The following is a 57,671-nucleotide window of genomic DNA, read 5'->3' on the forward strand; positions in this document are numbered from 1 at the left end:
TGGACGGAGACGACCCGGCAGGCGACGTCGTGGCCGAGATCAGTGCCGCCGGTGGCAGCGCTACCGCCTGCCGTGCCGACATCTCCACCGAGAGCGGCGCTGCCGAGGTCGTCAACGCCGCGATTCGTGAGTTCGGCCGGCTCGACGCCGTGATCAACAACGCTGGCATCGTGCGCACGGCCCGCTTCGACGAGATCGGCACGCAGGAGTACCAGCGGTACCTCGACGTGCACTTCTTCGGTTCCCTCAACATTTGCAAGGCCGCGTGGCCGCACCTGATCGCGTCCGGCAGCGGCCGGGTGGTCAACACCGTGTCCGCCGCCATGCTGGGGAACCCGCTGATGACCCACTACGGCAGCTCCAAAGGTGCGGTGTTCGCCCTCACCCGCAACCTCGCCCTCGAAGGAGCGGAGCACGGCATCCTCGTCAACGCCATCGCCCCCGGCGCCGGCACCCGCATGGCCGAGAACTCGGCGGAATCGCTGGCACCCGAGGTGATGGAGTACCTGCGCACCCAGCTGCTCCCCGAGCACGTCGCCCCGCTGGCCGCCTACCTCGTGCACCCCTCGTGCACGGTCACCGGCGAGCTGTTCAACGCCGCCGGCGGCACGGTGAACCGCGCCGTCGTGGTCACCACCACCGGCTTCCACGACCCGGCCCTGACCCCTGAGACGGTCGCCGCCCGGTTCGACGAGGTCATGGCCCTCACTCCCGACGCGCGGCCCGAACTGGTCGCCGTCCCGCACACCGCCTGAACAACACCGGAGAACCACGATGACCACCACACCTGGCACCGAGTACCCCTTCGGGCCCGTGACGCCGTCCGAGGGAGTCGCGCACATCGGCCGCCTGGTCGCGGACCGGCCGATGACGAAGATGACCATGCCGTACGGCGGTGACGTCTGGCTGGTGCACCGCAACGCCGCCGCCCGCAAGATCCTCAGCGACCGCCGCTTCGTGCGCGAACCGTTCCGCACCGGCGAGCGCGTGGTGCCGTTCTTCGTGCCGTTCCCCGATTTCCTGCGCGGCACCCTCCAGTTCGAGGACCCGCCCCAGCACACCAAGCTGCGCAAGCTGGTGCAGAAAGCCATCTCGCCCAAGCGGGTCCGCGAGATGCGGGACTCGGCGGTGGCGTTCGCCAACGAGCTGATCGACGGCATGATCGCTCGCGGCGGTGTGCGCGACCTGGTGACCGAGTACTCGCTGGCGCTGCCCATCGAGATGCTCAGCTCCCTGCTCGGCGTGCCCTCGTCGGACCGGGAGAAGTTCGAGCGGTGGAGCTCCTCGACGCTCGCCGTGGCGGGCAAGACCGAGGCCGAGGTGGCGGCGGACATGGCCGAGCTGGCCGGCTACATGTCCGATCTGATCGCCAAGCGCCGCGCCGAACCGCGAGACGATCTGCTCAGCTCGTTGGCGCACGCCCGCGACCGCGACGAGACGCTGACCGACGCCGAGATCCTGCCGATCGCGTTCATCCTGATCGTGGGCGGCTTCGACAACACCGCGACTTTCCTCTCCACCGGCGTGCTCTCCCTGCTGCGCTCCGACGACCAGCGCGCCGTGTTCCTCACCGATCCGGACGGCCTCGCTCCCACCACCGCCGAGGAAGTGTTGCGCCACGGCGGGTTCGTGATCGCCCCGATGGTGGGTGGTGGAGGCGGGTTGGTGCCGTTCGTCGCCACCGAGGACGTCGAGATCGACGGCCAGCTCATCGCCAAGGGCGAAGCGGTCAGCATCGACATGGTCACCGCCGGGCACGACCCCACCGCCGTCGCCGATCCCGGCCGGTTCGACATCACCAGGACCGACAACGCCCACCTGACGCTGAGCCACGGCCTGCACCACTGCCTCGGAGCACCGCTGGCCCGGATGGAGCTGCAGGTCGGTCTGGCGGAGCTGTTCAAGCGGATCCCGGACCTCAAGCTGGCGGGTGAGCCGGTGTTCGACCGCACGGTCCTGACTCAGCCCATGACCAGCCTGCCGGTCACCTGGTGACGAAGGGGAACACAGCCGTGCCCAAGGTCTTCTACACCCAGCCCGACGGCACCGAGCGCGTCGTCGAGGCCGAGGCCGGTGACTCCGTCATGCAGGCAGCGGTCCGCAACGGCGTCCCCGGCATCCTCGCCCAGTGCGGCGGATCCCTGTCGTGCGCGACCTGCCACGTCTTCCTCGACGAGCGCCACGCCGACGACTTCCCACCCGTCAGCGAGGACGAGGACGACATGCTCGACGTCGCGGCCACCGACCGCGAGGACAACTCCCGGCTGTCCTGCCAGCTCGTCCTCACCGAAGGCCAGGAAGTCCACGTCGCCATTCCGGAGACCCAGCTGTGAGCACAGGGCACCTGCTCGTGATCGGTGCGGGCCAGGCGGGCGCCCAACTGGTGAGCAGCGCCCGCGAACTGGGCTGGGCCGGCCCCATCACCTTGGTCGGGCACGAGCCGCACGCCCCGTACGGCCGGCCGCCGTTGTCCAAGGCGTACCTGCGCGGCGAGGTCGACGCAGGGGGTTTGGCCCTGCGCAGCAATGCTTTCTACGCCGAACAGCGTGTCGAACTCGTCGTGGGCGACCGTGTCACGCACGTCGACCTCGCGGTTGGGGAAGCGGTCGCCGAATCGGGGCGGCGGTGGACGTTCGACAGGCTGGCGCTGGCCACCGGCGCGGAACCACGACGCCTGGACCTGGAGGGCTCGGACCTCGACGGCGTGGTGGTCTTGCGAGACGTCGCCGACGCCGCTGCCCTGACCCGCCGTCTCAGCGAGGTTTCCGACCTTGTCGTGATCGGCGGCGGCTTCATCGGACTGGAGGTCGCCGCCACTGCGGCCGCTACCGGCGTGCGGGCCACCGTGGTGGAGGCAGGGCAATCGCTGATGAACCGCGTCGTCAGCCCCGACACCGCAGCCGTGGTCGAGGCCGAGCACCGAGCCGCCGGGATCCAGGTGCTCACCGGCACCCGGCCTCTGCGCCTTCATGGGGACGGCGCGGTCCGTGCCGTCGAACTGGAGGACGGCACCGAGCTGGCGGCCGATCTCGTTCTGGTCGGCATCGGGGCTCGCCCGCGCGACGATCTGGCGCGTGCCGCTGGATTGTGTTGCGACGGCGGCGTTGTGGTGGATGAACTGTCCCTCGCCTCGGACGGCCGCACCGTGGCGGTGGGGGACTGCGCCAACCTGCCCGACCCGACCCCCGGTGCAGTGCCGGGCAGGCGGTTGCGGCTCGAGAGCGTCGACAACGCGATCGAGCAGGCCAAGGTCGCCGCGCGTACGCTCACCGGCGATCCGCGGCCGTACCGCAGCGTGCCGTGGTTCTGGTCCGACCAAGGCGCGTTGAAGCTGCAGACAGCCGGTCTCGCCGGTGCGGACGACGACGTCGTGGTCCGCACCGGCACGCGCGCCGGGCAACACGTCGCGTTGCGCTATCGGGGCGAGCAACTCGTGGCGGTGGAGTGCGTCAACGCCCCGGCCGACTTCCTGGTCGTGCGCAAGGCGTTGGCCACCAACAGGACGCTGCCACGCGACGTGGCCGCGGACACCGGTGTGTCGCTGAAGAAGCTCCTGAGGTGAGCCGCTTTGGACGTGTCGACGCCCTGGTCACCGTGGTCGCCGTCCTGGTCACCGGGCTCACGTTGGTGCGGGCGGTCGCTTCGGGCGGTCCGTGGCTCTCGGCGGCCTGCACCGTCGCTGGCTGTGCGGCGGTGCTGTTGCGGCACCGGCATCCGCTGGCGGTGGTGGCGGTGACGACGGCCGGTGTCCTGGTGGTCGGTCAGGCCGATCCGTCGTGGGTGTCGTTGGGTGCCATGAGCCAGCTCGCCCTGCTGCACCTGGTGTCGACCGCCCGGAGGAGGGTGTGGGTGGTCGCTGCTCTCGCCACCGCGCTGGCGTTCTGCCTCCCGCTGGTGTTGCGCGGTCCCGGTTCCGGGGTCGAGGCGAACGTGGCGGCGATGATCGCTTGGACGACGGGGGCGGTGGCCGTCGGCCACGCCGTTCGCACCCGCCGCGACTACGTGCTTGCCGTCCAGGACCGGGCGCGGCGGGCCGAGCAGATGCGGGAGGCGGTCGCGCGCCGGCGCGTCGTGGAGGAGCGGTTGCGCATCGCCCGAGAGCTGCACGATGTAGTAGGTCACCACGTCGCCGTCATCAACGTCCACGCTGGACTGGCCCGCCGCACCCTGCGCACCGACCCCGACCGCTCGGAGCACGCCTTGGTGGAGACCGAGACAGCCGCCCGCGCCGTGCTGCGGGAGATGGCCGGCATCCTGCGGGTGCTGAGGGAGGACGGCGACCACACCGACACCGCCGCCCCTGGACTCGACCGCGTCATCGACCTGGTGGAGGCCGTCCGCCGAGGCGGTGTGGAGGTAGAGGCGCGACTCGACCACGGGGACGTACCGGACCTGGTGTCGGTGACCGGCTACCGCGTGGTGCAGGAGGCGCTGACCAACGCGGCTCGCCACGGACGCGGGCGGGCAGCGCTCACCGTGCGCCGCACGCCGGAGGCCGTGGTGGTCGAGGTCGTCAACCCGGTCGCCGACGCCACCACTTCCGAGGGCGGCGGATACGGCCTGGTCGGGATGCGGGAACGTGTGGCCGCCGTCAGCGGACGTCTGGAGGTGGGACGGGACGGTGACGTGTTCCGCGTCCGTGCGGCTCTGCCCCTCGAGGCCGCGAGCGTGGAGGTGCCGTGCGGTGACTGGTGACGTGCGTGTCCTCGTGGTGGACGACCAAGCTTTGATCCGGGCCGGGTTGCGCGGAGTGCTGGAGTCCGAGCCCGGCATCATCGTCGTCGACGAGGCCTCCGACGGGGACGCTGCGATGCGCCGCGTCCGGCGGGGCGGGGTCGACGTCGTCCTGATGGACCTGCGGATGCCGCGCGTCGACGGGGTGGAGGCCACCCGCAGGCTGAGCGCCGACCCCGGCGCGTCGCGTGGCGTCGCCGTGCTGGTGCTGACCACGTTCGAGACCGATGAGCACGTGCTGTCCGCCGTTGCGGCCGGGGCACGGGGCTACCTCGGCAAGGATTCCGCCCCGGAGTCGCTGATCGACGCCGTGCGGGTGGTGGCCAGGGGTGAGACGTTCCTGTCCGCGCGTGCCATGACAACTCTCGCTTCCCGCACCGCCGTCGCGCCGCCCGAGCCGCCGCGGTCCTCTCTGGACGTGCTGACCGACCGCGAAAGGGAGGTCGTGTTGCTCGTTGCTCGCGGCTTGACCAACGAGCAGATCGCCGCCCGCTTGGTCATCTCGCCGCTCACCGCCAAGACACACGTCAACCGCGCCATGACCAAGCTCGGCGCGCGTGACAGGGCAGCACTGGTCGTCACCGTGCACACCTCGGGACGGTTCGACGTCCCCTGAGGCGTACCGCAGACGCAGTACGAGCCGCAGGCGTACCGCATGCGCGGCAGCCGAGATGCCATGCGCGGACGACGACGCGTCGGCACGTTCTCGGAAGGCTGGTGTCACACGTGAGGGCGGTCGTTGGCGCCCTCACCAGGACATCGCAGGAGAGATCACCGCATGGCACGACTGCTGTACCGGTTGGGCGTGACGAGCGCCCGCCGGCCCCTGCTCGTCATCACCGCGTGGCTGCTGCTGCTTGCGGGCCTGGCCGCCGCCGCGATCGGTGGTATGCGTTTCGCCGACGGCGGGTTCGAGGTCGGCGACACCGAGTCGAGTACCGCGCTGGAGGTCGTCGGGCGCGAGTTCCCGACCCCGCCGGCCGCGCCTGGCACCGGCAGCTTGCAACTCGTGCTTTTCACCAGGGACGGCACGCAGATCAGCGGGGCGCCGCGGGGCATCGTCGCCGACGTGCTCGCCCGCGCCGCGACCACCGAGCACGTCGCCTCCGTCTCCGACCCGTTCGACCCGACCCGTCCGTCGGTCTCCCCGGACGGCACCACCGCGATCTCCACTCTGTCGCTGCGTGGCATCACCGAGGACAACGGCGACGTGGTGCACAACGCCGTAGTCGCGCTGGCTCAGCAGGCTCGTGATCGAGGCCTGGGCGCGGAGGTGGGCGGGTCCCTCGGCGACCCGGTGCCCGAGGTGTTCGGACCGACTGAGGTCGTCGGCGCGGTGCTGGCCTTCGCCGTGCTGCTCCTGACCTACGGCTCGCTGGCCGCTGCCGGGGCCAACATGCTCGGCGCACTGGTCGGTGTCGGGGTGGGCGTGTTCGGGCTGCTGGCGTTCTCCGCCCTCTCACCCATCGGCACCATGACCCCGACCTTGGCCGTGATGCTTGGCCTGACCGTGGGCATCGACTACTGCCTGTTCGTCCTGGCCCGCTTCCGGGCCGAGCTGCGGGAGGGACGACCACTGGAGGAGGCGATCGGCCGTGCGACCGGCACGGCCGGGTCCGCGGTCGTGTTCGCCGGCGGCACGGTCGTCATCGCGCTGGCGGGGCTGGCAGTGATCGGCATCGGGTTCATCACCGAGATGGGCCTGGCCGCCGCGGCCGGGGTCACCGTCGCCGTGTTCATGTCGCTGACGCTGGTGCCCGCTCTGCTCAAGCTCATGGGGCGCAAGGCCCTTCCGCGCCGTGAACGCGCGGGCGGCACCCCCGCCGGCGCCGACCGGATCGGTTTCCTGGACTACTGGATCAGGCTGGTCGTCCGCCGACCGGTCACGGTGCTCGTGTGCGCGGTGGCGGGTCTGCTCGTGCTGGCAGTGCCGGTGCTCTCGCTGACCACGTCGCTGACCACGCCCGGCGGCGAGGACCCCGGCAGCACTCGGCGCGCCGCGTACGAGCAGGTCGCCAAGGCCTTCGGCGCGGGCTACCAGGGACCGTTGGTGGTGCTCGCGAAGGGCGATCGCGTGCAGGACCGCCTGGGCGAGGTGACCACCGGGCTCACCGGTCTCGATGGGGTCGCCTCCGTCGTCCCCGCTGGTGTCAACGCCTCTGGTGACATCGCCCTGCTCCAGGTCGTCCCCACCACCGGTCCGGTGGACGAGCGCACCGAACAGCTCGTGCACGACATCCGGGATCGCGCCGGCGACGTGCCTGGCGTGCGTCTGCTGGTCACCGGCCAGACCGCGGTCGGCATCGACACCGACGAACGGTTGTCCGCCGCCCTGGGGACCTACCTGATCGTCATCGTCGGCCTGTCCCTGCTGCTGTTGGTCATCGTCTTCCGTTCGCTGCTCGTGCCGCTGATCGCCACCGCAGGGTTCCTGCTGTCCCTGGGCGCGGGTGTCGGCGTCACAGTCGCCGTGTTCCAGTGGGGCTGGCTGGACCCGATCTTCACCGCGCCGCAGGGCAACCCGATGCTGAGCCTGCTGCCCGTGCTCATCGTCGGCATCCTGTTCGGCCTGTCGATGGACTACCAGGTGTTCCTGGTCTCCCGCATGCACGAGGCGTACGTGCGTGGCCTGGATCCGGTCGAGGCGGTCATGGACGGCTTCGGGCGCACCGCCGTCGTGGTCGTGTCCGCTGCGACGATCATGACCGCGGTGTTCGCCGGGTTCGCCCTGAGCCCGTCGTCGTTGATCGGCTCCATCGGTCTCGCGCTGACCGCGGGCGTTGTCGCCGACGCGTTCGTGGTGCGCATGGTCGTGGTGCCGGCGCTGCTGACTCTGCTCGGACGCAGCGCGTGGTGGTTGCCCCAGTGGCTGGACCGAGTCCTGCCACACCTCGACGCCGAGGGCCGGGCGCTGGACGAGCCGTCACCTGCCCAACTCGGCGAGGAGCTCCACTCGCTGGCTGGGCAACAAGTGTGAACCTGGGAAGGCTCCGTACGTCGTTGCTCGACGTACGGAGCCTTCTGGCTATTCAGCCGACATCTGCGCGTGCGCCTGGGCGGCGAGCCGATCGACGGTCTCAGGAGTGATCCGGCCGCCGCTGTACATCGCCATCTCCTTGAGGGACATGCCGAACGCCGGCGCGAGGGTCTCCTCGTCCGCTCCCTGGAGCAGGCCGCGCAGCAGATCGCCACCTACAGGGTGCTCGAGCCACTCCAGGACCGTGTTGTCGCCGGAGAGCGGCGCCGCAACAAAGGGTGCGGCGGCGCGCGTGGCCGGCTCGGCCTCGGGGTCGACCGGGATCGTCGACACCGAACTGGTGAGAGCACGGTCCGGGCCCGCGTGGTGAACGTCGCCGGTGAGCGTGACCGACGCGCGCAGGCGGATCTGAGCGGACGAGCCGCCGATGAAGAACTTGATCTTTCCCGGCTCGACGAGCCAGCCCTCGTCGCTGTCCCACAGCGCGAACATGCTCGCGGGTACCATCGCCGTGACCCGTACGGCGGCGCCGGCCTCGAGCGACACCCGCTGGAACGCGACCAGCTTGCGGCGGGGACGCGCTGTCCGGGCGATCACGTCCTGTCCGTACACCTGGACAACTTCGTCACCAGCACGATCTCCGACGTTGACCACCGTGAACGACAGCTCGATCGCACCGTCGACCGGCACCTCGGGCCGACTGATCTCCACGTCGCGGTAGGCGAAGTTCGTGTAGCTCAGGCCATGTCCGAACGGGAACGTGGCCCCGGCGCGTCCCTCGACGTACGCGGGCGTCTGCGCCGCTCGCCAGTAGGGCAATGGCGCGCTTCCGCCGAAGTCCAGGAACGAGACGGGGAGCCGCCCTGCGGGGTTGACGTCACCGAAGAGCACCGCGGCGGTGGCACTGCCGGCTTCCTCGCCGCCGAACCAGCTCGTCACGATCGCGGGAACGGAGTCGGCCATCCACTTCAGCGAGTAGGGCCGGCCGTGGCTGAGCACGACGACGGTCGGCGTGCCGGTGGCCAGCACCGCCTCGACCAGTTCTCGCTGCACGCCGGGCAGTTCGCAGGTGAAGCTGTCCAGACCCTCACCGACGGTGCCGAAAGCGTTGATGCCCGCCTGGTCCCCGACGACGAGCACGGCGACGTCTGCGGACCTCGCCGCTTCGACGGCCGCGGGAATGCCTGAGCGGTCCTCGTCCTGCACCGGACATCCCGGCTCGTACAGCACCGTCGCACCACCGGCTCTGGCACGGATCCCGTCGAGGAACGTGACCACCGGTACGGACTCCACCATCATGCGGACCTGGTCCGCTCCCGTCCGGCCGCCGAACTCGACGGCCTCGTCCGCGCGGGCCGTCGGGTCCGCGGCGAGTGCGAACCGCTTCGCCACGCTCTCGAGCACCGGGTAGCTGTAGTTGCCCAGCTGCCCCATCAGACGGTCGGCGTTCGGGCCGATGATCGCGATCGTTCCGACGTCCGGGCCGAGCGGAAGGAGAGGAACCCCGTCGACCGGCTCGTTGCGGAGCAGCACGATCGACTGCTCGGCGATCTCGCGAGCGAGGGCACGTGTCTCCGAGGGGTCGAGCGTCTCCGGCACCGCGTCCAGGTCGACGTACGGCCGCTCGAACAGGCCCAGCTCGAACTTCGTCCGCAGGACCGTGCTCACCGCCAGGTCCAGGTCGGCGGTCGTGAGGAGTCCGGACTCGACCGCCTCGATCAGGTGGCCGGTCGTCAGCCGGGGGACGAGGTCCAGGTGCACCCCGGCACGCACGGCCTGGGCGCACGCGTCCGCCTCGCTGTCCGCGGTGCCGTGCTTGGTGTGGAGCTGGCCGACGGCGCCGAGGTCGGAGACGACCAGCCCGTCGAAGCCCAGCTCGTCGCGGAGTAGCTCGGTGAGATAGGCGGGCGAACCGGTCACCGGAACGCCGTCGAGGTCGATGTATGCGGGCATGATGCCGCGTGCCCCACCGTCGCGGATCACCATCTCGAACGGCACCGAGTGGACCTCGCGCAGCTCTCGCGGGCCGATCGAGGCCGAGTCGGTGTTGCGGCCACCGGCGCTGGCGCTGTAGCCGAGGAAGTGCTTCACCGTCGCGATGAGCGGCGCCTCGGGGTCGGCCTCCTGCAGGCCGCGGACGAACGCGGTGGCCATCGACCCGACGAGGTACGGCTCTTCGCCGTACGTCTCCTCCACCCGGCCCCAGCGCGGGTCCCTGGCAGTGTCGGCGAGCGGCGCCAGTGCCTGACGGGTACCGGTGCGCGCCATCTGGGTCCCGATCGCGGCGCCCATCCGTCCGATCAGCTCCGGATCCCACGTGGCGGCCTGGGCGATCGCGTCGGGGAACATCGTCGCGCCCTGGATCTTCAACCCGACCAGAGCTTCCTCGGCGACGAGCACGGGAATGCCCAGCCTCGTGTCCTCGACGTGCTTGCGCTGCAGTTCGTTGATCGCGGCGGCGATCTCGCGCGGCGACGACTCGATGCACGCCAGCGCCGCCAGGACGGCGCCCCATCCGGTGGACGGCGGGTTGTGGACGTCGATCGCGGGTGCGGTGGGTGCGGTGAGTTGTGCGGCCTTCTCCTCCAGGGTCATACGGCCGAGCAGGTCCGCGACCCGGTCGGCGACCGGAAGCGACACGTCACGGTAGGGCTGTTCGGGAGGCAAGACGGGTTTCCTTCCAGTTGGAGCAGGCACTTCAGCGCTCGGTCTCCGCGCCGATGGCCGCGACGAGGTCGGCCTTCAGCTCGGCCGGTGTCTGCGGCAGGTAGTCGAGCATGGTGTTGAGCGAGATGCCCGCGCTTTCCGGGGTGTTGCCGTAGATCGGGATGCCGGGGAGGTGCTTGTCGAACACCGCGGTGACCGCGCGCCAGATCTCCGCATCGTTGGCCAGCGCCTGGAGCGGAGTGTCCATTGTGTACGTTCGCTGCGGTGGCTGTGGTGTGTCGTACTCCCACGTGTGGTTGCCCGCGGCGACTTCCTCCACCAGTCCGTCCGGGTGTTGCGGCAGCACGACCGTCGCCGTGGTGCCCTCCGGGATGCCGACCTCCACGCGCAGGCGGTCGTCGGCCGTGCGCCAAGCGACGGTGACCCGGCCGTGGATCGTGTCGTGGGTGAGTGTTGCGTGGGTGAGGCCACCGCCCGGCTGGGGAGCGATGCGCATCGCGCGGTAGCCGGGTTCGACGGGCGTGAGGCCGCCGACGACACGGTGCAACCAGTTCGCCACCGCTCCGAGCGCGTAGTGGTTCTGCGAGTCCAGCCCTGTCAGGTGCAGTGTGCCGTCGGGACTGATGGCGTCCCAGCGTTCCCAGATGGTGGTGGCGCCCATGGTGACCGGGTAGAGGAACGACGGGCACTGGGTTTGCAACAGGACCCGGTAGGCGTCGTCGAGGTGCCCGGTGCGACTTAGCGCTTCGCAGACGTAGGGGGTGCCGGCGAATCCGGTGGAGATGCGGTAGCCGGCCTTGGCGACCAGTCGCGCGAGTTGGTCGCCGGCATGGGTTTCCTGCGCGGGGTCGAGGACGCCGAAACAGATCGCGAGCGCGTACGCCGTGGCGGTCTCGCCGGTGACCCGGCCTGTCGCCGTGACGTACTCGCGGCGGAAGGCGGTCCGCACGCGTTCGGCCAGCGCGGTGAAGTGGACGGCGTCATCGTGCTTCCCGAGCAGTGCGGCGGTGTCGGTCATTTCCCTGGTCACCCGGCACAGGAACGCCGAGGCGACGAGATGCCGGTCGGTCTTGCCTCCCGACGCGTTGTGCTCCGGGGCGTCGGGGTCGAGCCAGTCGCCGAACTGAAACCCGGTGCTCCACAGGCCGTGCTCGTCGAGCCGTGCCTCGACGTCCCGGACGAAGGAGGACATGGAGTCGTACTGGCGGCGCAGGACTTCTTCGTCGCCGTACTCCTGGTAGATCGTCCAGGGCAGGCTCACCGCGGTGTCGCTCCACAACGCCGTCGGTGGTGATGGCGTGGACAGCACGTCCGGGACCACCATCGGCACGTAACCCTTGTCCTGCTGTTCGGCGGCCAGGTCGGCGAGCCAGGAGCCGAGCACACCACGAACGTCGTACAGGAACGCGGCTGTCGGGCCGAACGCGTTGAGGTCGCCCGTCCAGCCCAGGCGTTCGTCCCGTTGCGGGCAGTCTGTTGGCACACCGACGAAGTTGCCGCGCATCGACCAGACCACGTTGGCGTGCAGGCGGTTGAGCAGCTCGTGCGAAGACTCGAACCAGCCGGTGCGGGTCATGTCGCTGTGCACGACCACGGCCCGGATCTCGTCGAACGGTCCGTCGACTTCGGCGTAGCGGAAACCGTGGAAGGTGAACCGCGGCTCCCACGTCTCCTCGCCGCCACGGCAGGTGTACCGGTCGGTCGCGGTCGCGGTCCGCAGGCTCGTCGTGTCCAGTTCGCCGTCGGTGAGGACTTCCGCGTGCCGCAGGGTGATCACGGCGCCGGCAGGGCCGGACGTCGTGATCCGCACCCAGCCGGCGATGTTCTGTCCGAAGTCGACGATCGTCTTGCCGGACGGGCTCGTGGTGACCGAGACCGGCGTGAGCTCCTCGATCCGCCGGATCGGCGGTGCGTCGGTGGTGACCAACGTGTCGAGACTCCAGTCGAACGGGACGGCCGACGTCCACGCACTGTCGTCGAATCCGGGCGCGCTCCAGCCTTCGGGTTCGAGCCTGGCGTCGTAGGTCTCGCCGTCGAGCAGGTCACTGGCGAGGACCGCGCCGGTCCCGCAGCGGAAACCTTCTGCCGTGCTCACGATCTCGGTGCGGTCGCCGTGGTCGAGTTCGAGTTGGAGGAACAGCGCCGGCCGGTCGGTGTAGAGGTTGCGTTTGCCCTCGTACCCGATCCGGCCCACCGCCCACCCGTCACCAACGATCGCGCCGACCGCGTTCGCGCCGTCGCGGATCAGGCCGGTGACGTCGTGCCGGCTCACGTGCAGGCGGTGGCGGTAGGAGTTCCAGCCCGGCGCGAGCACTTCGTCTCCCACGCGGACGCCGTTGAGGTAGGGCTCGACGATGCCGAGTCCGGTGACGTGCAGCGTCGCCCGCACCGGTTTTCCGGAGGTGAACTCGCGCCGGAAGTACGGCGCCGCATCGCCGGCGGCCTCGGATGCCACGAAGTTGGCGTGCCAGGTGTGATTCACGGGATTCCTTGTCAGGCAAGTGATCTGTACGAGATGTGGTGGACCGCGACCTCGCCCGCGACGGGTTCGACGCCGAACGTGCGACCGGTGAATCCGCCTGCCACCTCGGTGGACAGGTAGCGTCCGTCGAAGGTTCCGAGCACCTCTGGTGTCCCGTCGTCCGCCACGACGGCCAGCTCGACGAGATCGGGCTCGTGAACGGGCATGGGCGAGACCGCGACGGGTTCACGGACGGAGATGCGCAGTGTTGCCCGTCCACGCAACGGCACCTGGGCAACAGTGGTGCGGGCAGGACCGATGACCACGGCGGCCGTGACCGTCTCCGCGTCGGCAGTGAGTCCGTACCAGTGCGAGTCGTCGATCCGGACGAGGAACCGCCCGACGCCCGCGGACATGTCGAGCCGGGCCTCGGCGGTCCACTCGGGATCACGCGCCCGTGTCGACAGCACCGGCTTCGGGTCGCCCTCGGCTGGAGCGGTCAGGACGAGGCGACCACGTTCCAGCCTTGTGAAGGTGTCCGGGAAGACGTTGGGGGAGACCCAGCGGTGATGGAGTTCGGCGGCGTCGAACCTGTCGACGAACGAGTGGTCAGGCGGTGCCGGTGAGAAGCGCTCCTCGTCGACCACCGGCCACCCGTCGATCCACTTCACCCCGGCGATGAACGTCTCGCGGCCGTTGACGTGGAACATCGGGGTCCGGCCGCGCGGTCGCACGCCGAGGTAGACCACGGCCCACGAGCCGTCGGCCAGCTCGACGAGGTCGGCGTGACCGGTGTTCTGCACGGAATGGGTGGTGCTGCGATGGGTGAGGATCGGGTTCGTCGGCGCGGCTTCCCAAGGCCCGGCAAGGGAAGTGGCCCGCGCGACGGTGACGGTGTGCCCGCGCTCGGTGCCGCCCTCCGCGAGCACGAGGTACCACCAGCCGTCGCGCCGGTACAGGTGTGGCCCCTCCGGGTGAGCCAGTCCCGTGCCCTGCCACAGCAATCGCGGTGGACCGAGGGCCGTGCCGGTCGCGGGGTCGATCGGCATGCTCGCGATTCCGGGCAGATTCGAAGCCCACGTGAGGTGACAGACCCCGTCGTCGTCCCAGACCAGATCGGGGTCGATCCCGATCGCGCCGTGCACGTGAACCGGGTCCGACCACGGACCCGCCGGATCGTCGGCCGTGACGATGAGCTGGCCGCGGTGGTGCTCGAGCACGTTCGTCGTCACCAGCCAGAACTTGTTCGCGTGGTGGCGCAGCGTCGGCGCGTACACGCCGGTGCTCGCAGGGGCGATGCGGACGTCGAGCTGGCTCGGCCGGTGCAGGGCGTTGCCGACGGGCGTCCAGGTCACCAGGTCGGTGCTGCGGTGGATCGGCACGCCGGGTGCGTACTCGAAGCTGGAGTTGGCCAGGTAGTAGGCGTTTCCGGCCCGGCAGATGGTCGGGTCGGGGTAGAACCCGGCGATGATGGGCGTCGTCAACAGCTCGCTCTTCTCCGTGATCACCGGACGCTGCGGATTCGCCAAGCCGTCACGCCCGCGCCCACCGCCAGGACGGCGGCGGTGAGGAACAACGCGGCGTAGTTGGCGCCACCACCGATGGCCAGCACGAGCGGCGCGAGGATCGGGGCGATCGCTCCAGCCGGACTGCTGGCGATGTTGTAGTAGATGCTCATGTACTTGCCGGCCTGCTTTCCCCGGTCCGGCATGACGTCGCTGACCAGCGCCAGGTCGACCGTGCCGAACATGCCCACGCCCACCGTCAGCAGAATCGCGCCCGCGCTGTAGGCCACCAGGTCGGTCGCCACGGCGGCGACGACCAAGCCACCGGACATCGCCGCGGCCGCTCCGTAGATGAACGGCTTCCGCCGTTTGATCCGGTCGGAGATCAGGCCGCTGACGACGGCGGACGTCGTCCCGACCAGAACGCCGATCCCCCCGAGGAGCGCGAGCTTCTGCCCTGCCTCCGCCGGAACAAGCTTCAACCGGTCGAGCATGAAGTACAGCTGGTACGTCGTGAAGAAGTTGATGCCCAGCGTCAGCAGGAACTTGCCGATGAGCACCAGCGAGAAGTCGCGGTGCTCCAACGGGTTGAACGCGAGGTCCTTGACGAAGCGGACCACTGACGTCGCCTGTGTGGTGGACTCCGCAGGGCGGTCGGGAACGGTGAACATGAAGAACACCGACATCGCCGTGAGGACCAGCACCGGGAGCAGGAACAGCAGCACCTGGTGGTCGAGGAGCAGGCTCCCGATCAGGCTGGCTGCCACCCCGGCCAGCTGTGCGGCCACACCGGCGAACGCCCCGAGCCTGCCGCGCTGCGCCTGGGGCACCCACTCCGCGATCACGGGGTTGACCGCCGTCGCCGCGAAGGTCAGACCGATGGTCGCGATCACCCAGCCCACCAGGATCGCCGGGATCGACGACGAGGTGGCGATCAGCAGCGAGCCGGCGGCGTTGATGACGATCCCCGCGAGCAGATACGGCCGGCGGCGGCCCCACGCCAGACGGGTCCGGTCGCTGAGCGCACCGACGACCGGACCGATGATGATCGACACGACCGCGGCGACGCCGATGACCAGCCCGAGGCTGCTCTCCTTCGACGCCGGGTCCACGACCTGGATCTTGTAGGCCAGGCTGAAGAGGAGCGGCATCAGGACCACGAGTGACAGGCCGAAGTTGGTGAGCGTGTAGACGGTCATGAACCAGCCGCTGACCGGCCGCAGGTCGGGTTCGGCCGGTTCCACGTCGTGCATGGTGCTCGTCATCGCGGTGACTCCAGTGTCTCGACTGAGAGAGGTGGCGCGCGCAACCGAAGTTTCGCAGACGTTACGTCGGCTAGGTTGCGCGCGCAACCACGAGTTCACGTTGTTATGAGCGTGTGTCGATCTCAGGAGATCCGCGACGGCTGACGCGGGGCGCTCACCGCGCCGGGCTGGTCGATTCGCGTTCGATCAGGAAGGCGGTGGGCCCTGGGAACTCGTCGGTGCTGGGCCGCCCTTCGGCCAGGTTCAGGGCCTGCTGGGCCATCCATCGCCCGAAACCCACACTGTCGATGCCCACCGAGGAAAGGGTGGGGGCGAAGTAGGACGCCATAGGCGTGTTGTCGTGTCCGACGACTGCCAGGTCCTGCGGCACAAGGATCTTCGCCCGTACCGCCGTGCCCACGACCGTGCCCGCGACGTCGTCGTTGAACGCGACCACGCCGGTGATGCCGGCCGACAGCCAGGCGTGCAGCACCGATGGCAGGGCCTCGTCGCGGTGGTCGACGGCACGGGCGTCGCGCACCTCCACACCCAGTGCCACGGCTTCCCGCTCTGCGGCCAGACGGCGGACGGCCGCCAGGTCGGCGAGGCGCGGGTCGGCTGGGCTCGCGAACGCCAGGGCGCGGTGGCCCAGTGACGCGAGGTGCCGGACCTGGAGCTGGGCGCCCGCGACGACTGCGGGTATGGCGCCGATGTCGAGACGCAGATCCGGATTGGGGGCGATGCGCGTGATGCCCGCCGCACGAATGGAACGCACCTGGGCTGGGGTGAACGGGACGAGTCCGACGACGACTTCCGGTTCGACGAGCTTCCACAGCGGCTGGGCGTGTTCGGATCCGTGGTCGGTGTGGACGATGACGGCGTAACCGGCCTCGTCCAGAACACGCGCGGCCTCGTCCAGCTGAGTGCGCAGCGTGAGTTCCAGTGGCCAGTCGGGCAGCACGACCAGCACGATCTTCGACCGGCCGCGAGCCAGTGCCTGGGCGGCCGCGCTGGGCCGGTAGCCCAGGCGGGTGGCTTCGTCGAGGACGCGCCGGCGTGTTTCCGGGGAGATGCGTGTTCCCGGTGTGTTGTTCAGGACGTAGCCCACGGTCGCTCGCGAGACGCCGGCGGACTTCGCCACGTCTGCCGCAGTCACCCGCCGGTCGTTCCGATCCTTCAGTCCACGGTCAGCCATGCGTCCAATCCACAGTTCTGCTTGTGCGCGCAACCTCGGCAAACGCTAGCAGTTACCGGTGGTGGTTGCGCGTGCCATCACCGGGACGTACGGTACTCCTCACCGCCTGGTTGCGCGCGCCACCAACCATAGAGACGTTCCTGCGAAAGGCAGCACCAGTGATCCGTCAGCAGTTCTCCGATGGCTGGTCGTTCCGCGCGAAGGTGAACGAGTTCGCCGAGCTCAGCCGTTCGGTTCCCGCTGAACCGGTGACCTTGCCACACGACGCCGTCATCGGCACCCAGCGCGACGCCGGCTTGGACAACGGAGCGGCGACGGGCTTCTTCCGCGGCGGCGTCTGGGAGTACACGAAGAAGTTCTTCGTGCCGGAGGAGTGGGCCTTCAAGCGGATCCGGATCGAGTTCGAGGGTGTGTACCGCTCGGCCTTGGTGTACCTCAACGACGACCTCGCTGGCCGTTGGGCGTCGGGCTACACGGGTTTCACCGTCAAGGCCGACGACTTCCTCCGCTACGGGGAGGAGAACGTCCTGCGGGTCGAGGCGCGGGCCCACCGCGATTCGCGCTGGTACTCCGGCGGCGGCATCCACCGGCCAGTCCACCTGATCGTCGCTGACCCGGTGCACGTGGCGCTCGACGGGATCGCAGTGACCACAACGGATATCGGCCACGATCGGGCCGTGGTGCACGTCGCCACGACGATCGAGAACGAAGCCCCGAGGCTGAGCACCGTCACGGTCGAAACCATGCTGTTCGACGCCGAGGACAACGTCGTCGCCGTCGACCGTGCCCCGGTGAGCGCACTTCCGGGTGAGGACGCCGTGCTGCGCCAACGCATGACGGTGCCGAATCCGGCGTTGTGGAGCCCCGACACGCCGTCTCTGTACCGCGCGGCCGTCACCGTCTGGATGGGTGAGGACGTGATCGACGAAGCGGACACCACGTTCGGCATCCGCACGCTCGAGCTCGACGCGGAACGCGGCCTCCGGATCAACGGAGAGGTCGTCAAGCTCCGCGGAGCGTGCGTCCACCACGACAACGGCGTCCTCGGCGCCGCGGCGATCGCCAGGGCCGAGCAGCGGCGCGTCGAACTGCTCAAGCAGGCGGGGTTCAACGCCATCCGCAGCTCGCACAACCCGATGAGCCGCGCGATGCTCGACGCCTGCGACCAGCTCGGAGTGCTGGTCATGGACGAGGCGTTCGACATGTGGACTCGCGGCAAGAGTGACTTCGACTACGCCCTGGACTTCGCGGACTGGTGGGAACGCGACATCGAGGCGATGGTGCGCAAGGACCGCAACCACCCGAGCGTCTTCGCCTACTCCATCGGCAACGAAATCCCGGAGGCCGGTCGCCCGCACGGCGCGATCTGGGCGCGGCGCTTGGCGGAGCGGGTGCGCTCGCTGGACAGCACCCGGTACGTGACCAGCGGCGTCAACGCCCTGCTCACCGTCATGGACGAGCTGAAAGCCCAGGCCGCGGCCCGGCAGGCAGAGGGCATCGGGATCAACACGTTCATGTCGGACGCGGGGGAGATGATGAACCAGATCGGCACCTCCGACCTGGTCACCGAACGCACCGCCGAGGTCTTCGCGACCCTGGACATCGCGGGCCTGAACTATCTCGACGGCCGATACGAGCTCGACCACGTGCTGTTCCCCAACCGGGTCATCGTGGGCTCGGAGACCTTCCCCACGCGCATCGACCACCTGTGGCGCCTGGTCACCGAGCACCCGCACGTCATCGGCGACTTCACCTGGGCGGGGTGGGACTACCTCGGCGAAGTGGGCGTCGGCAGGCCGCAGTACAGCGACGAGCCAGGCGGTTTCATGGCGGGCTACCCCTGGCTCACCGCGTGGGTCGGCGACATCGACATCACCGGTGTGCGCCGCCCGGCCTCCTACTACCGCGAGATCGTCTTCGGCCTGCGATCCGCTCCGTACCTCGCGGTGCGCAGGCCGGAGTCGCGCGGACGTGAGGTCGTGTCCTCGCCGTGGGCCTGGAGCGACAGCATCGCCTCCTGGACGTGGCCCGGCCAGGAGGGCAAGCCGCTGGAGGTCGAGGTCTACAGCGACGCGGACGAGATCGAGCTGCTGGTCAACAGCGCATCGCTGGGACGCGAGACCGTGCACCGGTACCGCGCGGAGTTCGAGGTGCCCTACGCCGAGGGTGTCGTCACCGCGGTCGCCTACCGCGGCGGTACGGAAACCGGTCGTGCCGAGCTGCGCACAGCGATCGGCGAGGTCGTCCTCGCCGCGGCCGCGGACCGGTCGGTCATCACGGCCGGCGCAGACGACCTGGCGTTCGTCGAGATCACCCTCGTCGACCGCGACGGCGTGGTGCACACCGCGGCCGATCGCCGGATCAAGGTGACCATCGACGGCCCGGCCGTCCTCCAGGGCCTCGGCAGCGGCAACCCGCAGAACACCGAACCGTTCACCGCCGCGGCCCATTCGACGTTCGGCGGCCGAGCGCTCGCCGTCATCCGCCCCACGGGACCGGGGGACATCCGCCTCAGCGTCGCCGCAGACCCCGGCCTGACAGCCGAAGTGCTGGTCACCGCTGAGAAGACCGCCTGATCCCCTTCGCATTCAGGAGCACCACGATGAACGGACTCGATCCCGCCGACCTGCCGCTGGAGCGCAAGGCCGCGCTGCTGACGGGCGGCGACTTCTGGTCCACCGCCGCCGACGAGGAAGCCGGGCTGAAACCCGTCGTGCTCAGCGACGGTCCGCACGGCATCCGCCGGCAAGCCGACACCAGCGATCACCTGGGCATCAACCCCAGCCTTCCCGCGACGTGCTTCCCACCCGCGGTCGCGGTCGGCTCGAGCTGGGACCGGCAGGTCGCCGCACAGGTTGCCACCGCCGTCGCGCGCGAAGCCCGTGCGCTGGGCGCCGACGTCGTGCTCGGTCCTGGCGTGAACATCAAGCGCACACCGCTGTGCGGGCGCAACTTCGAGTACTACTCCGAAGATCCGCACCTGTCGGGCGTGCTGGGCTCCGCCTACGTCCGTGCTCTGCAAGCCGAAGGCGTTGGCGCGTCGGTCAAGCACTTCGCGGTCAACAACCAGGAGACCGAGCGCATGCGGATCAGCGCGGACGTCGACGAGCGGACCCTGCGCGAGATCTACCTGTCCGCGTTCGAACGGGTGGTCACCGAGGCGTCCCCGGCGACGGTGATGTGCTCCTACAACAAGATCAACGGCGTGTACGCCTCCGAGAACCACTGGCTGCTCACCGAGGTGCTGCGCGAGGAGTGGGGCTTCACCGGTCTCGTGGTCTCGGACTGGGGCGCGGTGAGCGACCGGGTGGCAGCCCTGGCCGCGGGCACCGACCTTGAGATGCCGGGGGCGTCGTCGTCCGTCCAGGAGGTGGTCGACGCGGTGCGGTCGGGCCGCTTGCCCGAGGCGGTGGTCGACGCCGCCGCGCGCCGGGGGGCCGCGCTCGGCCGGTACGCCCGTCGCTCGAACCGGAACCCGGTGCTGAGCGAGGAGGAGATCGAAGCAGGGCATGCCGTGGCCCGGCAGGTTGCCGCCGAGTGCGCGGTGCTGCTGCGCAACGAACACGCCGTGCTGCCCATCGCGCGGACCTCACGTGTCGCCGTCATCGGCGAGTTCGCCGTGCTGCCCTCGTACCAAGGTGGCGGCAGCTCGCACATCAACCCGACGCTGCTCGACACAGCGCTGAACACCATCCGCTCGCATGCGGAGGGACAGGTCGACTACGCCCCCGGCTACTACCGCGACGGCAGTGGTGCTCCGGCACAGCTGCGAGCAGAAGCCGTGGAGATCGCGGCCGCCGCCGACGTGGCCGTGGTGTTCGCGGGCATCGTGCGCGAGTCGGAGGGCTTCGACCGCGAGCACATCGACCTGCCCGCCGACCAGGTGGAGCTGATCCAGGCGGTGGCCGCGGCTGCACCGCGCACCGTGGTGGTGCTGTCCAACGGCGGCGTGGTGTCACTGGAGGGCTGGCACGACGAGGTCGACGCGATCCTGGAAGGCTGGCTGCTCGGCCAGGCGGGCGGCGCGGCGCTGGCCGACCTGCTCTACGGCGTGGTAAACCCTTCCGGCCACCTCGCCGAAACGATTCCCTTGCGGCTGCAGGACACCCCGGCGTACCTCAACTTCCCCGGCGAACAGGGACATGTGCGCTACGGCGAAGGCGTGATGGTCGGCTACCGCCACTACGTCACCGCCGAACGGGACGTGCGCTATCCCTTCGGACACGGACTGAGCTACACCACCTTCACCACCACCGACCTCACCGTCACCGCCACCGGCCCCGACACCGCCCAGCTCAACGTCACCGTCACGAACACCGGTCCGCGCACGGGCAAGCACGTCGTACAGGTGTACGTGGCCACCACGGCAGGCCCCGTGCGGCGACCCGCGCGTGAGCTGCGAGCGTTCGAGAAGGTCGAGCTCTCACCGGGAGAGACCCGCACCATCACCCTGGACCTCGACCGCCGCGCCTTCGCCTACTGGGACGTGCTGGAGGGCCGCTGGGTGGTGGCACCCGGTGACTACACCGTCCAGATCGGACATTCGGTGACCGAGATCGTCGCCGAGCAGGCCGTGACGCTTGCCGGTGAATCCCTGGTCGCAGAACTCTCGATGCAGTCCACCGTCGGCGACTGGTTCGACCACCCGGTCGTCGGAGCGCAGTTCACCGAGCTGCTCCATTCCGTCATGGGCGCTCCGGCTTCCGAGCAGAGCGACCACGTCGAGGACGGCATGAAGATGGCTCGCGGGATGACCCTGCACCAGTTCGCGGGCTTCCTCCCCGCCGCATTGCCCGCTGACCGGCTGGATGAGCTGATCAAGATGAGTCGTGCCACCTCGTGAATGATGGAGAACCCGGTGAAGTTCGGTGTGTCGACCTTTCTGACTGACGAGAGCATCGGGCCGGCGGTCCTCGGACCAGCTCTCGAGGAGCGCGGCCTGAGCGCGCTGTTTCTCGCGGAACACACGCACATCCCGGTCGGCTCCGAGGCCCCGTACCCAGGACATGAGCTGCCGCGCGAGTACTTCCGCACGCTCGACCCGTTCCTGGCCCTGACCGCCGCGGCGGCCGTGACCCGAACCTTGTTGCTGGGCACGGGCATCGCACTGGTGACGGCACGAGACCCGATCATCACAGCCAAGGAGGTCGCCACCCTCGACCTGCTCTCTGGCGGCCGCGCGGTGTTCGGCGTCGGCGCCGGCTGGATCCTCGACGAGTTGCGCAACCACGGCACCGATCCACGCACCCGCGGCCGGCTGATGGACGAACGGCTACGAGCGATCATCGCCCTGTGGACCCAGGAGAAGCCGGAGTTCCACGGTGACTTCGTCGACTTCGACCCCGTCCACTCCTGGCCCAAGCCGGTACAGCGCCCTCATCCGCCGATCTATGTCGGCGGCAGCAGCGAGCGCACCTTCGCCAGGCTGGCCGAGTACGGCTCGGCGTGGCTGCCCAGCGCGATTCCGCCAGCCGAACTCGGCACGCACATTGACCGGATGCGACAGGTCACCGGAACGGAGACGCCCGTGGTGGTCTTCGGTGCCGCACATGATCAGGAGGCGCTCGACACCTATGCCGAACTCGGCGTGGAGCGGGTGCTGCTGCACCTGCCCACCCTGCCCGAGGACGAGGCCCTGCACGCTCTGGACACCTTGGCGAAGGCGTGCACGCGATACCGCTGACCGCTAGTTTCAGTCAGCCTTCGTGGACAAACTGATCCCCTCTTGGACCATTCGGGTGGAGATGGGCGCGACGTCGTCACGATGCCTTTGGCAGCTGGGTCTCGGTTTTGACCGAGGGAGCTGACTGTGGCCACGCTGACGAATACCGAACTGCTTGCATCGTTGACGGGTCTTCGCAGTCCAGCGGCACCCTCTGAGGAGCCTGGCCTGCGTTTTGCGTTCTACGGGCGGATGTCGACGAGCGTGTTCCAGGATGTGCAGACGTCTCATGCGTGGCAGCGTGCGGTGCCGGATGAGTTGATCGACGGCGTTGGTTCTGTCGTCGCTGAGTTCTTCGATGTAGGTGTCTCGCGGCGGTGGTCATGGCAGGACCGACCGGAGGCCGCGGCGTTGCTGGCCGCCGCCGCGGACCCTGGTCGTGACTTCGACGCGGTCGTCGTAGGTGAGTACGAGCGCGCGTTCCATGGTGATCAGTTCCGTGAGGTCGTGTCAGGACTCAATGCGTTGGGTGTCGCGGTGTGGTTGCCGGAGGCGGGTGGGCCGGTGGAGCTCGGTAGTCCGGTGCATGAGGCGTTGATGGTGTTGTTGGGTGCGCAGGCGCAGCGTGAGGTGGCGAGGGCGCGCCAGCGGGTGCTGGCGGCGATGCGGTCTCAGACGCGTGTGCAGGGCCGGTTTCTCGGTGGTCGGCCCCCGTATGGGTATCGGCTTGTTGATGGTGGTCGGCATCCGAATCCTGTGCATGGGCGGTGGGGTCGTCGGGTGCGGGTGTTGGCGCCGGATCCGGTGACGGCGCCGTGGGTGCGGTGGATGTTCGCCGAACGGGCTCGCGGGCGCACTGTCGCGTCGTTGGCGCGCGAGCTCAACGACCGTGGTGTGGTGTGCCCGTCGGGTGCGGATCGCGAGCGAAACACGCATAGGTCGGGGGAGCGGTGGATCGTCCGGACAGTGGCGATGATCTTGGAGAACCCGCGCTATACCGGCCGGCAGGTCTGGAATCGAAGCAGCACGACAGGACACGGGGCAGGTGGGCGTACAGGTGGCCGCGGTTCAGGAGCGCTCCGGTACAACCCGGTCAGTGAGTGGGAGGTGTCCGAGCGGATCGCGCACGAGCCTCTCGTTGATGACGAGAGGTTCGTCGCGGTGCAGGGGATGCGGGTGGCCAAGCCTGCCAAGGACGGCGAGGTACGGCGCTACCTGCTCGCGGGGCTCGTCGTGTGCGGGCTTTGTGGTCGGCGGATGGACGGCCACTGGGTTCATGGGCGTGCGGGCTATCGATGTCGGCATGGCTTCACCAGCGTCAAGCGACGTTCCGATGGTGTACCGCGAAACCTCTACGTCCGAGAAGATCATCTGCTTGAGGCACTGCCACGTCTACTCGAACGGCCCGCGGGACCCGTGGACCAGGCCATGCGCAAGGACCTGGTCGATCAAGTCCGCAAGCAAGGCCTGCAAATTCAATATGACGGCCAGCGCGTTGAAATTCGATCCGGCCCAGCGATGGCGAAGACCGTGAAAGCTTCCCGTTGTCCAGTCCAGTCAACGCTCGCCCTGGACTGGTGTGACGGGGTGAAAACGGCCGAAATATGAATTACCCCACGGGATTCTGGTGAATCCCGTGGGGTAAGAGAATGTCCGAGGGACTTGGGTCCCCATGTGTAGCAAGCTTGCGCAGTTCGCGTGTTCATGCGCTATTGGATAGCTCGAACCCAGTATAGAGGGCCAGTCGACGCGATTCAATCTTTCGGCGCTAAGTTCTGTCGATTGGGGTCAAGACCTTTCGCGGCGAACTGTTGCGTCGCAGGTTGACCTGGAATCAGATCGGTCTATGGTGCGCGGAGAGTGCGAGCGACACCACGACGAGCACCGCATCCACCGGTCACTCGCTGGCGCGGCGCCCTTGAGGGTCCGGCCACAGCCTCTCGAACCCGATCAGATCGAACGCCTCACCTTAGATCGGCAAGATCGTCTCGTCGGAGTCATCCGCGAGTATCGCCACGTGGCTTTACCTGCATGGACGTAGTTTTCGGCACGCACAACTCGTCGATGAGGCCGGTGACGCGAATGATATCGTCCACCTGGCTTGAGGCAAGGTCGCTGGAGACGCGCATTTGCGCTCATTCCAGCCTTCTGGGTGCAGTCCACCGGTAGATCAGTCCTAAGCGGACGGAAACCGTGACGGTCGTAGCACGAGTTCCGCGCTGTGGTCGACGCACCGCTGCCGAGGCCGGGGCAGGCCGCGACCTCTCAGCGCGCGATCGAGGTGGCCGTAGACGGTGCCGAGGTCGAGCGGACCGGAAGTGTCCTCCAACAGCCGCACCAGTTCGCCGGTGAACTCGGTGTTGCGGGCCTCTGTGCGGTACTCGGCCTTGCGCGTGCGGTTGGTGGCGCTCAGCAGGTGCAGGTCCGCGGCGGCGGGGGAGTCGAGCACGAGGCCCGAGTAGCAGCAGTCGAGGATCACCACCCGGTGCTGCGCGGGGGCGTGTCGCAGGATCTCGAGCACCGAGTCGACCGGCAGGGAGGTGCGGCGTGCGTGACGAGGCACGTCCACCGAACCTGGCAGGGCCAGGCACAGTCGGTCGTCGTCATCTCGCAGGCCGTGCCCCGTGTAGTAGAAGAGCAGAATGTCGGCCGGGGACGAGGCGCACAGGTTGAGCCGGTCGAACACCACCTGTGTGGTGGGCGGGTCCACGAGCGCGTGCAAGCCGCCGGGGTCGAAGACGTCGACGAGGGCGTCGTAGAGGTCGGTGATGTTCGCCGCGCTCCAGTCGAGCTGCGGCAGACCCGCCGTGTAGGTGCTGGTGCCGACCAGCACGGCACGCGCGCCGGGCACTCAGTCCTCGTCCAGGATCTGTGCTATCCGGTCCAGCAACGCCTCCGCGTCCACCGGCCCCTCGACGTCGATTTTGAGCTGTTCTCCCCGGTGCGGTACCGAGATCCGCAGCTTGACCCGGCGCGCCTTGGCCCGCTCGGTGAGCCAGGTGAAGAACGGCCGGCTCAGCGGCACGGCTGCGGCGAGCACGATCACGGCATCGGCGGCACCGCCCAGTTCGCCTTCGGCGGGACCGATCATGCGGAGGCTGAGGCAGCCGCGCAGGTCCTCCTCCAGCCACTCGATGAGGTCGCGGGCGTCACGGTCGCGTTCGGCGGGGGCACCCTCGAACTCGAAGAGGAACTCGTCCGGCACTGCGGATCACCTTTCAGTGGTGGTGGAATCGTGCGGGCGTGGCCGCCCGGACATGTCGAACAAGGGCAGGTGGCCCGGCACCTGGTAGGGCAGGCGGAACGCGAGGGCGGCCTCGTCCAGGTCAGACAGGTCGCAGAGGATGCGCTCGGACTCGCGCATGCCGTCCGGCGGTGACCCCTGGGCGTAGGTGAGGTCGAGCCAGTCGCGGTTGAGCGCGGCGAGGTTGTGCCAGATGTCGTCGAGCTCCCCGGCAGGAGGCGAGACCGCCACCCCGCCGCCGGTCTTGGCGGCGACCAGCTCCCCGAAGCCCCTCGGCAGGGGACTCCGGGAGATGACGGAGATCCGCGTGCGGAAGCACGTCCCGGACGTGTACCGGGCAGCGGCGTGGGCGTAGCGCGGGGCGGTGCGCACGGCGAACGGGTCCGGTCGCATGAGCACGTTCCACACTGGGCTGGGAACACCGGGCCTGGACAGGTGGCTGTACTCCGCGGCGAGCCGGTGCAGGTCGGCCGCCAGCGCGTCTGTGGGCCGGTAGGGCTCCAGGTACACGCTGAGGACGGTCGGCTCCGCTGCGTGCGCCAGCTCGCGCCACAGCGGTTCCCACGACAGGTCGGCTGGTGGCAGCGCCGGGGACACGGCGAAGCAGTACCGCCGCTGCGTGTCCGGGCGGGTGCAGTCCGCCCACTCGAGTCGCTTGCGCACCTCGAACGTGCCCTTGGCGTCGAGCGCGCCGGGCACGAGGTGCTTGCTGACCTCCTCCGCGTCGAGCACGGGGTCGGTCTGCACGTGCATCGGCGAGTCGGTGAGCCGGTCCCGCAACCGCACCGCGGCCTGCACCGCCTTGCACGGGTCGGGGTCCCGCACTCTTCCGAGGAGGACGCACGAAAGGAGCTTCGTCCTGGGGTCGCTGCAGAATCGCAGCTCCCACCGCGCGTCCGACTCGGTCGTCCACTGGTTCGCGAGCCAGGCGTGCTCGCGGGTGAGGGTCTGCGCGAGCCGTTGTGGCTCTGTCACGTTGGGGAACGCGCCGGTGTCCCTCATCTTGAGAGCGGGACGCACGCGCACGCCGATCCACGCCCAGCTCATCTCGTCCGTGCTGGAGAGCAGAACGCCGGGAACGGTCACGGCGACTGCGGCAGCCCGTGCCGCCCAGGTGCGGAACCGTGGTCGGCGGTTGGCGGTGCGAACCCGCCCGGCACCGGACCGCTCGCGAACTGGCCCTCCTCGACGGGCGGCATTCCGTACGGGAAGCCGAACTGCTCCGGCACCTGGATGCCCTCGACGGCGACCATCAGGCCCTCGCGGCACGCGGCGTGGACGGCCTCGCGCATGGCTCGCGCGCGGTCCGCGCGCAGCATGGTGATCTCCGGATCGTTGTGACCGAGCATGCTGCGCACGATGCCGCTGAGAAACTGCCAGATCAGCGCGGCGCCGCGCCGCGAACGCCACATCTGCCAGCCCAGGTAGAGGCTGGTGCCGTAGCTGAACACCGAGACGTAGACCCGGAAGTCGCCCTCGGTGAGGAAGAGCCGGTGGCTGAGGTCGGTCGGCGCGGCTCCGGTGCGGATGCGCCGCGGACCGCCCCCGAAAGGCAGTTGTCGGCGCTGCACCGTGCCGGTGATCTGGCTGTACGCCGAGTGCACGAACTCGGCGCGGTCGGGCAGCACGACCCGCCACTCGGCGATCGGCTCCGGCAGCTTGCTCAGCAGCACGATCGCCACGAAGACGCCGATGGCGACGACATTGCCCGTGATGCCGAAAAAGAACGAGGCCTCCGGGCTCACGAGGATGAACAGCAGGGCGAGGAGCCAGAACGCCATCCAGACGAGCACCGAGGCGACGGCGCCGCGCAGCCAGAGCGAGAAGATCACGCGCCAGCCGACCGTGTCGTCCAGATACATGTCCATCGGCTGGTGGCGCAGAGTTTTGTCCAGGTAGGCGGCGTTGCCGTCGCCTCCTCGCCAGCCCGGTATCGGGTGGACTTCGTTTTCGTTCACTGTCGGTCCTTCCGGAGGCGTCGTGCAACCACCGGATAAGTAGCGATCATCCTGTGAACCGTTATCAGAATTGCGCGCATTCACTCGTTTGGCCCAGCTTGATCCAGGTCCCGTGGAATGCCGGAAGGAAATCCCGCTGCGGCACGGGGTTGTCGCGCGTTTCGTTCCTCCCGTTCGTGGTGGAATTCGATGACGGGGTTCTGACCCTCCGAGGATGCGGCCTGTTCGCAAGGCATTGAGCCGTAGACTCCGGCCGTCAACGCCGACGGGTTCGGTCGTTGCGCGCTTGTGGGTGAGGAGATCGCATGCAGGACGGTTCGGGCTCGACGGAGATCGCCGAGTCTGAGGAGAGCGGTCGGAGCAACACGACCGACTCGCCTGTCGCGGACGATCTGACCTCCGATTCGGACATCGACTCGGCGACGACGTCGACCGTTCTGGTGGAGGTTCTCCCCGGGGTGGCTGTCGTCGCCGGTGAGGTCCCGCCGGAGCTGAAGCCCGAACTGATCGACTTCGGGATCGTGCCGACCGCCGACCGCAAGCAGATTTCAACGATTCTCGCCTCGGTCGGGAACGCGGCGACCGCGGCCGGCAACCTCGGGAACGCGTTCGCTGGCGTACGAGGGCTCTACAGGATCGGCGACGCGGCACAGGCCCTGCTGAAGAGCGGTGCGACGCTCGCGGTCAAGGACGGCGGGAACCTCGGAACGGTGATAGGTCCGGGTGGCGTCCTGCACCAGGCCCGCTTCTACCCCGTGAGCGCGGTGAGCAAGGCGCCGATCGCGGCCTCGGTCGGACCGGCACTGGCCATGGTCGCCCTCCAGATGATGCTGAACGAGGTCTCGGGCCTCGTCAGGACCAACCTGGCGGCGACGAACCAGGTCCTCACGACCCTCCGCAAGGAGCAGTGGGCCGAGCTGATGGGTCTCGTCGGCGCCATCGACCGCGCGGTCGACCAGGCTCGGGAGATCGAGTCGGTTCCGACGTCGTTGTGGGACGACGTCGCGGGCAGTGGAGCGCTGCTGCAGAAGCAGCTCGAGCTCTACCAGAGGAACGTCCGCGACCATGTCAAGCAGATCAGCCGGCCCGACGCACGCGGCTACCGCGAGTACCTGCAGACCAACGCCGAAAGCATCACCTTCGACGTCCACGCCCTGCTGTCCTCCCTCAATGCATGGACGGGGTACCACGCGCTTCGCGCCGCAAGGGCGAGAGCCGCCGGTCGTGAAGACGCCGCCGAGGCGCACTATGCCGAGGTCATTGCCCGCGACACCCGTGCGGAATTCGACTCGACCCTGGCCGAGACGACGAGCCTCGCCGACGCGCTGGTCCGGCAGTTGCGGATCACCGTCGAGCTCCGCGAACCCGACGCATGGCTGCTGTCGGGGAAGCGGAAGGACGTGAAGGCGGCCCGCGCGACGTCCACTAGGCTTTTGGAAGCCATCGAGCCCCTTGCCGATGCTCTCCACCCTCCGGTCCCTCCGCTCGAGGCCCCCGACGTCATCTGCGGACCCTAATCGCTGGACACAGAGCCGTACCTCCGCGTTCTGCGGTGGCTCTTCGAGGACGGTGAGGTCCTTCGCGCACTCGGGTTCCCCGTGCAGTTCGACGACGGTCCCATTTCCGCGATCGTCGTCGGAGCGATGGGGATGTTGGGGGCAGGGACGGACAGGACGCTGGTCGCCGTGACGGACCGCCGCATCATCCTGGCCACGTCGAACCCGTTTCTCGAGGAAGCCGAGATCCAGCAGGACATCCCGATCGACCAGGTGCGCTATGTCCGAGCACCGGCCGCACCGGACAGCGGTTCACGCCTCGTGATCGATCTCATCACGCGCGACGAGAACGTCCGCTGGCTCTTCCACGCCGACGTCGGCACCAGCCGAGTGGACGCGCTCGCCGCTGTGCTCGCCGAGTCGATGACGATCCCGGACGCTGAACGCGATGTGCTCCAACGGCGGCGCCACGCCGCCGTCGAGATGGACGAGGGTGCCGGCGCGACTTCCACCCAACCCACTGGACTCGAGGCCACGGCCTGCGATACCGAGTCGGCCTCGGGCTGAAAGCCGCCTCTACAGCAGCCCCGCGAGGGATCTCCGGGCCTGCCGTGAGCGCCGCTGCCACAGCCACGTCGGAGTCGACGAATCGTTGTGTCAAGGGCACCGGCCGGAACCGGACGTAGCGGCGGGTGACCTCGGTGGTCGCGTCATCGTGCTCGGCCATGATCTCCCGGACCCGCTCCTCAGGCAGCTGCCGCAGGTGGTTGACGGCCGCCGAGAACGTCACGACCGAGCCTGCGATGGGCGCGGGGTCGGCGTCGACGCGGTGTGTTTGCGGAAACGGGTGGACGACCCCGTCGATCATCGCGAACGACTCCATCCCACCGGACGGCAGGCAGAACTCCGCGATCCAGAACCTGCTGGTGCCGTCCATCGTGTCGGCGAACTCCCAAACACGGGTGTTCGCCAGCGTGCAGAGAATCGCGGCACCCTGCTGTGAGATCCCGAAAAGATCTCAAGCTGGCGCGCGTTCCCGCCGCACCAGCAACACGGCTTCTTTGGCGTGCAGGAACCGGCCACCGGCCGCCATGCCCTGCGACCGGTAGACGAGTCGATGGGCTGCCCGCCGGTACTCGGCAGGCCTGCGGAAGTCGACGTGCGCCGTCTCTCCGAGCGTGGGTGCCCGCGCCGGCGGGACGTCCTCGACCAGCAACGGCAGCACCGGTACGTCCGCGTCATCGGCGAGATCGATCTCCTGCTGGACCCAGAACGAGTTCGCCGCTGCCTTGGACACCACCACGACCAGGAACTCCGCCTCGGCGATGGCGTTGCTGATCGAGGTGAGACTCTCTCCTGCGCGGAGTTCGCGTTCGTCGACCCAGACCTCGATCGAATGCCGTTCCAGTTCAGCGGTCGACCGGCGGACGAACGCGCGGTCTTTGCTGCTGGAGGACACGAACACAGCCATTCGCGGTCTCCTTGTGGGTCGAGGTGACGGCGATGTCGACGTCTGAGCGTCGTCGGTTACTGGCGTCATCACCCCCCGCCCGGCCTCACCAGTCGATGAACAGGCGGAGCACCATGAGGCCGAGTGCCGCTGCCGGAAATACGAGCAGGACCTTGCCAAGAGTGACGACCATGCCGCTGCCGGTCCGGTAAGTCATCAAACGCTTCTGCCTCCCCACCCGCTTCAGCGCGAAGTGCAGCGCACGCACGACGAAGGCCGCCGGCGAGCCCACCAGGTTCTGCTTGTCGGGAGGGGGACCGACAGCCTCGACGATCGGTGTCCACTCGTGGTCGAAAACAATCACGGACCCTGTCCACTTGCCGGGGTCGGGCACGATCGCGGCGGCCTTCGGCAGGTGGTGGTGAAGCCGCGCGGTGAGGTCCTGGCAGTCGCCGGGCACCAACAGCACGAGCTTCTCCGGTGGCTGCGTGGTCCTTGCTTGCTCGACCTCCCACCACAGCCCTTCGCCAGGGGCGAGCCTGAGCACGATCAGCTGACACTGGTCCATCAGCTCGCGCACGCCCTGCTTCCAGTCGTTCTGCGGCAGGTAGAACCGTGCCGCGCCGAGCCGGGGAAGGCGTTCGTTCGGTCGGCCCACCGCGATCACCGGCCCGAAGGCGCGCAGTGCACTGACCAACTCCTCTTCTCTTGAGTGGACGGTGAGCGCGGCGTGCAGCAAGGTTCGAGGCACGTCCACCACGGCGGCGCCCCGGTCGTCGCCGAAGCCGCGCAGGTAGAGCACGGGTACGCGCTCGTCGGATCGGAGCACCTGCGCCGCCCCTCGCGCTGACCACGGACGGGCGTACCGCAGGACGAAGTACGCGGTCGGCAGGACGGCGACCACGGGGATCACCCAGAGGACCTGGCCGGACCGGAGCAGAGGCATGATCGAGAAGGTGCCGACGTACAGCAGCACGGCGGAGATGCCGCTGACCAGAAGAGAAGCAGGTCTGCGCCAGAACGCCCTGGGGCGCATGTAACTGCTGACGATGGCTACGGTCTTGGCGTTGGCCGCGCGGCGGCGGACCAGGAGCACCGCCGCGGCGATGGCAAGCAGTGTCCCGATGAAGAGGCTCGTACGAGCCTGACTCCAGGACGTCGCAGCCTTTTCTTCGAGACTTCTCCGGTCCTCCGCGACCTGGGAGTCCAGGTCGCCGCAATAGCTGAGGGCCTCGGCGAAGTCGCCACGCCCCGCAGCGTGGGTCGCGTCGCCGACCGAGAACCTCGACTTGCTGGTGCCTGGGGCGTTCTCGATGAACCAGTTGTACACAAGTGTAGGCTCGATGCCCTGCTCGAGCGACCTGCAGAGCGCGGCCACCTGGTTCGGAGCATCTTGGAACGCGTTGCGCTCACGCGTGTCCGAGACCGCGCCCACCACCAGCCACGCGGCGAGGTAGGCATACACGACCGTTACTGCCAGGACGAGTTTGGTCAAGGTCCGCACCAGCGGATCTGATCACGGACGTTCGTCGCACCGAAGTTGTTCGGCCCCGGACTACCCGAAATGAGCAGCGCCTCTGCACTTGTGGGGGAGTTCGAGGCAGCACAGGGGTTTCGCGCGTTCGTACTCTCGTTCAGAACTGTTCGTTCGAGTCGGCGGCGATCCGGAAGCCGAGCCCTGTGTTGAGGATCGTGCAACTGATCCCGGTGGGCGCCGACGTGTACGAGAACCCGAGCACGGTCGAGTGAATGCCCGTGAGGGAGGACCGGATCGATCCTCCCGAACCCGTTCGAGTAGATCACCCCGCGGCGCACGGCGGGGAAACCATGGACCGTGCGGGCCGAGGGACTGCCGTCGATAGTTGACGTCGATGCCGCCATGGCCGCAGTGACAGCCGGAACCACGACGTCGGACGAGATCAGGAAGACGGTGCTCCGCACTCGTTGAGGTGTCCGTATTTGGTGGCGTTGCGCCTGGGATAGCAGTAAAGCTGAAATACTCCTCCGCATGACTTACGGCTTTCGGTCATGGCTGGACTCGTCTGCCGAGGGCACCGCGCCGCTGCGCATCGTGACCTCGGCGACCGGAGACCTGGAGGTGGTCGCGGCCGAGCTGAAGCGGTCGTTCGACGCTGACCCGGCGGTGCAGCGGATCGAGCTCGTCGTGGATGGGAACCGTCTCGGTATGGTGACCCGCACTCGGCTGCGGGAGCTGCTGTCGAAGTTCGAGCGCAGCGACCCCGGTGCCGGTGACGGGGCCACGCTTCCCGGCAGGTCGAGCCAGTACACGGTGTTGACCTACCGTTGCGGGACGTGCGGAGTTACGGCCAAGTTGCTCTTCGTGGACGAAGTTCCGGAGTGCGTCGGCCATGGGCCCATGGACCGCGTCTCGTGAGCCTGGATGCAGCCGCCAAGACGGTCCGTGAGTCAGTGGGACCGCGACTGTTCCTGACCAACTTCGTGCCCACTTTCGCGATGGTGGCGATGATCGCGATCCTGATCTGGGCTGGTGCTCCTGCGAAGGCGCCGCAGTTCACGAACGCGTGGAAGACCGCGGCCACGCTCGGGATCGGCCAAGTGATCATCGCGGTGGTGCTGATCTCGGTGCTGGTGCTGGTGCTGCAACCGCTTCAGCTGCCGATGATGCGCTTGCTGGAGGGATACTGGCCGCGGTGGACGGCCCGTCCTGGCGTGTGGTGGCAGAACCGCAAGCGCGACCGGCTGGCCAAGCAGGCCAAGCCTGATGGCGACGTCCAGCAGGCGGGCCGTGCGGGAAGTCGGCTGCGCCGCCGTTTTCCGCGGGGCGAGATGCTGCCGACCGCACTCGGCAACGTGCTGGCCGCCGCCGAGTCACGTGCCGGCCACGAGTACGGCTACGACGCCGTGGTGGCGTGGCCTCGGTTGTACCCCGTACTGGACGAGCAGACCCGGGCGGTCGTGGACGATCGGCGCAACACGCTCGATGGATTGGTGCGGATCTCGGTCTCCGCGTTCGTGACGGCCGCCGTCTCGGGCGGGTTGTTGTACCGTGCGAGCTGGTGGTTGCTGATCCCCGTGGGGTTGCTGGTGTTGTCGCGCGTTTCGTACCTCGCGGCTGTGCACGCGGCCGGAGAGTACGGGGAGTCGCTGAAAGTTGCGTTCGACCTGAACCGCTTCGCGCTCCTGGCCCGCCTGCACCTCGAACTTCCCGCTGACCAGCGGGCAGAACGCAAACTTGCGGAGGACCTGTCGCTCATGTGGCGGCAGGGGCCAGGCGAGTTTACTTACCACCACCCCGAGCAGGCCGATGACTGACCCGGCATTGCTGCTGGCGAACGTGCAACAACGTCTTGACCGCTTCACCCGGCATGGCAATGCCGAGGTTGTCGCTGGAGAGGACGCGCTGCACGATCTGCTCGCGCTGATCCAGGTCTCAATCGTGGGCGACCGCATCGCCGCCGACGGCGTGCAGGCCTGCGCGTGGCTTGCCTGGTACCGGTACCTCGCAACCGGATCAGCTGCGGCCCGGGCTCACGCCGTTGATCTGTTCCGGCAGCTCGCACGGGTTCGCCCGGATCTCGTGCCGCCCGAGGCCTCCCTTGAGACCGAAGAATCGTCGCACGAGGTGTTCGAGAATGCCCGGCAAGTGCTTCAGATAGGAGTGTCTACACAGGACTCGGAGTTGGTCGGGGATGCCGTGCGAGTGCTGACCGAGCTGGCAGAACTGTCCGATCGGCGATCTCAGCCCTTCGTGCACGCATCGCTCGGCGGTGCCTTGCTGGAGCTGTTCGACCTCACCGGGGTGCCAGAGCTGCTGGATCGGGCGATCGACGCGCTAGTGATCGCGGAACCCACGCCGCAGACTCGGGGCGCGCTCGGTGCGGCGTTGCTGCGGCGCGGCGACCCGCGAGGGGCCGAGGTCCTGCGTGTGTTGCAGGAAGAGCTCGATCCACGTGAACCGATCGCGGTGGCGGCGCGAGCCGATCTGACCGCGGTACTGCGGCGGCGAGCAGAGGACTTGGAGCCAGGGACCCCGGATTGGATCTCCTCGATGATCGATCTGGCGTCTGCGCAGCAGCTTCCTCTCGGACACCCCGGTACCGACGACTCGGCGGTGATCGCCACCTACACCGCGCTCGTGGACGGCATGGAGGAACCCGCACAGTTGCGAGGTGAGTTGCTGCTGATGCTCGCACTGCAGTTGAGGAAGCGGTACGAGGCCATACTCGACTTCGTGGACGTGACCAAGGCGATCGGCCGGGCCTGGGAAGCAGTGCCGTTGTTGCCTGAGGACCGCAGGTGGCGCGCGTTCGGGTTCCTCAGCAGGGTGTTGGTGGAGCGCGCACACATCCGGCGCAGCACCATCGACGCGGCCGAGGCCGCCCGGCTCGTGCAGGACATACCGCAGGAGTCGGTGCAGTACGGGATTGCGTTGACCAAGCTGTTCGAGTTCTCATCCGATCCGCAGCACCTGGCCGAGTCGGAACATGTGCTGCTGGCCGCGCTGCAGGAGGAGCTCAGCGACGACGACCGCTCGGTGGCGTGGTCCGCGCTGGGCGACACGTACCTGTTCCAGAAGCGGCTTGACGAGTCGATCGACGCGCAGCGTAGAGCGGTCGCGCTCGCTAAAGAGCCAGGATACCGCGCGAAAGCGGCCGGCCACCTGGCTACGGCCTTGGCCGAACACACCGCCGACGGGCATGACGAGCAGGTCGCTGTGCTGAACTCGGCGATTGAGGAGGCCCCGCCGGGCATTCGCGCCACGTTGATCGTGACGCTTGCCGAGGCGCATCGGGTGCGCGGCTCTGCCGAATGCCTTGAGCTGTACCGCGCGAGCGCGCACGATCCCGCGTTGTCGAGCTTTGGCCGGGTGTACGCGGCGCACATGTGGGGTTGGGTCGCATCCTCACAGGGCGACATCGACGATGCGGTCACGGCCTACCGGCTGGCGGTCGAGTTGTTGCAGCTCGTGGCTTGGCGCGGGTTGTGGCGGGCAGATCAGCAACGTGAGCTGGCACGGTTGAACGGCCTCGCTCCCGAAGCTGCGGCCGCGGCGTTGCGAGCCGAACAGCCACGCCTCGCGCTGGAACTGCTCGAGCGCGGGCGTTCCGTGCTGTGGGCGCAGCTGCTCGACATGAGCCCGATGACGCCAGACCCTGTGGCCGGCACTCTGCCCGACGCGGCGGTCGTGCAGGCGCGCATGGAGCTCGCGGACCGGCTGGGTGAGGTTCAGCGATCGTTGCCGGAGATCGAACAGCCGGTTGTGGTCGTCAACATCGGACGAAGCCGGTGCGACGCGATCCTGTTGCCGTCGTTCGAAGTGGTGCCGCTGGACACAACCTTCGTGGAAGTCAGCGAGCAGGTCCATGCGCTGCAAGCGATTCGTGCCAGTGGCGGGCTGGCTTCCTACGCCGCAGCGCAGGAAACCGTGGTCGGCGTACTGGAGTTCGCTTGGCACAAGATCGTGCGTCCGGTGCTGGATCGGATGGATGCCGACCGCTTGTGGTGGTGTCCGACCGGTCCTGCATCTCTGCTGCCGTTGCATGCGGCCGGCGACTACCGCGACACGGGTGAGTCCGCCTTGGACCGCGTCGTCTCGTCCTACGCGTCCAGCCTGAGTTCGCTGTCCGGCAACGAGACCGGAGGCGGTAAGGGCATGCTTGTGGTTGGCGCCAGCGACCTGCCGGGCGTTGCTGAAGAGGTCGAGGCGGTGGCGGCGCGCTTTCCGGGCTGCACGAAACTGGTGGGGTCTGGCGCCACGGTGGAACGGGTGCGCGAGGAGATCACGCGACACGCTCGAGTCCACATCGCGTGTCATGGCAAGCAGAACCTCAGAGACCCGTCACAGAGCCATCTCGCCCTGCACGACGGCCCCCTGACCGTGACATCGCTGTTGGACCTGCGGGTCTCGGCGGACTTCGCGTTCCTGTCGGCGTGCGAGGCGTCGATGTCGACGACGCTACCGGATGAGTCGATCCACCTGGCCGCGGCGGTGCGGTATGCCGGCTTTCGGGAGGTGATCGCCACGCTGTGGAGAATGGACGACTCGGCCGGTCCCGCCGTCGCGTCCTCCGTCTACGCCTCGCGCGAAAGCCCGGCGCAGGCGTTGCACGAAGCCGTCAACCACTTGCGTGCGGCCATGCCATATGAACCCGCCGCATGGGCTCCATTCATCCACATTGGACCGTGAACCCTGCGAAATGCTTGCTCAGCATCGTCGGCGGATTGAACGCACCGTCCAGCCCGCCGACACAACCTGGGCCTCGGCTGCGGGTACACCCTTCGTCGAGCCGAATCACCGACACATCCTTGGGGGCGGTTCCTGCGTGCTCAGGTCAGCTTCAACCCGCTGGCCTTGGCCCTGCTCAGCAGCTGCGCGACGAGCTGCTCATCCAGGCCATCCAGGCCGGTCGCGGGTTCCGAGTCCTCGGCGTTCTCCACGCCGGACATCATATCGGTCATCAGGTGCACTTCCATGATCGGGAGTTACACCGCTCGTTTTACAGTCCCTGGCCGATCATCATGCCGTGCTTATCGGCAGCAGGGCGGGATCATGATCGCTTCCGTGCATGGTCTTGATAGGCCCTCTGTCACCTGCATGGATGAGGCTTTCGGGAGGCACAACGTCACTGGCAAAGGCGTCACGCCCGACTGACGTCAAGGATGTCCCGACGACGAATCGTCAAGCATGTCCTGAGCCCTCACACCGACAGCGGGGATTTCGAGTGTGGCCGTGGCAGGGCTAGATGGCCGGTTCGACTATTGGGGCAAGCTGCAGCAGTCCGAGGTTCGAGAACAGTCCAGGTGCTCCGGTACCTCGAAGGAACGTCTCCGTCGAGATCATTGCACCGGTCTGGAAGGCCGTTTGAAGCACAGTCATGGCACTGAACGCGAGCGTGAAAGCCTGGCGCCAGGGCTGGCTGTTGCTCTCCGCGGAGTGCCAGAAGAGCCCTTGAAAGCCCTCGCGGTCGCTCAGGCTACGGGTCAGTCGTTCAAGCTGTTCAAGGTAAGTGCTGACCTCGTTGGCTTGCTCGGTGTAGTAGCAGAACAGTCGAGAATAGCCATCGTTCGTTAGTGTCTCGGCAGCGTGCATAGTGGCGTTCGTGTCGGGGAGCAGTCCTGCGGCGACCATGTTGCTGACAAACATTCGTACGTCGCCGATGAAGCTGGTGGGTAGGAACGGCTCGTAGTCGTCGCGGTCGAGAATGCTCAGCGTTTCACGGCACAGGCTGATGAAGACTTCGAGCTGGAGGCGTGACTGGAGGAAGTGTCCCACTGCCATGGTGAGGTGGGATCGGCTGACCCCATATCGACACTCCGGTTCGGCGACGATCGCATCTTCGATGCTGACGTTGCCGAGCATCAGCTCGGAGATCGCCATTGAGAGCGCTCGGCTCGTGTGCACCGTCACCCGCTGGCTGGCGCGGTTTGACGGTGCATGGTTCTGGCCACCCATGCGATCACCTCTTAATGATCATGTCTCGGCTGTCATCAGCCCTTGATCCGCAGGTTGCGCCGCAAGTTAGATAGGACTACAACTTGGACACCATATCAACTTGAGTCTTGTTAAGCTGCGTCCGTGCAGGTGAATGGCATTGGCGACGCAAGGCAGCGAAGTGGCACAACGAAGCGAACCCGGAGCCGCCAGGCGTTGATAGATGCGGCGACCGCGGTCTTCGAACGTGGTTGGTTCGAGGCGCGGGTTGAGGACATCGCTCGGGCTGCGGGCGTCAGCTCGGCCACGGCCTACAACCACTTCCCCGGCGGTAAGCAGGAGCTCATCGGCGTGGTGTACGCGCCACTCATCCAACCGCTGATCGAGGCGGCCGAGGCGGATGCCGCAGAGCAGCGGGATCCACTCGAAGCGGTCGAGCGGCACATCAGGTCGGCAGCCGAGGTGGCGCGCCGGCATCGGGCGCTGACGGTCCCGCTCGTGGTCGCGGTCTCGGAGCAGATTGCACGGGTCGGTCGGCCGACTGTTCCTGATGCCCGAGACGTGCGTCTCATCGTCCGCTGGACGACCTCGCTCACGCTGCTGCTGGCCTACGGTCAGGAGCGCGGCGTCTTCCGGGACCAGCCGCCAGCCGAGGACCTTTCGAGCTACCACATCAATGCGTTGCTACAGAGGGTGTTCTCACGGCCTGACGAGTCAGCTGAGGAGACGGCAGATCTCGTATTGGGTCAGTTGCTGCCAGCGGTGCGCCGGCTGGGACGGGACTGTTGCGATCGGTGATGTCCCGCAGGCGGTGTCGACTCCGCCGTCGAGCAGCGGCCGGTCGGGGTGGAAGGCGGCGCGTGTGAGCTGCCTGCCCCCGGTGGGCAGCACGGGACAGAGGACCAGCCACTTGCGGGCGACGCCGTCGGCGCTGTTGTGTACAGCACATGGTCACCACTGTGGAAGGCGGCCGCCGTGGCGGGTTCCGAGTGGGGGGAGGTCGAGCCGCACCTTCCTGGTGGTGATATCCCAGAGCTGGACCCTGCTGGTGGCGTTCGCGGCCGCCAGTAGGGTTCCGTCGGAGCTGAAGGCGATCGCGTTGATCCAGCCGGTGGTGCCGGGTGAGCGTGCCGGCTGGTATCGGGTTCGCGGGATCGGCCGTGGTCCACAAGCGCACGGTTGCGCCAGCGACTGCGGGGCCGGTCGAAACCGGGTGTTCGCGGTTGCGCACGTCCCACAGCCGGATGGTCGTGTCACGGCCTGGCTCAGGATCAGCCTATTCCAGAGGATCGCGGCATCGCAGTGTTCTCGGTGGCGGAAGGCGTCGAGTCCTGCATCGCCGCAGAGCAACGCCGCTATGAATCAATGAACGTCTGCCGCGCAGCTGCACTCGGTACGTCGTGGATGACCTGTTCTGAGCTGGCGCGGACTCGGGTGAGGACGCGCCAGTCGGCGATAAAGCGCAAACTGAGGCCATGACGAGTTACGAGGGGCGTGCCACGGTCGTTGTGGAGGGCGAAGACTACGGCTGCTACGCGGAGCTGAGCATTCGACAGGCACCCCGGACGTCTGCGGCCGCTTTCGGCGCCAACGGCGACACTGTGGCGAGCCTGGAGGCGGGCTGGGGCGGCATCTTGAGGCCTGATAACGAGGAAGCATTGATCTGGGCTATTCACGACACGAAGTGCGAACTGCTGCTGCGCATCGACCGCGCGAGCAGCTTTACCGTTGACAGCCAGTCCCACGACCAGTCGGGGGAGCTCAGCATCAATGGCAATTATCCGCCCCCGTTCGGCTGACGCCCACCTGTCGGCCACTAGTTCTTTCCTGCTCGTCAAGCTGGACTCGTTTACCAGGGTGGAGGAGTGGATCTTGAGAAGCCGTGCAACGACCGTGAGACCCCTTGGTCGGTAGTCAAGTGCGCCGAACTGTGGTCAATGCACCTGTTTTCGCAGGTCAGCGGCTCGTGAACCCGTATCTGGGGGTTAAGTGGTCGCGCGCTGTCTGAATCCTGAACTCCGGCGCGCGGATCAGCCGACTGCTTCCTCATGGACTGATCCGATTGGGCGATCGCTGGGTGGTAGGCGTCATAGGGCAGGCAGATGGGTTGTCTCAGGGGCGTCAGTCGGTGCGTGGGAGAGGCGTCATGGCCGTTGTCGTGGGGGATGGCTTCCTGGCGAGGTTGTCGGCGTGCCGTGTGAAGCCAGAGCAGCTGCCGGCTGCTTTTGATGGGGTGAGGTTTGCTTTCTACGGCCGGATGTCGACGAGCACGTTCCAGGACGCTCAGACGTCGCGGGCGTGGCAGCGGGCGGTGGCGGAGGAGTTGATTGATGGCATTGGCTCGGTCGTCGCGGAGTTCTTCGATGTGGGTGTGTCGCGCCGGTGGTCGTGGCAGGACCGATCGGAAGCTGCGGCTTTGCTCGCCGCTGCCGCAGACCCAGATCGTGACTTCGATGCGGTCGTCGTAGGCGAGTACGAGCGGGCGTTCCACGGTGATCAGTTCCGTGAGGTCGTATCAGGACTGAACGCGCTGGGTGTTGCGGTGTGGTTGCCGGAGGCGGGTGGTCCGGTGGAACTGGGTAGTCCGGTGCATGAGGCGTTGATGGTGTTGTTGGGTGCGCAGGCGCAGCGTGAGGTGGCGAGGGCGCGGCAGCGGGTGTTGGCGGCGATGCGGTCTCAGACGCGGTTGCAGGGTCGGTTTCTGGGTGGCCGTCCGCCGTATGGGTACCGGCTTGTTGATGGTGGTCGGCATCCGAATCCTGTGCATGGGCGGTGGGGTCGTCGGGTGCGGGTGTTGGCGCCGGATCCGGTGACGGCGCCGTGGGTGCGGTGGATGTTCGCCGAGCGTGCTCGCGGTCGGACGGTGGCGTCGTTGGCGCGGGAGCTCAACGAGCGTGGCGTGGTGTGTCCGTCGGGGGCCGACCCCGAGCGAAACACGCACAGGTCGGGGGAGCGGTGGATCGTCCGGACAGTGGCGATGATCCTGGAGAACCCGCGCTACACCGGCCGACAGGTATGGAACCGAAGCAGCACGACCGGCCACGGATCGGGAGGTCGTGCAGGTGGCCGCGGCTCGGGAGCGTTGCGGTACAACCCGATCAGCGAGTGGGAGGTGTCTGAGCGGATCGCGCATGAGCCACTCGTCGATGACGAGACGTTCGTCGCGGTACAGGGGATGCGCGTGGCGAAGCGTGCCAAGGACGGGGAGGTCCGGCGCTATCTGCTCGCCGGGCTCGTGGTGTGTGGGCTGTGTGGCCGGCGGATGGATGGGCACTGGGTTCATGGGCGAGCGGGCTATCGGTGCCGGCATGGCTTCACCAGCGTCAAGCGACGTTCCGACGGCGCACCGCGGAACCTCTACGTCCGAGAAGACCACCTGCTCGAGGCACTGCCACATCTACTCGTGCGGACCGCCGGACCTGTGCAAGAAGGGGTGGGCAAGGAGCTGGTCGATCAAGTCCGCGAGCAACGCCTGCAGATTCACTACAACGACCGGCGTCTTGAAATTCGACCCGCACCACTAACAATGAAAACTGTGGAACCTGCTCGTCGTTCAGTTCAGCCAACGCTCGAGTTGGAGTGGTGTGCCGACGAGAAAGTGGCTGAAATATGAATTACCCCACGGGATTCCGATGAATCCCGTGGGGTAAGAGAATGTCCGAGACTTGAGTTCCCATACGTAGCAAGCTTGCGCAGTTCGTGTGTTCATGCGCTATTGGATAGCTCGAAATCAGTATAGAGGGCCAGTCGACACTAATCAATCTTTCGGGCTGATCTGTATCGACTGGAGCAAGAACTTTCGCGGCGACCTCTTCGACCGCCCGCTTATCTGGAATCAGGCCCATCTGCGCTAGGCGCTGGGTGAGTACGAGCGGTACTGCAGCGAGCACCGAGTCCGCCGATCGCTCGCCGACGCGGCACCCCTGCGGGGCCGGCCTCAGCCTGGCGAACCCGCTCAGATCGAACGCCGCATCATAGACCGACATGATCTTCTCGACTGAGTCATCCACGAGTATCGCCATTGGCCTTGACCAGCGTGGACGTAGTTTCGGCACGCACAACGGTGTCGGCGGGCATGTAACGGTTGAGCATGATGTTGAGCCGCCCGTGGCCGTGATCCAACCGGCCTAGACCTTCTGCGAGATTTGTCCTCGGTGCGCTTGTCCAGAGCCTTGACGGCTGACTCCAGGAGCCAGAACCGCCACAGCGCGGAGGCCCGGTCGTCGACGCCGGCGGGGACGATCAGGGCACGGCGTCGATGCGCTTGCCGGTCTGGCCGCGTTCGGGCTTGTCGGGGCGGATGAGGTCGGGTTCGCCAGCGGGGCGGCGGACCTCGACTTTGCCGAAGCAGTACTCGGCCACGGGGCTCCCGTGGTGCGACAAGGCACGTGACTTGATCAGCGCCATGAGCATCCTCGGTCCGGCAAGCGGAATGAGCGTCCGACGAGCACGAGTCCCCTGCACCGCATCCTGCCAGCTCCAGAGAACGAGGCCTGCAAGCCTTCGTAGCCTCGCAGGCGAAGCCCCCGGTCGGATCGCGTCCAGCGCGCGACGTTCAACGGGGTCGTTGCGAAGCCCGGCGCGTCGATGCGGTTGGAGGTGACCGTGTCGTCCGTGAACTCGATCGTGACTGTGCCGGCTTGCGCGAGGCGCATGGCTGTCGGCAGGGCGCTCACGGTGCCTTTGCGATCGTCGCTCGTTGGACGAGATTGGCCACGTGACTGAGCACCGCGAGCATTTCCAATGCTTCGTGCGGGGCGGGGTCCGGCCACCCCGGATGAGACACGAGGTTCCGCACCGCCATGAACGAGCCGCGGACGAGTGCGACGGCGCCCTCGTGTGCAGATCGCCAGGTCATCGAGGTGGAGTCGACGTCCGGGAACCGCAAGCGTGGAGAACCTGCTGTCGGGTCGGTGGTGGAGAACAGTCCGGAGAGCTTCTCGCCTGAGACGCCAGGGCCCGCGATGGCCTGGAGCAGTCCTTCGAGGGCGGTCGCCGCAGTTTGCACCGCGGCTCGGTGGTGGCCACCGTCCCATAGGGCTGCCGCAGCGCCCCAGATGGTCGGATTGAGCTCAGCCGCAGACAGCCGAGGACCGGTCGGGCCGACGATGGCGGCCAACTCCTCGCGTTGAGCGAGAATCGCGATCGCCTCGATGATCGCGAGACGAGCCCTTTGGAAGGAATGACCGAGGTAGGCCCCTTCCTCGTGCTCAACGATCTTGTTCGCGATGTCCGGCTCTCCCATCGCGAAGGTGACGTCCTGGGCCAGTCTCGCTCGCGCTCTGACCTTGTCGACAAGTTCGGACAACGGACCGGTCACGCCGTCATTCTCTTGGTGCCTTCCGTAGCCCCATCGCCGCTCGTACAGGTCGCCGTAGTCGTCAATGAGCTTCAGAACCTCACCCAACTTCTCGTGCGCGAGTTCGAGATCCATGGCGCCGACCATAGCGGGCGAGCAAGTTCGGAGCAGACCATTTTGTCGTGGGCGGTGCGGTTTCCTGGCGGCTGGCATGGCCTGCAGTTACGCGGCAGCAGGCGAGTGGCGTCGGCCGCGAGTTTGGCGCGCCAGGGCTGGCCCGGTTTCTCGAGTGCGAGTCGATCGTTATGTAAGTCGCGGACGTCTCGCGCGGCCTGTTAGCCGGTTCTGCGCCGGGCAATGCCCACTGGGATGGCGGGCCGACGTTCTGCTCGCCGCGTCGTCTGATCTGCGCTGTCACGATCATCGAGAACTCCCACTGACTTGCGCGCTGCGCCGACGCCGACGGAGAGAACGTGGTGGTGATCTTGCCAAGAACGCGGAGAGACGCGGTGGGGCGTTGCACACCACGGTCGAATTCTGCTGCATCTGCAAGGGGCTAAGCACCTGCGCTGACGTTGCGAACCGTGCGATCGATCGCAGCTCGCTGGCGTTTGAAAGAGCGACTCTTCGTTGGCCGTTGGAACCCTCAAACTCGAATCCCAGGCAACCAGGCCGCCTGCTGAGCGTGGTTCTCTCTCCGTGTTCGGCCTGGTCACGGCAGGCGATCGCGCAAATGTTCGACAAATATGGCGGTTCTGGACGTTGTATTCACCTGATGGGCGTAGATGCAGGGAAGTTTGGGTCTGATCGTTAACACTCGACTGGCGGAGCACGATCTGATGGAAACCAGGTAGAACGAGTGGGTGGGTATCGCAGCGCGTTGGGGGTGGCTGGATGTCGGACACCGAGGTGCCGTCCGCGCCGCCCTCACCAGACCGCGTCGCGCCGGCTGAAGACGCCGGGCCGGACACGCAGGTTCGTTACCGGTTCCAGTATCAGGTCGCTGCCGCGCATTGCCTGTCGTTGTCGGATGCGGGTGGCGTGCGGATTGTGTGTGAGTGGCACGCCGACTTTCTGATGGAGACCGAGGAAGGTGCTTGGGAGATCGTCTCGGTCAAGCACCTGGACGAGGGATCTTGGACGTTCGCGACGTTGTTCGACGACGGCGGGTTGGCCCGGCTCTTCGACACCTGGGTCGGATTGGGGCGTACGGCGCGTGCGCGGTTGTGCACGAACGCCGGCTTTTCCAGCAACAAGTCGCCGATCTCTGCGCGTTCGCTGGAGAAGCTCTGCGGTGACTTCGTCCAGCTCGACTTGGTCGTGTCGGACGAGCGAACCTCCAGTGCCGTCGCTTGGGCGATCATCAAGGCGGCGAGCAAGGGTAAGTACACGAACACTCCGGCAGCGAAGGTGCCGGCGGTGGAGAAATGGTTGAGTGCAGAGGGCTTGCCCGACGGGATGTTGGAGGCGGTCAAGGAGTTCCTTGCGGTGCTTAGGATTCAGAGCTTCCCGCCCAAGCGGTTCATCCGTGATCACGTGATCCGGACGTACGTGGAGCCTGTGCTCAAGGGCATGAAGCGGGACACCAGAACAGCGCCGGACTGCTACCACAACTTGCTGGGAGTCGTTTATGACGCCAGCAGCGACAACGATCACCAGCCTCTTGAACCGCTGCGACATCTCCTCGAACCCGAGGCGATGAGCCTTCCGAACAAGATCGATGAACGGGTCAAACGGCGGACGATCACGCCGGAAGCCATCGAGGCGTGCATGCTCGCGGTTCGAGCAGAGACGCCTTCGGTGCTACCTGCGGGGCGTCGGCCTCCCCAGGCGCCAGGCGGCCGGACGTTAGAGGCGAAGCTGTTGGCCGCGGGCGTGGGGGAGGATGATCGGAAGTACGCCCAGCGCATGCGCAACCTGTGGCACGACTCGTGGCAACGGCTCAACACAGGGTTTCCTCAGGACTTCGAGCTCGAGTTCGAGCTGGAGGAGGATGTACTCCACGTTGTCCGCACCCTGAGGCTGGAGCTCAACGGTGAGTCTCATTTCGCCTCCCGGCTGATTGCAGGACTTCACGAGCGTGTGCGGGTCAAGAAGTTAACCGACGAACCGTCGCTCGCGTTGCACGACGCACATCTGCGTGGGCTCGCCTACGAGTTGAGCGACCAGTGCCTGTTCGACTTCAAGGACTTGGGGGCGTCGTGACGGCCGCCCGGTCATCGGAACGTGGACGGGCTGCTCGCCTGCAACGGCGTCTTCTGACCGAGTCCGACTATCACCAGGCGAGGATCTTGCTGTTGCTCGCAGGCTTCACCGAGGGAGAGGAGCAGTTCGTGGGCCTCACTCGCTTGGTGAAGCTGGACTTCCTGCTTCGCTACCCCGCTATGGCAACGCGGCTGTTCCCGGACGGCGCACAGTGGACGGAAGGTGCCGAGCCCGCGCGTGACGAACTGCTCGCGGTCGAAAGCCGCATGATCCGTTATCGCTACGGACCATGGGACGACCGCTACTACCCGATGCTCGGTGCGCTGGTTGGTCGCGGCATGCTGGTGTTCACCGGTGGGCGCAGCTTCGCTGTTCGGGTCACCGAGTTGGGAAGGAAGGTCGCGTCGCAGATCGCGGAACTTCCGGAGTGGCAACGTACTGCTGTGAGGATCCCAGTCTTGCGCGAACACCTGAACCTCACCGGCGAGCAGCTAAAGAACATGATCTACGAGCACCTGGACGAGGTCGCGGCACTTCCGCAGGGGGCGGAGATCTGACATGGCGACCAAACTTCGGTTGATCGCCCTGACGGTCACCACGGCCGACTCCGAGCGGACCTACCGGTTCGCTCACGACCTCACGGTCATCAGCGGCCCTGTCGCTACCGGCAAGTCGACGCTGCTCATGCTGATCAAGTACGCGCTCGGGGGCAACGCGGTCCTGACGCCCGCTGTGGTGGAGCACGTTCGGTACGTCACGCTGGAGGTCGACTTCGGGGACGAGCCACAGCACCTGCGGCTGCGCCGCCACGTCCAGGGGGATCGCAGCCGAGTCCAGCTTTTGGAACATGGTTCGGACATCCCCGAGCAGCACTTGACGGTGCCGGCGCGTACCGGCGAGGAGACGGTCTCGCGACATCTCCTCGCAGCGCTCGGTATCGACGCGCATCGGGTCCCGAAGAGCCGCGGCAGGAGTGCCAAGGGCGAATTCACCACCGTAGGTTTCGGGGATGTGTTCGGCTACTGCTACTTGCAGGCCAAGACGATCGACAGCTCGGCTACCGGTCACCTCGACTCGGGGCGGGACTCCAAGCGCAAGACGGTGTTCGAGCTCCTCTTTGGGATGATCGATCCTGAGGTGTTCGACCTGCGTGAGCAGCGTGACAAGCTGACTTCCGCGATCTCCGAGCGAGATTCTCAGCTCAAGGCGATCCGGATCTTCGTCGAGGGCGAGAAGCAGAGCACCTTCGACGAGCTTCGGGCTTTGCGATGGGACAAGCAGGAAGCCTTCCGCCATGCCGAACGGGCGCTGCAAGAGTTGCGGACCGACGTGGATGCTCTGGTTCGTCAGGATCGGGACGCGCGCAACGAGCTTCTGCAGACGCTGAGTCGGGCTTCCGCAACCAGAGAAGCGGTGGTATCAGCACATGAGGTTGTACGAGCGCGAGAAGCTGCTCTTGCACAATGCCGCCTGGACCTCAAGCGCTCTGACAAAGCGACTGTGGCCACCAATCTGCTCGGGCCCTTCGAGTTCGTGACGTGCCCCCGTTGTCTTCAGGACGTCGCGCACCGAACCGTTCACAGTGGAGATTGTGCTCTTTGTCTGCAACCACAGCCGACAGCTGTCGCCGCGATCGACGACAGTTCTCGGGTGCGTCTGGCCACGCGCGTCGAGGAGATGGAACAGCTTCTGCGCGTCGAGCAGGAAGCGGTGCGAACAGCCGAACTTCGTGCCGCGGAGGCGGACCTGGCCGCCGCCACGGCACAACGCCACTATGACGAACTCACCAGGGAGGCTGTGTCTCCTCGTGTGCAGGCGGTTGCCGCCGCCAGTGCCAATGTCGAAGGCCTGCGTCGAGAGCTGCTCGCCATCGATCAGCGAATCGCCACCTGGAACCGCATGGAGCAGTTCGAGAAGGAGACGAACCGCCTCCGTGACCGGAAACGAGAGCTCACCACTGAGATCAAGCGCTGGGAGCAAGAACTCAAGGCACGTCGCTCCCGGTTGGATGAGATCTCCCGTCTCTTCGCTCTCGAAGTCGCCCACATCGGTGTGCGGGTCAACGGGACACCGACGATCGACGACAAGACCTACCTGCCGATGATCGGCGGGACTAGCCTGGAGACTGTTCAAGCGAGCGGTGGTGGCAGTACAACGGCGATTAACGTCGCCTTCTCGTTGGCGCTGCTGAACTACGCGCTGCGGGAACCGAGCGTCCAGTTGCCGAACCTGCTCATCCTGGACTCGCCACGCAAGGGCATCGGCAGCGTTGAACCAGAGGATGTCGAGCTCGGGCAGAACATTTACAAGCGGTTCAAGACGCTCGCCGACGCATTGGCGGGACGCGGCCAGCTCATCATCGCTGATAACAACGCAGAGCTTCGCGGTGAGCGTGACGTCGAGCTGATCGCGCTGACGCGCAAGGCTTCTGCGGTTCCGGGAATCGAGAACACGGGGGTCGGTACCCAGCTCAGGGTCGAGGAACACGAGGAGATCGACGAGGAGTGAGCCCTTCACTCGTCCTGTGGGGTTGTGCGTGCCGAAAAGTACGTCCGTGCAGGTCGCGGGTCTCGGCGCGTGGCTGGCGGTCGTCGGGCATGATCGCGCCCCGTGCTGGTCCGCTTCGCTTACCTTGCCGTCACCCACGCCTTCGCCGCGCTGCGGATACTGCCACTGACTGACCGCGAGAAGGACATCGAGATTCTCGCTCTTCGCCACCAACTCACCGTCTTGCAACGACAACTCGGCGACCGACGTCCACAACTCCGACCTAAGGACAGGGCGTTCCTCGCCGCGCTCCTGACGCCGCTGGCCCGCGCCACTCTGCGCCGACTCCGACTGTTGGTCAGCCCGGATACGGTGCTGCGATGGCATCGTGACCTTGTGAAGCGTCGCCACGCCCAGACGAGCCGGCGTCGAAGGCCTGGGCGGCCGCGGACCGTGGCATCGGTCCGTCGCCTTGTCCTCCGCCTGGCGGACGAAAACTCCTCGTGGGGCTATCGGCGCATCCACGGAGAACTCGCCCTCTTCGGTGTCACGATCGCTCCTTCGACCGTGTGGGAGATCCTCACAGCTGCCGGCGTCGATCCGGCGCCACACCGAGCGACAGTCACCTGGGCCGAGTTCCTGCGCTCTCAAGCCGAGGTGGTCCTGGCGATGGATTTCGTCGAGACCGTCACGCTGACCCGGCGCACGCCAGTACATCCTCGCCGCTGTCCACCATGCAGGTAGGCGCGTGCGCATTCTCGGTACAACCGCGCACCCGACACATGCCTGGGTGACGCAGGCCGTCCGGAATCTCCTGATGGACCTCGAGGACGCCGACAGCCTCGGGCGAGTCAGGTTTCTCATCCGTGATCGTGACGGTAAGTATCCCGCGCTGATCGACGGGATCCTCGGCGGCGCCGGGATCGCGACGATCCTGACCGGCGTCCGGGTGCCCCGCATGAACGCGATCATGGAACGCTGGGTCAAGACGCTGCGCGGCGAGCTCCTGGACCGCACGCTGATCTGGAACGAGGCCCATCTCGGGCACGCGCTGAAAGTGTATGAGCATCACTACAACGAGCGTCGCACTCACCGGCCCCTCGGCTCCGCAGCACCCGGTCCAGCTGGCCCAGCGCATTGGCCCAGATCGGCCTGTGTTCGGCCGGCAGCATGTAGCCACGCAACCGCCGGTCGCGCGGGTTGTCTGGGTCGTACACCGGCCGGGCGACGAACAGCCGCTGTTCCCCGTCCGGTAGCGGCCCCACCCACAGCGACCGCGCGGCGATGTTGGTCCACACCGCAGCCGCCTGCTTGGCTAACTTGAGCAGTCGCAGCGTCGACCAAGGAGGGGTTGCATGGACGAGGGCACGCCGGAGAAAGTCGACTGGCGGACGACGTACCGAGGCCTGGACACCGGCGCACTGCTCGCACTGCTGCCGCTCCTGGACGTCGCGTACGAGCGAGCCAAGGGTGAAGTCGAGCTGCTTGAGCGCACACTGGCCGACAGCGAGAAAAACGCAGACCTCACCACAGAACACCTGCAGCATGCGATGACGCTGCAGGAGCAAGGAGTCGACGTCTCCAAGTACGTGTCCGAAGCCGAGGAGCTCGCGGACAGCTTCACCGCGAACGCCACGAACGGTCAGAAGTACCTCAGGGCGATGTTCGCCTACGCGAGCGACCTGGTGACTCGACGGGAATGGATCTTGCGAGATGAGGCGTACCGTCGCGGCCTGCTCCCCGACCCGGCAGAGTTCTTGCCGCGAGAACTCCGGCGCCCCTACGCATAACGAAAGGCTTCCGACCTTGGTGCAGACGTGGTGTCCTGCTGCGACGGGAGTTAGGGAACAGCGCCTGCGGGTTGGGGAGGTGGATCGAGCAGTCGCAGACGGATGAATCGCACCCAAACTATTCCGGTCGTGACAAGCACGCCGTGACCCAGACCCGCCTGTCGACGTCAACGACCATCGCTCATCGTGCGTCGGTGGCGTACCAGGAGATCACATCCGTGAACCGTCACGGATTTTGCAGCCGCCGGCAACCAACCATGTCTTGTGACTGTGCCGTAGTCCGTGGAAGGTCAGGCCGGACCGGCATTCTGCGGATGCCGGATTACGGGCGTCCATCGTTGTCGTTGGCCGCGAGTTGAGTACGCGGCGGATGAAGGCGCTGCGCCACAACCAGGTTCCGCCTTCGGCGGTGAACACGAACTCGTTGTCGTGTCGTTCAAGATGCTTACGCAGCATGGTGATGAGGAACGGCGGAAGTGTGATGGTGCGGGCTGAGGAGGCGGTCTTGGGCCCAGCCGTGCCACCGCGTGTGGTCACTCTCGTGAAGAGCCCCGGTGCGTGGGTCGACCAGACGCGTGCGCGTTCCGGCAGTTGCCACCAGTCAGGCGCTATTCAGTCGATTACAGTCGGATTGCCCCAGGCGAGTTCGGGCAGGTGCAGCGAATGGCGGGACTGGGTGGCGAAGACGCCAGCCATCAACGCCCCGACTACAGTGCCTGGGCGGTGCGCCCGGAGCTCCAGCCGGAGCACGCCTGCTACGTCGACCGTGACCCGCACCGGCTTGCCGTACGTGGCTTGAACCTCCGGCTGAGGCACTCTGTCAAGCACGACCTGGAAGTAGCCCACCTGCTCGGACTCACGGGCGTCGTCGAACACCCCGACGACAGCCGTGAACACGGAGTAGGCCCGCCCCAGGGAGAACTCGGCTACGCCGGTCGGTTCTGTGCACCACATCGTCGGACGGAAGCGGATGCTGCTGCTGTAGTGCTGCCCGTCGATGTCCGCTGCACCGAATGTCACACCCTCGGTGCTGCGGACCAGCTTGGCGCTGGGCACAAGCAGGTGTGGCCTACCTCTCGGGGCCTGCCCCGCCGCGGCCTCGGCGTCTTCGGCCCGCTGACGCGCGTGGGTACCGGCGAACGGGTTGCCTCGATATTTGCCCTGCCGCGGCTTCAGCCACTCGGACACGCCGCTGATCGCCGCCAGCAGGTCACGGACCCCTTCGGCGCTGAACTCCCGGACGATGTAGTGAGTCGTGGAGTACGGCCGCATGAAAGTCGGCAGTTCTTCGATCGACCTGCCAGGCAGAATCACCGGGATGATCCGCCGCGTCTCCTTTGGCAGGTCCTTGGTGAGGTTGTCCATGATCAGCGCGGTCTCGAACTGGGAGCCGCGTCCCTCGTCCGGTGGCGCGCTGCCCTCGGCCCGGCGCTTATACGCGGGCGAGGCGATCACCAGGATGAAATCGGCTTGCGCGATATTGCGCGAAGCCCAGAGCGCCCAGTCGCGTCGTCCATCGTCCGCCCATTGGTCGAAGACGACGTCGAGGCCCTCGGAACGCACCAGAAACTCACCAAATCTCCGGACCAGGGCCACGTGGTGCTCGTCGTCGTGCGAGTAGGTGATGAAAATCCGCGGTGCCTTCTCCTGGGTGGCGTCCGCGAGCTGCTGTCGTTCTTCGATGTCCATCGACCTCGTCCAGGGATGTCGGTGTGCCAACGCCGCGATTGAACCCCATGTGTTGCCTCAACTGGCCGGGAAATTGCGCTTGCCGTGCTTTTGTCCTACTTCTGTCGAGTGTTCACCGACTCGCGATCCCAACGTCGTCGGGCATCGTGGTGGGAGAACTCGAATCGACAGGAGAACGATGACGCACCGGACCCGGCCGCAGGTCTTCCTGAGCTACACGTGGGCGGACGAACCCGCGGTTGACCTGATCGAGCAGGCGCTGCGCTCACGGGGAGTGGCGGTGTTCCGTGACAAAGACCTGTCGCTGTTCGACCCGATCACCGGCCACCTCGCGCGCGAACTCGACGAGTCCGCGGTGCTGCTTGCCTTTTACTCGCGGCGCTACCCACTCCGCTACGCCTGCCAGTGGGAGCTGACCAGGGCTTTCCTTGCCGCACTCCGGCACGGCGACCCGCGGGACCGCGTGCTGGTCGCGAACCCGGAGCCTGATGAGAACCACATCGCGCCGGTGGAGCTGACCGACGCGGTCTACTCGTCGTGGACCGGTGCGCGCAGTGTGGACTCGCTGGCTGACGCCGTCACTGCCAAGCTGGCCGCCACCGGCGGCATTCCCTTCGGCTCGCCACCTGAGGACGGCGAGCTGCACGCCAGGCTCACCCGGCCCCGCAGGTTCGTCGGGCGTTACAGAGAGCTGTGGGCGGTGCACAGCGCCCTGCACGGTGGACGCCTGTGGCTGGCCCACGAGCCGGCGCCGGACTCGGCGGTCGTGCTCAAGGCGCCGGCGGGCATGGGCAAGACCGTGCTGGCCGAGCAGTACGCATTCCTGTTCCGCGACGTATACCCAGGCGGTGTGGAGTGGATCGACCTCGCCGGCGTGCCTGCGGGTCGCGTGCTTGAGCACTTCGCGGCCGCCGTGGCCTGGGTCGCGTCGGCCCGCTTCAGATTGGACCTCGGCGGCATGGCACCGGATCAGGTGATCGCCACGGTCGGTGACCGTCTCACAGCCGAGGGACGGGACGTGCTGTGGGTCGTGGACGACGTACCAGATGGCATCGGCAAGACAGTGGACCGGCTGGTCCTGCCCTCACCCAGGGCGCACACCGTGCTGACCACTCGGACCGCGTCGCCGGCGACCGACCTCCGCACCGTCCCGGTCAGCGGTCTTACCGCACAAGAGGTCGAGGAGCTGTTCCGCGCCCAGTGGCCGTCGATCGATCGCGAGGAGCGCAGCGCCATCGCGGTGCTGACGGAGCGGTGGGGTGGTCACCCGCTGACGTTGCTGCCCATGATCCGCGAGCTGCGTGGGGCGCAGGGAACCGGCGCGCTGGACGAGGTGCTGCGCCGCGAACCCGCCAACGACCCGGTGGTCGACGACTTGGCCCGGGCTGTGCGCGACCGCAGCGCCCACGCCAGGGCAGTGCTGGAGTTCGCCTCCGTGCTGGCCCCCGTCCCGTTCACCGGTGAGCTGTTGGTGGAGGGTGTGTCCCCGTGGCTGGGGAGCGCGACGCCGATGCTAGTCGCCGATGCGTTGCGAGAACTCGAGGAGTTCAGTCTGCTGCACCGAGCCGACCGGCTGCCGAGGACGAGGCAGGCGTGGCGGTTGCACGCACTCGTGAGGGATGCCGTACGTCGTGATGTCGACTCGGCGGTGCTCGCGACCTTCGCCCATCGGGCAGCGGTCGTCGTCTCCGCATCGTTGGACGCTCCCAAGGCTTCTATGGACGTGCACTTTCATGCGCTCCGCGTCGCCGCGTGCGAGCAGGTCCCGGTGCCGATGCGGCTGGCACTCCTGCGCAAGGTGGCCCTCCGCCACGAGGAACGCGGTGACATCATCGCGGCCTACGACGCGGGCGCCATGGCCGTGCGGGTGGCTGGAGCGGCGGCCGGCGTGTCGGACCTGCTGGCCGCAGCACGGCTCGCGGTGGCCGCAGGGGAGACCGCAGCTGCGTTGACCTGGACGGCTGCGCTGGTCGAGCGCGCGCGAGCGGACCGGGACGGCCGCACCGAGTTCCGCGCGCGGTTCCTAGCTGCCGCGGCTCACGACCTGAACGGTGACTACGCAGGCGCGAACAAGGCCTTTCACGACCACCAGGTGGTGGCGGAGCACGGTTCGGACCCTGTGTGGCTGCCGGCGGACGAACGTGTCCGAGTCAGGCTCGCCAAGATCGCCGCCCTCCGGCTGCGCGGCGACTACCGCGTCGCCGCCGCCACCCTCGACCAAGTGCTGCCGGAGGTGCTGCGGGCACAGCCGGTACCCGACCACCGAGGTGTGCGCCCTGTGGCGCTGCTGGAGCGGGCGCGGTTGCGGTTGCTGTCCGGAAAGGTCGTTGAGTCACGCCAGGACGCCACCGGGCTGATCGAGGTGTTCGCGGCGGTAGGCGTGCCGCGGCACCACCTGGCGAGGCAGGCGGTCGCGGTGCTCGCGGAGGCTGAGCTGACCCTGGCCTGGTCCGAGATGAGCGCCCGCCCGCTGGAGTGGGACCAAGCTGTGAAGCAGGTGCGACGGGCACTGGACGAGTCCACCGAGTGGTTCGGGCCGGACAACCCGCTGACCCTCGAACTCCACGTGCTGCGTGGCCAGACGTTGCACAACAACTCCCGGCACGCCGAAGCCTTGGAAGTCCTCGCCGACGCAGAGCGTCTGATCGCGGGCAACCTTGGCGCTGATCACCCGTTGAGGCTCAAGGCCCGGCAGTGGACCGGACTGTCCACGATGGGCCTGGAGGACTGGGCCGGAGCTGTCGCGATCTTCGACGAGCTGCTGCCGCGGCAGACCGCTGTGCTGGGCCGAGGGCATCCGGAAGCCCAGCTGACCAGGTTCCAGCTGGGCATCTGCCTGGCGAAGACCAACGTGCTCGAACGGGCGAGACCGCTGATCATCGAGGCAAGGCAGGTGCTGGTCGAGCAACACGGCCCATGGCAGCAGTGGGCCAGCATGGCGCGCGTCGGCAGCGCCTTGACCAAGATTCCCAAGCCGCTGTGGAAGATCTTCAACGCCCTCGATGACGTGACGCGGAAGCGGCGCGTCTGAACGTCGCGGTTCTGTCATGTCGTTGTCCTTCTCGGCGGGCAACCCCTGCGGGTGTGCTCCTCTCCGAACCGGCTCGGCCGGTGCGGAGAGGAGAGAAGACCGCAGATGAACGAAGTCTTCGCCAGCCGGTACCTGCTCGGCGCCCCGATCGCCGGGGCGGCGCTGGGCGAGGTCTACACGGCCCAGCCGACGGAGATCGACGTGGACGGACCGCCGTCACCGGTCGCCATCACACTTGTGGACCGCCGGTTGGCCACCACCCCAGGCGTGGACGCCCACCTTCGGGAGCAACTGGCCCAACTGGTGCGAGTCGGAAATCCGCACCTGGCTGTGGTTCGTCAGGTGGTGCGCGACGGCGACCGCCTTGCGGTGGTGACCGACCTGCTGCCGCCGCACACCCTGCGCGACCTGCTCGCCAGTGGTACCAGAGTGCTGCCCGCCCAAGTCGCTTCGCTGGGCGCGGAGATCGCCTCGGCATTGGCGGACCTGCATGCCGCCCACGTCCTGCACCTGGCGGTGTGCCCGGAGAACGTGCGGCTGGACGGCTCGTCGGCGCTGCTCACCGGACATGGCGTCGAGGCCACCAGGGTGATGCTGCGCAGAACGGCACGTGACGAGATCACGACGGCGACGCCCCAGTACACGGCTCCGGAGCTCACCGGCGACCGGGCCGTTGGCGCCGGTGCCGACGTGTACTCGTTGGGCGCCCTGCTGTACGAGGCGTGCTGCGGCTCGCCACCGTTCACCGGGACGCTGGCCGAGGTGATGCGGCAGCACGAGTCGATGCTGCCGGGCACGGTGCCGGGGATGCCCCTGCCGCTCGCCGAGCTGATCAGTCGGATGCTCGCGAAGGACCCGCTCTCGCGTCCCGACGCGGCCGAGGTGGCCCGGCAGATGGGCGAGCTGGCCGTGACGCTCAGCGGTGAGCCGGTGGTCCACGGCGAGCCCGCACGGCCTGTTCCCGTCCCTCTCGCAGTCCCGTCCCCCGGAAGGTTCGCGATCATGCCGAAACGCAAGAAGGCCAAGGTTCTGCTCGGTGCCGGCCTGGCGGGCGTGGTCGGCATTGCGGTGCTCACCTTCTCCGGGGACGAGGCCCCGGAAGCGCAGCCGTCCGCGCCGACCACGACGATCACGACATCCACTACGACGACGACCACCGCTCCGAGCACGTCGAGCTCGACCACCACAAGCACGTCGTCCACGGCGGGAACGACCACCACGGTAGCGCCGACCGGGCCGGTGGCCGTGCAGCTGGATGCGCTCAAGCCGGTGGCCGGCGAGTGGGTAGGACGTCGGTCCACGGGCGTCGTGGGTGTCGACGGCACCGACTACCCGCACAGCCTCACCGCCGGCCTGGGTTCCTGCGGCGGGCAGAAGGGGCTCGTCGAGTACAACCTGATGCGCAGCTACGTCACCTTGGAGGGCACCTTCGGCCTTGCCGACGACTCACGGGTGAAGGAGACCGAAGCCCTGGTGGAGGTGATCGTCGATGGCAAGCACCTGTTCCGCGAGCAGATCCGCTTCGGTCGGCCGGTGCCGTTGAAGGTCGACCTGACCAACGCGCTGCGCCTGACCATCCAGTGGCAGCTCAGCGGCGAGGCTCGGTCCTGCGACGTCGCAGACCTGGTGCTGGGCGACCCGCGGCTGCTCGGAGCCTCCGGCCGGGTGGCCGCGTCCGGCACGTCCGCGACCACCACGACGCGTTAGCACGAGGCATCACAGGACAGGATCCCAGCCGATGCCGTAGGACCGCGCGGGCTGGAGGTTCTCGAACACCACACGGACCTGACCCGTTCCGTCCGCGAACAGTGCCTCCCGTGCCGGAGCGGGGTCGCCCGCCTGCATCGACAGCTCCCCGTCGATCCGCCAGATCCGCGCCGGGAGGTTCTCGTGGAGGAACCCCACGCTGAGCACGAAACGCTCGCAGGCGAACTCCGGTGTACAGCAATAGAGCGGCGCGATGGTCGGTACCCGTACGCGGAAGAAGAAGGAGTGCTCGTCGCCGGGGTCGAGAGGGACCGGTGGGCGCAGGGTGAACGCGACCCGGCGCGAGGACACCGCTCTCGGGTCGAGCACCTCACCACCCTCGATCTCGTCGATGCCCAAGGTGTGCAGATCCACCGGGCCGCTCGTCGGTGCGGTGGAGATCACTGAGACGGCATGCTCGATTCCGGCCAAGCCCGGTACGTGGCTCACCACCCGGCGGGTCTCGAACACCTCCACCTGCGGACCGCGGAGCAGCATCCGGACTTTGAGTTCCTTGGTGTGCCAGGGGGAATCGTGTGCGGAGACGGCCGCCGCGGGCGCGTCCCGCGCGTGGGCGAGCTCGGCGACGAGGTAGATGGCCTCGTCGGCACGGCGCTGCATGGTCCGGGTGTCCCGGTCGACCACCTTGCCCAGCCACGAAAGCCGTGCGGTGTAGGAGAGGTTGTCGGGGTTGTCGAACCCGAACACGGTCCGTGCGGTCAGCTGCTTCCCCTCGGGAAGCATGCCGATCAGCTCGCCCAGGGCGGTGACGACCAGGTGCCGCACGGCGCCGGGCGGGGCGCCGTCCGGTACACCACAAGCCTGCCGCAGGGCCGTTCCGATAGACCTGGGCACGGACGTCTCCTGGACGCCGAGGCCCTTGCGCAGGGCCTTCAGGTCAGCGATCAGCTCGTCGAGCCGGCCGTCGTGGTGCACCACGCCACCTCGTCTCTGTTCCGGACGCCACCGATGTCGGCGGACCGGCCACCCTCCCATGACCACCCCGTGACGTGCGGGAAACGGTGTGTCCGAAGGTTTCCTGACGTCGGAAACAGTGCGAAACCCCATAATGCTGTCGTTGCCGGAATTGCCGAGCACGATGAGCTCATCCCCACCGGGCCTCCAACGGAAAGGAAAGAGCGGTGCACACCCACTACACAACCATCGTGCTCCTACCCACCGGACAGCTGGTCTGAACGTTCCGCCCGCCGGTGCCCACCTGTCCGCGGTGGGCACCGGCGGGCGTTTTGCTGCCGTCCATCGAAGAACCGGGAGTCATGATCGAATTCGGGGCCGAACTGCGCCGGCGCAGGTTGAAGGCCAACCTGTCCCAGCACTCGCTGGGCGCGAGGGTCTATGTCAGCAAGGGATATGTCAGCCGCATAGAGAACGGCAGAGTGACCATCCAGCGCGACCT

The 57,671-nt window shown here is 67.5% G+C and carries 46 protein-coding genes and 1 pseudogene (2 of these 47 running past the window's edge); 28 read left to right on the top strand and 19 right to left on the bottom strand.

What is annotated here, in order from left to right:
* The 7 genes from G7043_RS41085 to G7043_RS41115 all read left to right on the top strand — a co-directional run.
* A protein-coding gene (locus tag G7043_RS41085; protein ID WP_166054106.1) for an SDR family NAD(P)-dependent oxidoreductase crosses the window boundary here: on the top strand, positions 1–755 show its 3' portion. 145 nt of this gene lie to the left of the window's left edge; 755 of the gene's 900 nt are visible here — the last part of the coding sequence; its start codon lies beyond the left edge, outside the window; it ends in the stop codon at positions 753–755.
* Positions 756–774: 19 nt separating this feature from the next.
* Positions 775–1,995 carry a cytochrome P450 gene (locus tag G7043_RS41090; protein WP_166054107.1) on the top strand — a complete coding sequence of 407 codons (1,221 nt, stop codon included), beginning with the start codon at positions 775–777 and terminating at the stop codon, positions 1,993–1,995.
* Complete coding sequence (locus tag G7043_RS41095) at positions 1,992–2,333, top strand: 2Fe-2S iron-sulfur cluster-binding protein (protein WP_313888335.1); 342 nt, start codon at positions 1,992–1,994, stop codon at positions 2,331–2,333. Before G7043_RS41090 ends, G7043_RS41095 begins: the two co-directional genes overlap by 4 nt.
* The gene (locus G7043_RS41100) at positions 2,330–3,562 is read left to right on the top strand and encodes an NAD(P)/FAD-dependent oxidoreductase (protein WP_166054108.1); all 1,233 of its coding nucleotides are present in this window, start codon (positions 2,330–2,332) and stop codon (positions 3,560–3,562) included. The genes G7043_RS41095 and G7043_RS41100 overlap by 4 nt, the downstream gene beginning before the upstream one ends.
* Entirely contained in the window at positions 3,559–4,695 is a 1,137-nt protein-coding gene (locus G7043_RS50205) for a sensor histidine kinase (RefSeq protein ID WP_166054109.1), read from the top strand. The genes G7043_RS41100 and G7043_RS50205 overlap by 4 nt, the downstream gene beginning before the upstream one ends.
* Positions 4,685–5,350 (top strand): response regulator transcription factor, encoded by a 666-nt coding sequence (locus G7043_RS41110; RefSeq protein ID WP_166054110.1) that lies wholly within the window; start codon positions 4,685–4,687, stop codon positions 5,348–5,350. The genes G7043_RS50205 and G7043_RS41110 overlap by 11 nt, the downstream gene beginning before the upstream one ends.
* 162 nt (positions 5,351–5,512) lie before the next feature.
* A complete protein-coding gene (locus tag G7043_RS41115) occupies positions 5,513–7,711 on the top strand; it encodes an MMPL family transporter (RefSeq protein ID WP_166054111.1) in 2,199 nt (732 codons plus the stop codon).
* 48 nt (positions 7,712–7,759) lie between these two features.
* Here G7043_RS41115 and G7043_RS41120 read toward each other — a convergent pair whose 3' ends face one another.
* The 5 genes from G7043_RS41120 to G7043_RS41140 all read right to left on the bottom strand — a co-directional run bounded on the left by G7043_RS41120 (position 7,760) and on the right by G7043_RS41140 (position 16,783).
* Entirely contained in the window at positions 7,760–10,351 is a 2,592-nt protein-coding gene (locus tag G7043_RS41120; protein WP_166054112.1) for a glycoside hydrolase family 3 N-terminal domain-containing protein, read from the bottom strand.
* Between the two features lie 58 nt (positions 10,352–10,409).
* Positions 10,410–12,860 (bottom strand): glycoside hydrolase family 78 protein, encoded by a 2,451-nt coding sequence (locus G7043_RS41125; protein WP_166054113.1) that lies wholly within the window; start codon positions 12,858–12,860, stop codon positions 10,410–10,412.
* 11 nt (positions 12,861–12,871) lie between these two features.
* Complete coding sequence (locus tag G7043_RS41130) at positions 12,872–14,347, bottom strand: glycoside hydrolase family 43 protein (RefSeq protein WP_313888336.1); 1,476 nt, start codon at positions 14,345–14,347, stop codon at positions 12,872–12,874.
* On the bottom strand, positions 14,344–15,609 hold the full coding sequence (locus tag G7043_RS41135; protein WP_166054114.1) for an MFS transporter: 1,266 nt from the start codon (positions 15,607–15,609) through the stop codon (positions 14,344–14,346). The genes G7043_RS41130 and G7043_RS41135 overlap by 4 nt, the downstream gene beginning before the upstream one ends.
* 154 nt (positions 15,610–15,763) lie before the next feature.
* Positions 15,764–16,783, bottom strand: a complete 1,020-nt coding sequence (locus G7043_RS41140; protein ID WP_166054115.1) for a LacI family DNA-binding transcriptional regulator — start codon at positions 16,781–16,783, stop codon at positions 15,764–15,766.
* Between the two features lie 158 nt (positions 16,784–16,941).
* On the opposite strand from G7043_RS41140, the gene G7043_RS41145 reads away from it, so the two are divergent.
* The 4 genes from G7043_RS41145 to G7043_RS41160 all read left to right on the top strand — a co-directional run bounded on the left by G7043_RS41145 (position 16,942) and on the right by G7043_RS41160 (position 24,053).
* The gene (locus G7043_RS41145; protein WP_166054116.1) at positions 16,942–19,359 is read left to right on the top strand and encodes a glycoside hydrolase family 2 TIM barrel-domain containing protein; all 2,418 of its coding nucleotides are present in this window, start codon (positions 16,942–16,944) and stop codon (positions 19,357–19,359) included.
* A 26-nt stretch (positions 19,360–19,385) separates the two neighbouring features.
* Positions 19,386–21,626, top strand: a complete 2,241-nt coding sequence (locus tag G7043_RS41150) for a glycoside hydrolase family 3 C-terminal domain-containing protein (protein ID WP_166054117.1) — start codon at positions 19,386–19,388, stop codon at positions 21,624–21,626.
* Positions 21,627–21,641: 15 nt separating this feature from the next.
* A complete protein-coding gene (locus G7043_RS41155; protein ID WP_166054118.1) occupies positions 21,642–22,466 on the top strand; it encodes an LLM class F420-dependent oxidoreductase in 825 nt (274 codons plus the stop codon).
* A gap of 126 nt (positions 22,467–22,592) precedes the next feature.
* Positions 22,593–24,053 (top strand): recombinase family protein, encoded by a 1,461-nt coding sequence (locus G7043_RS41160; RefSeq protein ID WP_313888337.1) that lies wholly within the window; start codon positions 22,593–22,595, stop codon positions 24,051–24,053.
* Between the two features lie 568 nt (positions 24,054–24,621).
* Here G7043_RS41160 and G7043_RS41165 read toward each other — a convergent pair.
* The 4 genes from G7043_RS41165 to G7043_RS41180 are packed head-to-tail and all read right to left on the bottom strand — an operon-like array spanning position 24,622 to position 27,647.
* Positions 24,622–25,296, bottom strand: coding sequence for a caspase family protein (locus G7043_RS41165; protein ID WP_166054119.1), 675 nt, complete (start codon positions 25,294–25,296; stop codon positions 24,622–24,624).
* Positions 25,297–25,650 (bottom strand): effector-associated constant component EACC1, encoded by a 354-nt coding sequence (locus G7043_RS41170; protein WP_166054120.1) that lies wholly within the window; start codon positions 25,648–25,650, stop codon positions 25,297–25,299.
* Positions 25,651–25,656: 6 nt separating this feature from the next.
* Positions 25,657–26,775, bottom strand: a complete 1,119-nt coding sequence (locus G7043_RS41175) for a hypothetical protein (RefSeq protein WP_166054121.1) — start codon at positions 26,773–26,775, stop codon at positions 25,657–25,659.
* Positions 26,772–27,647 (bottom strand): adhesin, encoded by an 876-nt coding sequence (locus G7043_RS41180; RefSeq protein ID WP_166054122.1) that lies wholly within the window; start codon positions 27,645–27,647, stop codon positions 26,772–26,774. Before G7043_RS41180 ends, G7043_RS41175 begins: the two co-directional genes overlap by 4 nt.
* 305 nt (positions 27,648–27,952) lie before the next feature.
* Between G7043_RS41180 and G7043_RS41185 the strand changes: the two genes are divergently transcribed.
* Both G7043_RS41185 and G7043_RS47885 read left to right on the top strand, forming a co-directional pair.
* The gene (locus G7043_RS41185; protein ID WP_207312402.1) at positions 27,953–29,164 is read left to right on the top strand and encodes a hypothetical protein; all 1,212 of its coding nucleotides are present in this window, start codon (positions 27,953–27,955) and stop codon (positions 29,162–29,164) included.
* Between the two features lie 81 nt (positions 29,165–29,245).
* Positions 29,246–29,710, top strand: coding sequence for a hypothetical protein (locus G7043_RS47885; protein WP_207312403.1), 465 nt, complete (start codon positions 29,246–29,248; stop codon positions 29,708–29,710).
* Positions 29,711–30,161: 451 nt separating this feature from the next.
* Here the strand turns inward: G7043_RS47885 and G7043_RS41190 are convergent, their stop codons facing one another.
* Positions 30,162–30,614 (bottom strand): toll/interleukin-1 receptor domain-containing protein, encoded by a 453-nt coding sequence (locus G7043_RS41190; protein ID WP_166054123.1) that lies wholly within the window; start codon positions 30,612–30,614, stop codon positions 30,162–30,164.
* Between the two features lie 85 nt (positions 30,615–30,699).
* Positions 30,700–32,088 (bottom strand): hypothetical protein, encoded by a 1,389-nt coding sequence (locus tag G7043_RS41195; RefSeq protein WP_166054124.1) that lies wholly within the window; start codon positions 32,086–32,088, stop codon positions 30,700–30,702.
* A 513-nt stretch (positions 32,089–32,601) separates the two neighbouring features.
* Here G7043_RS41195 and G7043_RS41200 point away from each other — a divergent pair.
* The 3 genes from G7043_RS41200 to G7043_RS41210 are packed head-to-tail and all read left to right on the top strand — an operon-like array spanning position 32,602 to position 36,762.
* Complete coding sequence (locus G7043_RS41200) at positions 32,602–32,988, top strand: hypothetical protein (RefSeq protein ID WP_166054125.1); 387 nt, start codon at positions 32,602–32,604, stop codon at positions 32,986–32,988.
* Positions 32,985–33,887: a hypothetical protein gene (locus G7043_RS41205; protein WP_166054126.1), complete on the top strand. Its 903-nt coding sequence runs from the start codon at positions 32,985–32,987 to the stop codon at positions 33,885–33,887. Before G7043_RS41200 ends, G7043_RS41205 begins: the two co-directional genes overlap by 4 nt.
* Positions 33,880–36,762: a CHAT domain-containing protein gene (locus G7043_RS41210; protein ID WP_166054127.1), complete on the top strand. Its 2,883-nt coding sequence runs from the start codon at positions 33,880–33,882 to the stop codon at positions 36,760–36,762. Before G7043_RS41205 ends, G7043_RS41210 begins: the two co-directional genes overlap by 8 nt.
* A 143-nt stretch (positions 36,763–36,905) precedes the next feature.
* Here G7043_RS41210 and G7043_RS49685 read toward each other — a convergent pair.
* Positions 36,906–37,034: pseudogene (locus G7043_RS49685) on the bottom strand (IS256 family transposase); the annotation flags it as partial.
* Positions 37,035–37,314: 280 nt separating this feature from the next.
* Positions 37,315–38,028, bottom strand: coding sequence for a hypothetical protein (locus tag G7043_RS41215; RefSeq protein WP_166054128.1), 714 nt, complete (start codon positions 38,026–38,028; stop codon positions 37,315–37,317).
* Positions 38,029–38,151: 123 nt separating this feature from the next.
* Here G7043_RS41215 and G7043_RS41220 point away from each other — a divergent pair, with 123 nt between their 5' ends.
* From G7043_RS41220 to G7043_RS41230, 3 genes are all read left to right on the top strand, one after another.
* Positions 38,152–38,805, top strand: a complete 654-nt coding sequence (locus G7043_RS41220) for a TetR/AcrR family transcriptional regulator (protein WP_166054129.1) — start codon at positions 38,152–38,154, stop codon at positions 38,803–38,805.
* Between the two features lie 677 nt (positions 38,806–39,482).
* The gene (locus G7043_RS41225; RefSeq protein WP_166054130.1) at positions 39,483–39,806 is read left to right on the top strand and encodes a hypothetical protein; all 324 of its coding nucleotides are present in this window, start codon (positions 39,483–39,485) and stop codon (positions 39,804–39,806) included.
* Between the two features lie 347 nt (positions 39,807–40,153).
* Positions 40,154–41,620, top strand: coding sequence for a recombinase family protein (locus G7043_RS41230; RefSeq protein WP_242643219.1), 1,467 nt, complete (start codon positions 40,154–40,156; stop codon positions 41,618–41,620).
* 629 nt (positions 41,621–42,249) lie between these two features.
* On the opposite strand, the gene G7043_RS41235 is transcribed toward G7043_RS41230, so the two are convergent.
* Positions 42,250–42,414 (bottom strand): hypothetical protein, encoded by a 165-nt coding sequence (locus G7043_RS41235; RefSeq protein WP_166054131.1) that lies wholly within the window; start codon positions 42,412–42,414, stop codon positions 42,250–42,252.
* A gap of 265 nt (positions 42,415–42,679) precedes the next feature.
* Positions 42,680–43,441, bottom strand: coding sequence for a TIGR02391 family protein (locus G7043_RS41240; RefSeq protein WP_166054132.1), 762 nt, complete (start codon positions 43,439–43,441; stop codon positions 42,680–42,682).
* Positions 43,442–44,200: 759 nt separating this feature from the next.
* Here G7043_RS41240 and G7043_RS41245 point away from each other — a divergent pair.
* From G7043_RS41245 to G7043_RS48970, 4 genes are all read left to right on the top strand, one after another.
* Positions 44,201–45,511, top strand: coding sequence for a dsDNA nuclease domain-containing protein (locus G7043_RS41245; protein ID WP_166054133.1), 1,311 nt, complete (start codon positions 44,201–44,203; stop codon positions 45,509–45,511).
* Positions 45,508–46,068 (top strand): hypothetical protein, encoded by a 561-nt coding sequence (locus tag G7043_RS47890; RefSeq protein WP_207312404.1) that lies wholly within the window; start codon positions 45,508–45,510, stop codon positions 46,066–46,068. Before G7043_RS41245 ends, G7043_RS47890 begins: the two co-directional genes overlap by 4 nt.
* Position 46,069: 1 nt before the next feature.
* Positions 46,070–48,019: an ATP-binding protein gene (locus G7043_RS41255; RefSeq protein WP_166054134.1), complete on the top strand. Its 1,950-nt coding sequence runs from the start codon at positions 46,070–46,072 to the stop codon at positions 48,017–48,019.
* A gap of 375 nt (positions 48,020–48,394) precedes the next feature.
* Positions 48,395–48,742 carry a helix-turn-helix domain-containing protein gene (locus G7043_RS48970; RefSeq protein ID WP_313888343.1) on the top strand — a complete coding sequence of 116 codons (348 nt, stop codon included), beginning with the start codon at positions 48,395–48,397 and terminating at the stop codon, positions 48,740–48,742.
* Here the strand turns inward: G7043_RS48970 and G7043_RS48975 are convergent.
* Complete coding sequence (locus G7043_RS48975; RefSeq protein WP_242643276.1) at positions 48,687–49,046, bottom strand: hypothetical protein; 360 nt, start codon at positions 49,044–49,046, stop codon at positions 48,687–48,689. The genes G7043_RS48970 and G7043_RS48975 overlap by 56 nt on opposite strands.
* Here G7043_RS48975 and G7043_RS48980 point away from each other — a divergent pair.
* A complete protein-coding gene (locus G7043_RS48980) occupies positions 48,969–49,322 on the top strand; it encodes an integrase core domain-containing protein (RefSeq protein ID WP_242643272.1) in 354 nt (117 codons plus the stop codon). The two genes, G7043_RS48975 and G7043_RS48980, sit on opposite strands and share 78 nt — an antisense overlap.
* 31 nt (positions 49,323–49,353) lie before the next feature.
* Complete coding sequence (locus tag G7043_RS41265) at positions 49,354–49,788, top strand: hypothetical protein (protein ID WP_166054135.1); 435 nt, start codon at positions 49,354–49,356, stop codon at positions 49,786–49,788.
* A 210-nt stretch (positions 49,789–49,998) separates the two neighbouring features.
* On the opposite strand, the gene G7043_RS41270 is transcribed toward G7043_RS41265, so the two are convergent.
* Both G7043_RS41270 and G7043_RS41275 read right to left on the bottom strand, forming a co-directional pair.
* Positions 49,999–50,325, bottom strand: a complete 327-nt coding sequence (locus tag G7043_RS41270; protein WP_166054136.1) for a hypothetical protein — start codon at positions 50,323–50,325, stop codon at positions 49,999–50,001.
* Between the two features lie 75 nt (positions 50,326–50,400).
* Positions 50,401–51,477, bottom strand: a complete 1,077-nt coding sequence (locus G7043_RS41275) for an SEFIR domain-containing protein (RefSeq protein ID WP_166054137.1) — start codon at positions 51,475–51,477, stop codon at positions 50,401–50,403.
* 178 nt (positions 51,478–51,655) lie between these two features.
* Here G7043_RS41275 and G7043_RS41280 point away from each other — a divergent pair, with 178 nt between their 5' ends.
* Both G7043_RS41280 and G7043_RS41285 read left to right on the top strand, forming a co-directional pair.
* On the top strand, positions 51,656–54,508 hold the full coding sequence (locus G7043_RS41280; protein WP_166054138.1) for a tetratricopeptide repeat protein: 2,853 nt from the start codon (positions 51,656–51,658) through the stop codon (positions 54,506–54,508).
* 105 nt (positions 54,509–54,613) lie between these two features.
* Positions 54,614–56,215 carry a protein kinase domain-containing protein gene (locus G7043_RS41285; protein WP_166054139.1) on the top strand — a complete coding sequence of 534 codons (1,602 nt, stop codon included), beginning with the start codon at positions 54,614–54,616 and terminating at the stop codon, positions 56,213–56,215.
* 9 nt (positions 56,216–56,224) lie between these two features.
* On the opposite strand, the gene G7043_RS41290 is transcribed toward G7043_RS41285, so the two are convergent.
* The gene (locus tag G7043_RS41290) at positions 56,225–57,190 is read right to left on the bottom strand and encodes a hypothetical protein (RefSeq protein WP_166054140.1); all 966 of its coding nucleotides are present in this window, start codon (positions 57,188–57,190) and stop codon (positions 56,225–56,227) included.
* 341 nt (positions 57,191–57,531) lie between these two features.
* On the opposite strand from G7043_RS41290, the gene G7043_RS41295 reads away from it, so the two are divergent.
* A protein-coding gene (locus tag G7043_RS41295; RefSeq protein ID WP_166054141.1) for an ATP-binding protein crosses the window boundary here: on the top strand, positions 57,532–57,671 show its 5' portion. 2,080 nt of this gene lie beyond the right edge of the window; the window shows 140 of its 2,220 coding nt (coding positions 1–140); the start codon lies at positions 57,532–57,534; its stop codon lies beyond the right edge, outside the window.

Source organism: Lentzea alba (genome assembly GCF_011067745.1).
GTDB lineage: Bacteria > Actinomycetota > Actinomycetes > Mycobacteriales > Pseudonocardiaceae > Lentzea > Lentzea alba.

Bases quoted from the DNA above. Each gene is read 5' to 3' on its own strand.
- G7043_RS41215 (WP_166054128.1), bottom strand. From the start codon at position 38,028: ATGGGTGGCCAGAACCATGCACCGTCAAACCGCGCCAGCCAGCGGGTG.
- G7043_RS41190 (WP_166054123.1), bottom strand. From the start codon at position 30,614: ATGGCTGTGTTCGTGTCCTCCAGCAGCAAAGACCGCGCGTTCGTCCGC.
- G7043_RS41210 (WP_166054127.1), top strand. From the start codon at position 33,880: ATGACTGACCCGGCATTGCTGCTGGCGAACGTGCAACAACGTCTTGAC.
- G7043_RS41135 (WP_166054114.1), bottom strand. From the start codon at position 15,609: ATGACGAGCACCATGCACGACGTGGAACCGGCCGAACCCGACCTGCGG.
- G7043_RS41230 (WP_242643219.1), top strand. From the start codon at position 40,154: ATGGCCGTTGTCGTGGGGGATGGCTTCCTGGCGAGGTTGTCGGCGTGC.
- G7043_RS41200 (WP_166054125.1), top strand. From the start codon at position 32,602: ATGACTTACGGCTTTCGGTCATGGCTGGACTCGTCTGCCGAGGGCACC.
- G7043_RS48980 (WP_242643272.1), top strand. From the start codon at position 48,969: ATGGAACGCTGGGTCAAGACGCTGCGCGGCGAGCTCCTGGACCGCACG.
- G7043_RS41285 (WP_166054139.1), top strand. From the start codon at position 54,614: ATGAACGAAGTCTTCGCCAGCCGGTACCTGCTCGGCGCCCCGATCGCC.
- G7043_RS41280 (WP_166054138.1), top strand. From the start codon at position 51,656: ATGACGCACCGGACCCGGCCGCAGGTCTTCCTGAGCTACACGTGGGCG.
- G7043_RS41245 (WP_166054133.1), top strand. From the start codon at position 44,201: ATGTCGGACACCGAGGTGCCGTCCGCGCCGCCCTCACCAGACCGCGTC.
- G7043_RS41275 (WP_166054137.1), bottom strand. From the start codon at position 51,477: ATGGACATCGAAGAACGACAGCAGCTCGCGGACGCCACCCAGGAGAAG.
- G7043_RS41240 (WP_166054132.1), bottom strand. From the start codon at position 43,441: ATGGATCTCGAACTCGCGCACGAGAAGTTGGGTGAGGTTCTGAAGCTC.
- G7043_RS41115 (WP_166054111.1), top strand. From the start codon at position 5,513: ATGGCACGACTGCTGTACCGGTTGGGCGTGACGAGCGCCCGCCGGCCC.
- G7043_RS41150 (WP_166054117.1), top strand. From the start codon at position 19,386: ATGAACGGACTCGATCCCGCCGACCTGCCGCTGGAGCGCAAGGCCGCG.
- G7043_RS41090 (WP_166054107.1), top strand. From the start codon at position 775: ATGACCACCACACCTGGCACCGAGTACCCCTTCGGGCCCGTGACGCCG.
- G7043_RS41235 (WP_166054131.1), bottom strand. From the start codon at position 42,414: ATGGCGCTGATCAAGTCACGTGCCTTGTCGCACCACGGGAGCCCCGTG.
- G7043_RS41140 (WP_166054115.1), bottom strand. From the start codon at position 16,783: ATGGCTGACCGTGGACTGAAGGATCGGAACGACCGGCGGGTGACTGCG.
- G7043_RS41225 (WP_166054130.1), top strand. From the start codon at position 39,483: ATGACGAGTTACGAGGGGCGTGCCACGGTCGTTGTGGAGGGCGAAGAC.
- G7043_RS41185 (WP_207312402.1), top strand. From the start codon at position 27,953: ATGCAGGACGGTTCGGGCTCGACGGAGATCGCCGAGTCTGAGGAGAGC.
- G7043_RS41255 (WP_166054134.1), top strand. From the start codon at position 46,070: ATGGCGACCAAACTTCGGTTGATCGCCCTGACGGTCACCACGGCCGAC.
- G7043_RS41265 (WP_166054135.1), top strand. From the start codon at position 49,354: ATGGACGAGGGCACGCCGGAGAAAGTCGACTGGCGGACGACGTACCGA.